The 57,671-nt window shown below is 36.4% G+C and carries 55 protein-coding genes, 2 pseudogenes, 1 riboswitch and 2 other annotated features (2 of these 60 cut by a window edge); of the genes and pseudogenes, 28 read left to right on the top strand and 29 right to left on the bottom strand.

What is annotated here, in order from left to right; genetic code table 11:
* Together C7P63_RS08195 and C7P63_RS08190 are read right to left on the bottom strand one after the other, a co-directional pair.
* Positions 1–788, bottom strand: the 5' portion of a protein-coding gene (locus C7P63_RS08195) for an APC family permease (RefSeq protein ID WP_125943667.1). Its footprint begins 610 nt before the window's first position; the window shows 788 of its 1,398 coding nt (coding positions 1–788); its start codon is at positions 786–788; the stop codon falls past the left edge of the window.
* Between the two features lie 238 nt (positions 789–1,026).
* Positions 1,027–1,788 carry a hypothetical protein gene (locus tag C7P63_RS08190; RefSeq protein WP_125943666.1) on the bottom strand — a complete coding sequence of 254 codons (762 nt, stop codon included), beginning with the start codon at positions 1,786–1,788 and terminating at the stop codon, positions 1,027–1,029.
* Between the two features lie 120 nt (positions 1,789–1,908).
* Positions 1,909–2,002, top strand: a riboswitch (SMK box riboswitch).
* On the opposite strand from C7P63_RS08190, the gene metK reads away from it, so the two are divergent.
* Positions 2,000–3,193, top strand: coding sequence for a methionine adenosyltransferase (metK, locus tag C7P63_RS08185; RefSeq protein ID WP_125943665.1), 1,194 nt, complete (start codon positions 2,000–2,002; stop codon positions 3,191–3,193). It overlaps the preceding riboswitch by 3 nt.
* A gap of 79 nt (positions 3,194–3,272) precedes the next feature.
* Entirely contained in the window at positions 3,273–4,751 is a 1,479-nt protein-coding gene (locus tag C7P63_RS08180; RefSeq protein ID WP_125943664.1) for an MDR family MFS transporter, read from the top strand.
* A 68-nt stretch (positions 4,752–4,819) separates the two neighbouring features.
* On the opposite strand, the gene mnmM is transcribed toward C7P63_RS08180, so the two are convergent.
* The 5 genes from mnmM to C7P63_RS08155 all read right to left on the bottom strand — a co-directional run bounded on the left by mnmM (position 4,820) and on the right by C7P63_RS08155 (position 8,910).
* The gene (gene mnmM / locus C7P63_RS08175; RefSeq protein ID WP_125943663.1) at positions 4,820–5,383 is read right to left on the bottom strand and encodes a tRNA 5-(aminomethyl)-2-thiouridylate-methyltransferase MnmM; all 564 of its coding nucleotides are present in this window, start codon (positions 5,381–5,383) and stop codon (positions 4,820–4,822) included.
* 5 nt (positions 5,384–5,388) lie between these two features.
* The gene (mnmL, locus tag C7P63_RS08170) at positions 5,389–6,339 is read right to left on the bottom strand and encodes a tRNA modification radical SAM protein MnmL/YtqA (protein WP_125943662.1); all 951 of its coding nucleotides are present in this window, start codon (positions 6,337–6,339) and stop codon (positions 5,389–5,391) included.
* Positions 6,340–6,365: 26 nt separating this feature from the next.
* A complete protein-coding gene (locus tag C7P63_RS08165) occupies positions 6,366–7,025 on the bottom strand; it encodes a phosphatase PAP2 family protein (RefSeq protein WP_125943661.1) in 660 nt (219 codons plus the stop codon).
* 100 nt (positions 7,026–7,125) lie between these two features.
* Positions 7,126–8,259 carry a DUF4097 family beta strand repeat-containing protein gene (locus C7P63_RS08160; protein ID WP_125943660.1) on the bottom strand — a complete coding sequence of 378 codons (1,134 nt, stop codon included), beginning with the start codon at positions 8,257–8,259 and terminating at the stop codon, positions 7,126–7,128.
* Between the two features lie 3 nt (positions 8,260–8,262).
* Entirely contained in the window at positions 8,263–8,910 is a 648-nt protein-coding gene (locus C7P63_RS08155; RefSeq protein WP_125943659.1) for a DUF1700 domain-containing protein, read from the bottom strand.
* A 234-nt stretch (positions 8,911–9,144) separates the two neighbouring features.
* Between C7P63_RS08155 and C7P63_RS08150 the strand changes: the two genes are divergently transcribed.
* From C7P63_RS08150 to C7P63_RS08125, 6 genes and pseudogenes are all read left to right on the top strand, one after another.
* Entirely contained in the window at positions 9,145–11,310 is a 2,166-nt protein-coding gene (locus tag C7P63_RS08150; RefSeq protein ID WP_125943658.1) for a LysM peptidoglycan-binding domain-containing protein, read from the top strand.
* A gap of 51 nt (positions 11,311–11,361) precedes the next feature.
* Positions 11,362–11,566, top strand: a binding site (T-box leader).
* A 51-nt stretch (positions 11,567–11,617) separates the two neighbouring features.
* Positions 11,618–14,035 (top strand): leucine--tRNA ligase, encoded by a 2,418-nt coding sequence (gene leuS / locus C7P63_RS08145; RefSeq protein ID WP_125943657.1) that lies wholly within the window; start codon positions 11,618–11,620, stop codon positions 14,033–14,035.
* Between the two features lie 329 nt (positions 14,036–14,364).
* Positions 14,365–14,472 (top strand): annotated as a pseudogene (locus C7P63_RS08140) (transposase); the annotation flags it as partial.
* A gap of 18 nt (positions 14,473–14,490) precedes the next feature.
* Entirely contained in the window at positions 14,491–15,630 is a 1,140-nt protein-coding gene (gene tnpB / locus C7P63_RS08135) for an IS200/IS605 family element RNA-guided endonuclease TnpB (protein WP_125943655.1), read from the top strand.
* A 232-nt stretch (positions 15,631–15,862) separates the two neighbouring features.
* A complete protein-coding gene (locus C7P63_RS08130) occupies positions 15,863–17,509 on the top strand; it encodes a putative polysaccharide biosynthesis protein (RefSeq protein ID WP_125943654.1) in 1,647 nt (548 codons plus the stop codon).
* A gap of 42 nt (positions 17,510–17,551) precedes the next feature.
* Positions 17,552–18,253 carry a pseudouridine synthase gene (locus C7P63_RS08125; protein WP_125943653.1) on the top strand — a complete coding sequence of 234 codons (702 nt, stop codon included), beginning with the start codon at positions 17,552–17,554 and terminating at the stop codon, positions 18,251–18,253.
* 12 nt (positions 18,254–18,265) lie between these two features.
* On the opposite strand, the gene C7P63_RS08120 is transcribed toward C7P63_RS08125, so the two are convergent.
* Positions 18,266–19,099 (bottom strand): NAD(P)H-hydrate dehydratase, encoded by an 834-nt coding sequence (locus C7P63_RS08120; protein WP_125943652.1) that lies wholly within the window; start codon positions 19,097–19,099, stop codon positions 18,266–18,268.
* A gap of 114 nt (positions 19,100–19,213) precedes the next feature.
* Here C7P63_RS08120 and pepV point away from each other — a divergent pair, with 114 nt between their 5' ends.
* Positions 19,214–20,620 carry a dipeptidase PepV gene (pepV, locus tag C7P63_RS08115; protein ID WP_125943651.1) on the top strand — a complete coding sequence of 469 codons (1,407 nt, stop codon included), beginning with the start codon at positions 19,214–19,216 and terminating at the stop codon, positions 20,618–20,620.
* Positions 20,621–20,731: 111 nt separating this feature from the next.
* Complete coding sequence (locus C7P63_RS08110) at positions 20,732–21,307, top strand: M20/M25/M40 family metallo-hydrolase (RefSeq protein ID WP_165863804.1); 576 nt, start codon at positions 20,732–20,734, stop codon at positions 21,305–21,307.
* A 26-nt stretch (positions 21,308–21,333) separates the two neighbouring features.
* On the opposite strand, the gene cbpA is transcribed toward C7P63_RS08110, so the two are convergent.
* Entirely contained in the window at positions 21,334–21,987 is a 654-nt protein-coding gene (gene cbpA / locus C7P63_RS08105; protein WP_125943649.1) for a cyclic di-AMP binding protein CbpA, read from the bottom strand.
* Between the two features lie 173 nt (positions 21,988–22,160).
* Between cbpA and rpmG the strand changes: the two genes are divergently transcribed.
* The 3 genes from rpmG (at position 22,161) to nusG (ending at position 23,167) form a co-directional block, all read left to right on the top strand.
* Entirely contained in the window at positions 22,161–22,313 is a 153-nt protein-coding gene (gene rpmG, locus C7P63_RS08100) for a 50S ribosomal protein L33 (protein WP_125943648.1), read from the top strand.
* 20 nt (positions 22,314–22,333) lie between these two features.
* Complete coding sequence (gene secE, locus C7P63_RS08095; RefSeq protein ID WP_125943647.1) at positions 22,334–22,507, top strand: preprotein translocase subunit SecE; 174 nt, start codon at positions 22,334–22,336, stop codon at positions 22,505–22,507.
* A gap of 114 nt (positions 22,508–22,621) precedes the next feature.
* Positions 22,622–23,167 (top strand): transcription termination/antitermination protein NusG, encoded by a 546-nt coding sequence (gene nusG, locus C7P63_RS08090; protein ID WP_125943646.1) that lies wholly within the window; start codon positions 22,622–22,624, stop codon positions 23,165–23,167.
* A gap of 231 nt (positions 23,168–23,398) precedes the next feature.
* Here the strand turns inward: nusG and C7P63_RS08085 are convergent, their stop codons facing one another.
* The 4 genes from C7P63_RS08085 to C7P63_RS08065 all read right to left on the bottom strand — a co-directional run bounded on the left by C7P63_RS08085 (position 23,399) and on the right by C7P63_RS08065 (position 26,011).
* Positions 23,399–24,616: a tyrosine-type recombinase/integrase gene (locus tag C7P63_RS08085; RefSeq protein ID WP_001291561.1), complete on the bottom strand. Its 1,218-nt coding sequence runs from the start codon at positions 24,614–24,616 to the stop codon at positions 23,399–23,401.
* A gap of 81 nt (positions 24,617–24,697) precedes the next feature.
* Positions 24,698–24,901, bottom strand: a complete 204-nt coding sequence (locus tag C7P63_RS08080) for an excisionase (RefSeq protein ID WP_000814511.1) — start codon at positions 24,899–24,901, stop codon at positions 24,698–24,700.
* Between the two features lie 460 nt (positions 24,902–25,361).
* The gene (locus C7P63_RS08070; RefSeq protein ID WP_000857133.1) at positions 25,362–25,592 is read right to left on the bottom strand and encodes a helix-turn-helix domain-containing protein; all 231 of its coding nucleotides are present in this window, start codon (positions 25,590–25,592) and stop codon (positions 25,362–25,364) included.
* The gene (locus tag C7P63_RS08065) at positions 25,589–26,011 is read right to left on the bottom strand and encodes a sigma-70 family RNA polymerase sigma factor (RefSeq protein WP_000804885.1); all 423 of its coding nucleotides are present in this window, start codon (positions 26,009–26,011) and stop codon (positions 25,589–25,591) included. The genes C7P63_RS08070 and C7P63_RS08065 overlap by 4 nt, the downstream gene beginning before the upstream one ends.
* Before the next feature lie 504 nt (positions 26,012–26,515).
* On the opposite strand from C7P63_RS08065, the gene C7P63_RS08055 reads away from it, so the two are divergent.
* On the top strand, positions 26,516–26,869 hold the full coding sequence (locus C7P63_RS08055) for a helix-turn-helix transcriptional regulator (protein ID WP_001227347.1): 354 nt from the start codon (positions 26,516–26,518) through the stop codon (positions 26,867–26,869).
* A 59-nt stretch (positions 26,870–26,928) separates the two neighbouring features.
* Here C7P63_RS08055 and C7P63_RS08050 read toward each other — a convergent pair whose 3' ends face one another.
* From C7P63_RS08050 to C7P63_RS07980, 14 genes and pseudogenes are all read right to left on the bottom strand, one after another.
* Entirely contained in the window at positions 26,929–27,096 is a 168-nt protein-coding gene (locus C7P63_RS08050; protein ID WP_000336323.1) for a cysteine-rich KTR domain-containing protein, read from the bottom strand.
* A gap of 118 nt (positions 27,097–27,214) precedes the next feature.
* Complete coding sequence (tet(M), locus tag C7P63_RS08045) at positions 27,215–29,134, bottom strand: tetracycline resistance ribosomal protection protein Tet(M) (RefSeq protein ID WP_000691749.1); 1,920 nt, start codon at positions 29,132–29,134, stop codon at positions 27,215–27,217.
* 15 nt (positions 29,135–29,149) lie between these two features.
* Positions 29,150–29,197, bottom strand: a pseudogene (locus C7P63_RS10430) (hypothetical protein); the annotation flags it as partial.
* 313 nt (positions 29,198–29,510) lie between these two features.
* Complete coding sequence (locus C7P63_RS08035) at positions 29,511–30,443, bottom strand: conjugal transfer protein (RefSeq protein ID WP_001224318.1); 933 nt, start codon at positions 30,441–30,443, stop codon at positions 29,511–29,513.
* Positions 30,440–31,441: a bifunctional lytic transglycosylase/C40 family peptidase gene (locus C7P63_RS08030; RefSeq protein ID WP_000769868.1), complete on the bottom strand. Its 1,002-nt coding sequence runs from the start codon at positions 31,439–31,441 to the stop codon at positions 30,440–30,442. The genes C7P63_RS08035 and C7P63_RS08030 overlap by 4 nt, the downstream gene beginning before the upstream one ends.
* A complete protein-coding gene (locus C7P63_RS08025; RefSeq protein ID WP_000804748.1) occupies positions 31,438–33,615 on the bottom strand; it encodes a CD3337/EF1877 family mobilome membrane protein in 2,178 nt (725 codons plus the stop codon). Before C7P63_RS08025 ends, C7P63_RS08030 begins: the two co-directional genes overlap by 4 nt.
* A 2-nt stretch (positions 33,616–33,617) precedes the next feature.
* Complete coding sequence (gene tcpF, locus C7P63_RS08020) at positions 33,618–36,065, bottom strand: conjugal transfer ATPase TcpF (protein ID WP_000331160.1); 2,448 nt, start codon at positions 36,063–36,065, stop codon at positions 33,618–33,620.
* Complete coding sequence (locus tag C7P63_RS08015; RefSeq protein ID WP_000723888.1) at positions 36,049–36,441, bottom strand: conjugal transfer protein; 393 nt, start codon at positions 36,439–36,441, stop codon at positions 36,049–36,051. Before C7P63_RS08015 ends, tcpF begins: the two co-directional genes overlap by 17 nt.
* An 88-nt stretch (positions 36,442–36,529) precedes the next feature.
* Positions 36,530–37,027 (bottom strand): antirestriction protein ArdA, encoded by a 498-nt coding sequence (locus tag C7P63_RS08010; protein WP_010712901.1) that lies wholly within the window; start codon positions 37,025–37,027, stop codon positions 36,530–36,532.
* Between the two features lie 116 nt (positions 37,028–37,143).
* Positions 37,144–37,365, bottom strand: a complete 222-nt coding sequence (locus C7P63_RS08005; RefSeq protein ID WP_001009056.1) for a hypothetical protein — start codon at positions 37,363–37,365, stop codon at positions 37,144–37,146.
* A gap of 42 nt (positions 37,366–37,407) precedes the next feature.
* Entirely contained in the window at positions 37,408–38,613 is a 1,206-nt protein-coding gene (gene mobT, locus C7P63_RS08000; protein WP_000398284.1) for a MobT family relaxase, read from the bottom strand.
* A 177-nt stretch (positions 38,614–38,790) separates the two neighbouring features.
* A complete protein-coding gene (locus tag C7P63_RS07990) occupies positions 38,791–40,176 on the bottom strand; it encodes an FtsK/SpoIIIE domain-containing protein (protein WP_000813488.1) in 1,386 nt (461 codons plus the stop codon).
* Positions 40,177–40,204: 28 nt separating this feature from the next.
* On the bottom strand, positions 40,205–40,591 hold the full coding sequence (locus C7P63_RS07985) for a YdcP family protein (RefSeq protein WP_000985015.1): 387 nt from the start codon (positions 40,589–40,591) through the stop codon (positions 40,205–40,207).
* Between the two features lie 15 nt (positions 40,592–40,606).
* Positions 40,607–40,921: a YdcP family protein gene (locus tag C7P63_RS07980; protein ID WP_000420682.1), complete on the bottom strand. Its 315-nt coding sequence runs from the start codon at positions 40,919–40,921 to the stop codon at positions 40,607–40,609.
* Positions 40,922–41,317: 396 nt separating this feature from the next.
* Here C7P63_RS07980 and C7P63_RS07970 point away from each other — a divergent pair, with 396 nt between their 5' ends.
* Both C7P63_RS07970 and C7P63_RS07965 read left to right on the top strand, forming a co-directional pair.
* On the top strand, positions 41,318–42,187 hold the full coding sequence (locus C7P63_RS07970) for an alpha/beta hydrolase (protein WP_125943645.1): 870 nt from the start codon (positions 41,318–41,320) through the stop codon (positions 42,185–42,187).
* A 121-nt stretch (positions 42,188–42,308) separates the two neighbouring features.
* Positions 42,309–42,695 carry an HsmA family protein gene (locus C7P63_RS07965; protein WP_125943644.1) on the top strand — a complete coding sequence of 129 codons (387 nt, stop codon included), beginning with the start codon at positions 42,309–42,311 and terminating at the stop codon, positions 42,693–42,695.
* A 54-nt stretch (positions 42,696–42,749) separates the two neighbouring features.
* Here C7P63_RS07965 and sdaAA read toward each other — a convergent pair whose 3' ends face one another.
* Positions 42,750–43,622, bottom strand: a complete 873-nt coding sequence (gene sdaAA / locus C7P63_RS07960; protein ID WP_125943643.1) for an L-serine ammonia-lyase, iron-sulfur-dependent, subunit alpha — start codon at positions 43,620–43,622, stop codon at positions 42,750–42,752.
* 14 nt (positions 43,623–43,636) lie between these two features.
* A complete protein-coding gene (gene sdaAB, locus C7P63_RS07955; protein WP_125943642.1) occupies positions 43,637–44,302 on the bottom strand; it encodes an L-serine ammonia-lyase, iron-sulfur-dependent subunit beta in 666 nt (221 codons plus the stop codon).
* A 305-nt stretch (positions 44,303–44,607) separates the two neighbouring features.
* Here sdaAB and rplK point away from each other — a divergent pair, with 305 nt between their 5' ends.
* The 12 genes from rplK to C7P63_RS07895 form a co-directional block, all read left to right on the top strand.
* Positions 44,608–45,030, top strand: a complete 423-nt coding sequence (rplK, locus tag C7P63_RS07950; RefSeq protein WP_125943641.1) for a 50S ribosomal protein L11 — start codon at positions 44,608–44,610, stop codon at positions 45,028–45,030.
* A gap of 110 nt (positions 45,031–45,140) precedes the next feature.
* On the top strand, positions 45,141–45,830 hold the full coding sequence (rplA, locus tag C7P63_RS07945) for a 50S ribosomal protein L1 (protein WP_125943640.1): 690 nt from the start codon (positions 45,141–45,143) through the stop codon (positions 45,828–45,830).
* A 56-nt stretch (positions 45,831–45,886) separates the two neighbouring features.
* Positions 45,887–46,010 (top strand) — a sequence feature (ribosomal protein L10 leader region).
* A 35-nt stretch (positions 46,011–46,045) separates the two neighbouring features.
* Positions 46,046–46,549 (top strand): 50S ribosomal protein L10, encoded by a 504-nt coding sequence (rplJ, locus tag C7P63_RS07940; protein WP_125943639.1) that lies wholly within the window; start codon positions 46,046–46,048, stop codon positions 46,547–46,549.
* A 58-nt stretch (positions 46,550–46,607) separates the two neighbouring features.
* Positions 46,608–46,979 (top strand): 50S ribosomal protein L7/L12, encoded by a 372-nt coding sequence (rplL, locus tag C7P63_RS07935; RefSeq protein ID WP_125943638.1) that lies wholly within the window; start codon positions 46,608–46,610, stop codon positions 46,977–46,979.
* A 110-nt stretch (positions 46,980–47,089) separates the two neighbouring features.
* Complete coding sequence (locus C7P63_RS07930) at positions 47,090–48,028, top strand: glycosyltransferase family 2 protein (protein ID WP_125943637.1); 939 nt, start codon at positions 47,090–47,092, stop codon at positions 48,026–48,028.
* 61 nt (positions 48,029–48,089) lie between these two features.
* The gene (locus C7P63_RS07925) at positions 48,090–49,556 is read left to right on the top strand and encodes a nicotinate phosphoribosyltransferase (protein ID WP_125943636.1); all 1,467 of its coding nucleotides are present in this window, start codon (positions 48,090–48,092) and stop codon (positions 49,554–49,556) included.
* Between the two features lie 16 nt (positions 49,557–49,572).
* Positions 49,573–50,400 (top strand): ammonia-dependent NAD(+) synthetase, encoded by an 828-nt coding sequence (nadE, locus tag C7P63_RS07920; RefSeq protein WP_125943635.1) that lies wholly within the window; start codon positions 49,573–49,575, stop codon positions 50,398–50,400.
* Positions 50,401–50,469: 69 nt separating this feature from the next.
* Positions 50,470–52,299, top strand: coding sequence for an LTA synthase family protein (locus C7P63_RS07915; protein WP_125943634.1), 1,830 nt, complete (start codon positions 50,470–50,472; stop codon positions 52,297–52,299).
* Positions 52,296–53,051 (top strand): tRNA lysidine(34) synthetase, encoded by a 756-nt coding sequence (locus C7P63_RS07910; protein WP_125943633.1) that lies wholly within the window; start codon positions 52,296–52,298, stop codon positions 53,049–53,051. Before C7P63_RS07915 ends, C7P63_RS07910 begins: the two co-directional genes overlap by 4 nt.
* Before the next feature lie 221 nt (positions 53,052–53,272).
* Complete coding sequence (locus C7P63_RS07905; RefSeq protein ID WP_125943632.1) at positions 53,273–55,948, top strand: cation-translocating P-type ATPase; 2,676 nt, start codon at positions 53,273–53,275, stop codon at positions 55,946–55,948.
* 172 nt (positions 55,949–56,120) lie between these two features.
* Positions 56,121–56,558 (top strand): hypothetical protein, encoded by a 438-nt coding sequence (locus C7P63_RS07900; protein WP_125943631.1) that lies wholly within the window; start codon positions 56,121–56,123, stop codon positions 56,556–56,558.
* Between the two features lie 206 nt (positions 56,559–56,764).
* Positions 56,765–57,671: the 5' portion of a glycine C-acetyltransferase gene (locus C7P63_RS07895; protein ID WP_243640823.1), read on the top strand. Its footprint extends 299 nt past the window's final position; only the first 907 of its 1,206 coding nucleotides appear in the window; the start codon lies at positions 56,765–56,767; its stop codon lies beyond the right edge, outside the window.

Here is a 57,671-nt window from a genome sequence, read left to right as displayed (position 1 = left end):
GCGATTGCTAAGGAAGCAATAATTCCAATTGGCATGGCTTTTTGCGGGTTAATCACTTCCTCTGAAGCAGTAGATACAGCATCAAAACCGATATAAGCATAAAAAGCAAGGGCAGCACCAGAAAGAATGCCAGAACTTCCGTAAGGTAAAAATGGATGAAAATTAGCTGGTTTAACATAAAAAATAGCTACGCCTAGAAAAAGTAAGATAACTGCTAGTTTAACTCCTACCATTATCGTATTGACACGAGTGGACTCTTTTACCCCATTTACTAGAAGTAAACCAATTAACAGGGTAATTAATCCAGCGATTAAGTTAACACCCCCTCCGTTACCAGATTCATAGGCAGTGGATAAAAAGCCTGGTAGGTGAAGATTAAACCCAGCTAATAAATTTTGGAAATAAGCGGACCAACTAACTGCAACTGAGGATACTGCAAATAAATATTCTGAAATTAAGGCCCAACCTAAAACCCAAGCAGCTAATTCTCCAAAAATAGTATAAACATAGGTATAGGCACTTCCGGCTAGTGGAATGGTTGAAGCAAACTCCGAGTAGCAAAGAGCGGCTAAGGCACAAACAACAGCAGCTAATAAATAAGATAGCATAGCACCAGGTCCAGCGTACTTAGCAGCGATAATGCCTGGGGTAATAAAAATTCCTGCCCCAACCACTGCTCCGACTCCCATAGCTGTTAAATGAAAGGCGGTTAAATTTTTTTCAAGTGAACTGTTTTGTAGATGAGTAGGATCTATTTCCTTTTTTAAAAATAAATGATGTGACATCATTAGTAACCTCCTTTTAAATTGCAAAATGAGAAAAAACTCATATTTTAATCATTTTATCATTTTAGTTGTTTCTAGTAGGAGAGTCAAGGGGTTATTGAATAAAAAATGATGTTAGATAGGCTAAAAAAGAAAATAAACTGGTAGCATAGTTTTGATAGTAGGAAAGAAACTGGTTTCATTTTTTTGCTACTAATGAATAATAAAACAAAAAAATTCTAAGACAGATTGTCTTAGAATTTTACATACGGTAATAAAAGTAAAGCAAGATAAAAGAAGTGATATTTAAGATAAATTCCTTTTTATTGAGTTGTTTAGTTCTGATTAGGCAAGCAGCACTGATGATGAGTAAGCTAATAAGGGCTATTAAGACAAATAAACTAATGAAACGTTGATTAAAGATATAGTAAAGATAACCACCAAGACCAATTAAAGTTATTCCAAGCCACATAAGATAAAAATTATTTCTCTTTAAATAGGAATAAATCTTTTGCGTTACTAAGGTGTTGATGCCAATGATAAACATGCTAAAGATAAAAGGTTCTAATTTATTTAGTTGGAAAGAGTAAGGTGCTTGTAGGGTTAACATTAAATTAAAGACGCAGCCTTTAAAGAAAATATTTAACAAGGTATAAAAAATAGTATCTTGATATTGATACCGACTAGAAAAAGTAAGAAATTGAAAAATTTCATAAGCAAATAAGATAAAAGCGTATTGATACGTTAAATGACCTGTTATTTTGTAAATTAAAATAGCTGAAAAAACAATTTTGACTAACGAAGCCTGAATAGAAACCTGTTTACCTTTTTGATAAGCATTTCTGGAAAATAGTAGGTAGAAATCAGAAATAAATAAATAGACAAACATAATGAAGTTAGCCCCGCTTAAACGAATAGGTTGGTGAGACAATAATATTCCAGGAATCACCGCTATCAAGGTTTGAAGTAAGGCGATAATCAAAATATAAGGCAAGGTTAATTTGATCGATGTATTTTGATTCACAGTTTATATCCTCTTTTCAGTTGATATATTAATGGTATATGGAGTTTTGTGACACGTCAAGATAGATAAAAAAAAGAATTTAAAAAAGCATGCTTTTCATAAACAATTTTGCTATACTAGGAATGTTGCAAGATTCCCGATAGGATTTAAAGATTAGATCTCTCTGTCTTTAAAGATGCCTTGTAACCGGAAAATAAAGGGGGAACAAAAAATGAGAGAAAAATATTTATTTACATCAGAATCTGTTTCTGAAGGACATCCTGATAAAGTAGCTGATCAAATTAGTGACGCTATTTTAGATGCTTTGTTAGAAAAAGATCCAATGGCAAGAGTTGCTTGTGAAACATCTGTTACAACTGGCTTAGTTTTTGTTTTTGGAGAAGTTTCAACAACAGCTTACGTGGATATTCAAAAAGTAGTGCGTGAAACTGTTAAAGAAATTGGGTATACCCGAGCTAAGTTTGGCTTTGACGGAGATACTTGTGCAGTGATGGTTGCTTTAGATGAGCAGTCACCAGATATTGCCCAAGGGGTGGATGCTTCTTATGAAAGTAAACAAGACGCTCAGTCCTCTGACTCACTAGACTTAGGTGCTGGAGACCAAGGATTAATGTTTGGGTTTGCTTGTGATGAAACACCAGAATTAATGCCATTACCTATTTCATTAAGTCATCAGTTAATGCGCCGAGTAGCAACGTTACGCAAAGAGAAAGTACTGGATTATTTACGTCCAGATGCTAAAGCTCAAGTAACGGTTGAATACGGTGAAAACGGAGAACCTAAACGAGTAGATACAGTAGTCATTAGTACTCAACATGATGAACATGTATCACTGGAACAGATTAAAGCGAATATGATTAATTTGGTGATAAAAAAAGTTATTCCATCATCTCTATTAGATGAAGAAACAAAATTCTTCATTAATCCAACTGGTCGTTTTGTTATTGGAGGACCACAAGGAGATTCTGGTTTAACTGGTCGAAAAATTATTGTAGATACTTACGGCGGTTATGCACGTCACGGTGGTGGTGCATTTTCTGGTAAAGACGCGACAAAAGTCGATCGTTCAGCTAGTTATGCTGCTCGCTATATTGCGAAAAATATTGTGGCGGCTAAATTGGCTCGTAAATGCGAAGTTCAATTAGCTTATGCTATTGGAGTAGCAGAACCTGTTTCTATTTCTATTGATACATACGGAACAAGTGCTGTATCAGAAGAAAAATTAATTCAAGCCGTTCGTCAAAATTTTGATTTACGTCCAGCAGGTATTATCAACATGCTTGATTTACGTAGACCAATTTATAAAAAAACAGCAGCATATGGTCATTTTGGTCGTACAGATGCGGACTTTACATGGGAGCGTACCGACAAAGTCGAGGCACTTTTAAAGAGTTTAGCAGAGTAAAAGAGGCGATCCCTAATAAAGACATGTCTTTATTAGGGATCTTTCTTTTGCACCAAGATAAAAGAAAGGGATTAAAAAGATGAAAAAAAGAGAGACAAATGTAAAGGTAGTAACCTTTTCTGTTTTTATGGCAACATTTATGACCGCCATTGAAGCAACTATTGTATCCACTGCAATGCCAACTATTGCAGCTCAGCTTAAAGGCGGAGAAATTATGAGTTGGGTTTTTTCGATTTATTTATTAACTAATGCCATGATGACACCAGTTTATGGTAAGTTAGCTGACCGGATTGGTCGAAAACCAGTGTTTTTAGCAGGAATTTTAATTTTTATTATCGGATCTTCTTTATGCGGTTTATCAAATAGTATGCTAGTTTTAATTATTGCAAGAGCCATTCAGGGAATTGGAGCAGGGGCGATTATGCCAGTTGCTTTAACGATTATTGCAGACATTTATTCTGTTGAAAAGCGGGCAAAAGTATTAGGCCTTAATAGTGCTTTTTGGGGAATTGCTAGTGTGGTAGGTCCATTATGTGGTGGTTTTATTGTGGATACAGTAGGCTGGCACTGGATTTTCTTTGTAAATGTGCCAATTGGGATTATTTTAATGGGTCTTATCTGGGTATTTTTAATAGAAGACAAAAAAGAAGGGAAGAAACAACCTATTGACTATTTAGGTAGTCTAAGTTTAATGATGTTGCTACTTTCTTTACTTTATGGTTTCCAAACAATTGGTGAGACATCTAGTTTTAATTATAAAACATGGATTTGTTTTGGTTTAGTTATTTTATTTGGATTTATATTTGTTCAAGTAGAAAAAAGAGCAGTAGATCCGATTATTTCATTAGGGTTATTAACGAATGGACCTTTTGTTATTGTTAATATTATTGCTGCTTTAGTTAGTGGCTTTTTAATGGGAATTGATGTGTATATTCCTATGTGGATGCAAGGAGTGCTAGGGTTAAAAGCTGCTTTAGGAGGCATGTCGTTAGCTCCGTTATCTGTGACTTGGATTTTTGGTTCCTTTACAGCAGGGATGCTACTTAAAAAGACCACGACTAAACGGACTATTACTATTGGTTTACTAATTATTTTAGTAGGAGGTCTTGCCTTAGCTAATGCTCCGGCTCATACTTCTTTTTGGCTGTTTTGTTTAATTGGAGCGTGGACAGGTTTAGGTTTAGGGATTGCGATTACAGCTACTACTGTAAAATCCCAAAGTAGTGTGCCAAGTGATCAAGTAGGAGTAGCCACTTCTTTTAATACTTTGAGCCGAACAATTGGTCAAACAGTGATGGTATCGGTTTTTGGTGTGGTTTTAAACAATCACATTAATCAATCTATTACTAAGGTACCTGAGTTAAAAATTACGCGGGACATGGTAGATCAAATTTCTAACCAAGAAGCTACCACTCAGTTAGCCAATCATTTAATTGAACCTATTCGGACTATTTTATATAACGGATTACATAGTGTTTATGCAGTAGGGGTAGGACTTTTATTAGTTGCCTTAGTAATTAATCAATTCCAAAAAGCTGAACGGATTATGAAAGGTTAATATTTTATCATTAAAAATAAGCTTAGCCAGTGTCACTCTTTTAAGAGGAAAGAATGACACTAGCTAGCTTATTTTTTTTCAATACAAATGAGTAAAGGTGGTTGATTTTTTTGATTGATAAATTGATAAGAGGCCACTGTATAAGTGGATTGTTCCAGTGTTTGACAAAAATCCCAGACACTGTCTTTTTCATTCTCTCCACCAGGATGACCATAATAGACTACTAACAAAATCCGTCCTTTCCGTTCCAGTTTAGGACACAAAGCTTTTAAGGCTTGGATAGTAGTTTCTCCTTTAGTTACAACGGACTTATCGCTACAAGGCAAATAGCCTAAATTAAAGATGGCACCTTTAATTTGTTGTTCACTTGGAATAACTGAGTCAAGGTGTTCATGGCCAGTTAAAAATAGTTGGGTTTGTTCATATGCCTCATGTTCTTCTAAGCGACTTTTGGTTGATAATAAGGCTTTTTCTTGAACGTCGAAACCGTAAACCTGTCCAGTTTTTCCAACTAACTGAGCTAAAAATAAAGTGTCATGGCCATTACCTATAGTTCCATCTAGGACTGTATCGCCACTAGTAACCACTTCTTGTAATAATTCATGACTTAAACGTAATGCAGTGGGTAACATATTTTCTACTTCCTTACTTGAAATTTTCCTTGATAACTATTTCTTCTAACTAATTCTTGATCAATGCCGTTTAACACTTCCCATTTTTTTAAACTCCACATTGGTCCAACAATGGTATCTCTAGGGGCATCCCCAGTTAGTCGGTGGATGATAATATCTTTTGGAATAAGTTCTAGTTGATCACAAATCACCTGAGTATAGTCTTCTTGTGACATAAAGTGTAACCGACCTGCTACGTAATCTCTTACCATTCGGGTGTTAGTCATTAAGTGTAGTAAATGCAACTTAATTCCTTGAATATCTGAGTCCAGTAGAGTACGTCTAACATTTTCAACCATCATCTCTTTAGTCTCTCCAGGTAAACCGTTAATTAAATGGGTACAAACACGAATATTGTGTTTTCTAAGCTTAGCAACACCATCTAAATAAGTTTGATAATCATGAGCTCGGTTAATGCTTTGGCTAGTTGAGTCAAAAGTAGTTTGTAAGCCAAGTTCCACCCAAAGGTAGTACCGCTGATTTAATTCTGCTAAATACTCTACCACATCATCTGGTAAGCAGTCTGGTCTCGTAGCAACTGAGATCCCTACGACACCTTCTTCGTTTAACACTTGTTCAAACCGTTGACGAATGATAGAAACAGGGGCATGGGTATTGGTAAAGTTTTGAAAATAGAGTAAATATTGGGAGACTTGTGGCCATTTTTCGTGCATTTGGCTTACTTCTTTTTGAAATTGATCAGCTAGAGGGGCTTCTGGGGCAACCATCATATCCCCAGAGCCTGATACACTACAAAAAGTACAGCCACCAAAAGCTGCCGTTCCATCTCGGTTAGGGCAATCAAAGCCTGCGTCAATTGGTACTTTAAAGACTTTTTCGCCAAATTGTTGACGCAAAGCTAAGTTCCAAGTGTAATAACGTTTGTTACTAGTTGGATCAAATAAATAGTCTGACATGTTGTTTGTTCCTTCTTTGTTGTTCATTAATGTTGTTTGCCTGTAAAACGGGCAATGAAACGTGTTTTAATAAAAATAGGGTAGCTAGCCATTAGCCAAGCGCTACCTAAAAGATACCCTCCTAAAATATCAGTTGGAAAATGTACGCCAGCGTAAATTCTACTAGCACCAATCAATAAAATAAGGGTTAAAAGACTAGCTTGCGCTAGATAACGGAGAAAATGGTGTTTAATCCAAAGTTGACAAAAAACTATCAAGGTACCATACATTAAAACACTTCCCATCGCATGTCCACTTGGAAAACTACTATGAGGGGCAAAAACTAAGTGCTCTAGTAATGGCCGAGGCCGGTTGAATAAATATTTAACGACTAAATTGCCTAGACCGGCTAGTAAAGCAACATTAATAAAGAGCCAACCAGTTTCTACATAACGTTTTTTTAATAACGTAAAACTCATGATGATGGCTAAAAGAGTCGCCAAAATTTTAGTATTACCTAACTTGGTTAAGGTTAAAAAAAAGTTAGATTTAAAGGGAGTTACAGGTTCTCGGATCCAAGTGGTAATCCAGCCATCTATGCCGCTTAAGCTTGGCTCATAAAATTTAACGATATAACCTAATACCATAAAAGCTACCAGTAAAAAACTAGCTACTACATAGTAAATATTTTTTTTATCATCTGTCATAAGACACCTCTATTTATTTATAAGCTAAAACAGCTCTTTAGTAAAAACTAAAGAACTGCTTGCTTGATGGTTAAATACTAACATATTTTTAAATGTTTGACTATAAGTCATGGAGATCATCAGATTGACTAGAGTTAGAGGATGAGTTATGTCCATCCATTTCACTATTCTCAAACCAATCTTCATCATCCATCTCGGTAAAGTCAGGGTAGTCATAAACTTCTTCTGATTTTTCATCAAATAAATGAATGTCCCCGTAAGTCGTTTTAACAAATAATAAAGGCTTTTTGTGTCCTGATTCAAAAGTGTGTTGTTCTTTTCCAAAGATGGATACCTCGCCATTAGGAGAGCTTGCTTCAACTTTTAAATCCCTTGGTTTAGGGTTAAGCCAAACATAAATAGATCCATTACTTGATTGAATTTTAGCAGGTTGTTCAAAGGTTTTAGGATAAAAAAAGGTATTGCCGTTTTTATTTTGGATAGACACTTCGTCAGATACATGGTGGACTCTGACTTGTCCATCTTCTGTTCGCACTTTGATTTTTCCAGTTAGTTGAGAAAGATCAATATCATCATAACTGGCGTTAATAGAAGTTTCTTTAGTTTGGGTCTGTTTAATGCTAGCCCCAGAAGCTTCTTCTATGTGTATGCCATCTTTTATAGTCGATTTTTGAAGGTCAAAAAAGGATTGTGTAGCTGTTTGTTTCAAAGAATCTGCTTTAATATTGCTCAAACGAAAACTATTAGAATCACCCTTTAACTGAATTGTTTTTAAAGTTAAATTAGAGGGTTGTAAGGTAGTATTGTAAGTTTGAGTCATTAAGTTTTCATATTGCTTAGGGATAGTTAAGGTCAGATAGTTATTGTTAGTATCCCATACGTCAAAAAAGACTCTTGGAACACGTCGATAGTCTTTTTTAAAATTAATAATAAAGGTATCTTGCTGTTCATCTTGTTTAATCTCCCAAGTTAAAGCAGTTTCTTCATAAGGCGCTTTATACTGACCGCTTAAATGAAATTGTTCATCTTTAGAAGGTTGGAGTTTAATGGTAACTGGCCCCTCACTTTGAATGACTAACTTGTTATTGGTAAAGCGTTGCGGAGCAGTCAAGGTCGTTTGAATTTCCTTGGTTGTTTCGTGGTCTAAATTTTGATAAGAGATGATACTGCCAATAGTTCCAATGACAATTAGCGTAATACTTAGAGATAAAAGCCATTTGGTTCGACGTTTCATAGATTATGATCCTCCTTTCAAAACACTAAAGCACCATAATGTATATTGTTTTAACAGGTGAATAAAAAATTTGGTAATAGGTGATAAGATTAAAAGACCAATTAAACCTACCCCACATAAGATTAACGTAACGAATAGCTGCAATAAGGTATTAACCCCCATAGATACCCCGAAAATAACCGCTAAAAAAGGAGAAGCAATAAAGGTTAGGGCCACAACCCAGCCTGAGCCAATTAAGGCAATCAATATAAAAAGAAACCAAATCATAAAGAAAAAATTAAGTAGGAGCACACCACTTACTTGACAAAATCTAATAAAAAAAGAGTTTTTATTAGCAGTTGGTTGTAAATGATCCTCTTGATAAGGATGCCCTGTTCGGTAGTCATAAGAGTCGGTAGTTTGTGAAGTAAACTCTTCCCAATCCGAATCGTTTTTGTTTTCTTGAATAGGTTCTACTCCTAATTCATCTAAGATTTGGTAAGCAATATCTTTAGGATTACCTAGTTCTTTAGAAATGGTATATTCATCTTTTCCGGCTTTTTTTCCTAGAGCGAATTTTTCTTCATACATATGTAAAATATAAGAAATTTGTCCAGAAGTTAACGGCCGTAAATAAATTTTTAACTCAGTTAAAAAATGTTCTTTATTCATGATAGAAATCCTTTCTTAGGAGTGAATGATAAACTTTTCTTACTTTATTAATATAAGAGAGAATCCCTTAATTAACAATAGCTTTCCTATAAAATCGGACTAAAGTATGAGACTGTTTTAAGACCTATTTATGAACGAAAAGAAAGAATCTTATCTTTTTCTTAATTTTTAATCATTCTTGCTATATAATGAAAGAGAAACAAGAAAATACTCGAAGGGAGTACTGTAATTATAATGACATCTACTACACGCCGCTGTTTATATGAAAAAAGTCACTCAATGATTCCCACTGTGAAACAAGGGTTATCATTTTTAGGTTTAACGATGTTTTGCTCCACTTTTACTGTGCCGCAATTTTTGTCACCTGTTTATGCTGATGAGTTAGATAAGACAAAGACTGAACAAACTGTTGATGAGGTAGCTGGTGAGTCTTCTAAGACAGATGATACTCAACAGTCTCTTTTGAAAGAAGAACCTGTCCAAACAGTTACTCCTGAAGTTGTTCAGCCTATGCCAAACTATACGGCTCGGATGACTCCAGCAACCTTTATTCAACAAATTGGTCCGTTAGCTCAGTCTGTTGCTGCTGCCAATGATTTATATGCGTCTATTATGATTGCTCAAGGAATTTTAGAAAGTGGTTGGGGAACCAGTGTTTTAAGTGCTAGTCCTAATCATAATTTGTATGGAATAAAGGGTAGTTATAATGGCCAAAGCGTTGTCATGCAGACAAAGGAATTTTTAAATGGTCAATGGGTAACTATTCATGATAGTTTTAGGAAATATCCTTCTTATCAAGAATCTTTACAAGATAATGCCAACGTTTTAAAAAATACGTCTTTTTCGCCAGGTAATTATTTTTATTCAGGAGCTTGGAAAAGTCGGACCAATAGTTACCGTGATGCTAGTCAGTGGTTAACTGGTCGTTATGCAACAGATCCTGGTTATGCAGGGAAATTAAATCGGTTAATTGAAGCACATCAATTAACTCGTTTTGACACCCCAGGAGGTAATTTAGGAGAAAGTGTTCCAGATGACTCTAATAATCAAGAATTACCAGATCCTAAGCCAGGCATTCATAATCCAGCTGGTCAAACATATACAGTTATTTCTGGGGATACTCTTTACCGAATTAGTCAAAAATTTGGTGTGAGTTTAAGTGAGTTAAAGTCTTGGAATAATTTAACTAGTGATGTTATTTATGTAGGTCAAACGTTAGTAGTAAGTAACAGTGATCAACCAACGACTCCACCAGAAACAACTTCACCAGAGACAAATAAGCCAGAAGAAAGCAAACCCACTCCAGAGAAACCTGTTCAAGGGAAAATTTATTTAGTGGCTGCAGGAGATAATTTATATCGCCTTGCACAAAAATTCAATATCAGTTTAAGTGATTTAAGAGCTTGGAATAATTTAACTAGTGATACGATTTATATAGGGCAACAGCTAATTGTTGGAGCTCAAACAATCGGAAATCAACCGGCTCCTTCGAAACCAACTGAAACTAAACCAACCCAACATAACAAGTACCAAGTAGTTCAGGGAGACACTCTTTACCGAATTAGCCAAAAGTTTGGAGTAAGTGTGCCGCAGTTGAAATCTTGGAATAATTTAACAAGTGATGTTATTTATGTTGGACAAACATTAAGGATAGGTCAAGGAAGTGCTTCTCAGACTAATCCAAATCAACCAACTCCTTCGAAACCTAACCAAGTGAAAAATTATCAAGTGGTTAAAGGAGATACTCTTTACCGCATTAGTCAAAAGTTTGGTGTAAGTTTAGCCCAGTTAAAATCTTGGAATAATTTAACAAGTGATGTTATTTATGTCGGACAAACATTGAAAGTTAAAGCGACCAAGACACAAGAAACACCTCATAATAATAAACCATCTACCCCAACTACTACTCAAGGTTACCGAGTGAAGAAAGGGGATACTCTTTATAGCATTGCCAAAAAAACTGGCATCAGCTTAGCAGAGTTAAAACAATTAAATGGAATGAAGAGTGACTTAATTTATGTGGGGCAATCATTAAAAGTGTTAGCTAACACTTCTTCAACACCTACTTCTAACCAAACGAATCAGACAGTTAAGCCAGATTCAACTAGCCAAGCAGTTTATAAAGTCAAAGCAGGGGATACTTTATATCGCATTGCTAAAGAGTTAAATATTTCTTTGCTTGATTTAAAAAATTGGAATCAGTTGCGTTCAGATGACATAGCTATTGGTCAAAAATTAGTGATTAAAGAAAATTCTAAAGTAGAGAAGTATCAAGTGAAAAAAGGGGATACTTTATTTAGGATTGCGTTAGAACATGGTTTGTCTGTGAAAGAATTAAAACAGCTAAACCAATTGAAAACAGAAGCTATTCAGATTGGCCAAATCTTACAGGTTAGCTAGACAATTCTTGCAATTTATTTAATTGTTTGCTAGTATGTATGTAATTATTAGAGAAAAGCAATGAATAGGAGTAGTAGTATCTAATCTTTGACTAAGAGAGTACATGGGGCTGGGAATGTACCAAAGAATTTACGAACTTACCTAGGAGCTGTATAGCTGACAAGGCTATGCCGGACAAAGACCGTTATTCTTTTGAGAGATAGCTAGTTAAGCTATAAATTAGGTGGTACCGCGTTAAAAAATGAACGTCCTATAGGAACTATTCAGTTCTTATAGGACTTTTTTATTATCTAAAGGAGGAAACACAATGGCTTATCAACACAAAGAGATTGAAAAATATTGGCAAAAGTATTGGGCTAAACATCACACATTTAAAACAACTGAAGATAAGGATAAGAAAAATTATTACGCTTTAGACATGTTCCCTTATCCATCTGGGCAAGGACTTCATGTAGGACATCCAGAAGGTTACACTGCAACAGATATTATGTCACGGATGAAACGTAGTCAAGGTTATAACGTGCTACATCCAATGGGGTGGGATGCGTTTGGTCTACCTGCAGAACAATATGCGTTAGATACTGGAAATGATCCAGCTGAATTTACGAAAAAAAATATTGAAGTTTTCCGTAAGCAAATTAATTCATTAGGTTTTAGCTATGATTGGGACCGGGAAATTAACACAACCGATCCAGGTTATTACAAATGGACTCAATGGATTTTTACTAAAATGTTTGAACATGATTTAGCTTATGAAGCAGAAATTCCTGTTAACTGGTGTCCTGCTTTAGGAACTGTGTTAGCGAATGAGGAAGTTATTGACGGAAAATCAGAGCGTGGGGATCATCCTGTCTACCGAGTGCCGATGAAACAATGGATGCTACGCATTACAAAATATGCTGACCGTTTAATTGATGATTTAGACTTAGTGAACTGGCCAGAAAATATTAAAGAGATGCAACGTAATTGGATTGGTCGTTCTGAAGGAGCAGAAATTAGCTTTAAAATTGATGGCTTTTCTGATGAAACTATCCAAGTTTTCACTACTAGACCAGACACTATTTTTGGTTCTACTTATTTAGTGTTAGCGCCAGAACTTCCTCTAGTTGAAAAAATTACAACGACAGAACAAAAAGCAGCGATTGATGTTTACGTTAAAGAAGCTGAAAAAAAATCTGAATTAATCAGAACAGATTTAGCGAAAGAAAAAACAGGTGTGTTTACTGGAGCCTATGCGATTCATCCTGTTACAGGTGAGAAATTACCAATCTGGATTGCAGATTATGTGTTAGGTTCATACGGTACAGGGGCAGTTATGTCTGTTCCAGCTCATGATGAAAGAGATTATGAATTTGCTCAGCAGTTTAATTTACCGATTGTGCCAGTAGTAGAAGGCGGAGATGTTACTAAAGAAGCTTATACTGGTGAAGGCAAACATATTAATTCTGACTTTTTAAATGGACTAGACAATGAAGAAGCCCAAGGGAAAATGATTGAGTGGTTAGAAGAGCATCAAGTGGGCCATAAAGAAATTAGTTACCGCCTACGTGACTGGTTATTCTCACGTCAACGTTATTGGGGAGAACCTATTCCAATTATTCATTGGGAAGACGGGACAACTACTGCTGTTCCTGAAGAGGAATTACCACTACGCTTACCAAAAGCAACAGATATCAAACCAAGTGGGACAGGGGAATCTCCTTTAGCTAATATTACTGATTGGGTTAATGTCGTTGATCCAGAAACAGGGAAAAAAGGTCGCCGTGAAACCAACACTATGCCACAATGGGCAGGTAGTTCTTGGTATTACCTTCGCTATATTGATCCACATAACACTGAAACAATTGCAGATCCTGAAAAATTAGAAAAATGGTTACCAGTTGATCTTTACATAGGTGGGGCAGAACACGCTGTACTTCACTTGTTGTATACTCGTTTCTGGCATAAATTCCTATATGATTTAGGTTTAGTTAAAACAAAAGAACCTTTCCAAAAACTTTATAACCAAGGAATGATTTTAGGTTCTAATAACGAAAAAATGTCTAAATCTAAAGGAAATGTTGTGAATCCAGATGATGTGGTAGAAAAATACGGAGCAGATACTCTACGTCTTTATGAAATGTTTATGGGCCCTCTTGATGCAGCGATTGCTTGGAGTGAAAAAGGGCTAGAAGGTTCTCGTAAATTCTTAGACCGAGTTTGGCGTTTAATTCTAGATGAAGACGGCGTTATGCGTGATAGAATTACCACATTTGATGATGGAAAATTAACGAAAGTTTATCACCAAACCGTTAAAAAAGTAACAGAAGATTATGAAGTGATGCATTTTAATACGGCTATTTCTCAGTTAATGGTGTTTGTAAATGAAGCTAATAAACAAGAAGCATTACCAATTCCATATATTGAAGGCTTTTTACAATTACTAGCTCCAATTGCTCCTCATATAGCAGAAGAATTATGGAACCGCACAGGACACGAAGGATCTATTTCTTATGTGCCTTGGCCAACCTATGATGAAAAAGAATTAGTAGAAGATGAGTTAGAAATTGTGCTACAAGTCAATGGAAAAGTTAGAGGAAAAGCGGTTATTGCTAGAGGAACTAGTCGTGAAGACCTAGAGAAAATAGCATTAGCCAATGAACATATTCAAGAAAATATTGCAGGCAAAACAATTCGGAAAGTGATTGCTGTTCCTGATAAATTAGTTAATATTGTCGCAAATTAATGAAAAAGAAATGAGAGGCTTTGGCCTCTTATTTCTTTTTTTATGCATTAGCCGAGAACACTCGCAACTTTATTCGTGTAGATGAATCGGCTTCGGTTGGAGTATAGCTTCAGCTAGGTTACACAACTGATATATATAATATTACAAACCTTTGTGAAATTTAACGATTACATATGTTAAACTATTTTCAAGGAGTTTTTTCATGTCAAAAGTACATCATGGTCGTGGATATGTCTACTCTAATTAATATCATTTAGTTTGGTGTGTAAAATATAGATACGTCTGTTAAAAAGTTATTAAAGCAAATGGCTTCAGATAAGGATATTAAGATCATTGAAATGGATTCAGACAAAGACCACGTTCAGATGCTTATTGAGTGTAAACCTCAACATTATATGCCAAATATAGTCAAAGCGTTTAAAGGTGTGTCTGCAAAAGAAATGAGGTGAATTGCCATGCTACGTCATAAAGCTTATAAGTTTAGATTATATCCAAATGTTGAACAAGAAATATTAATTGCTAAAACAATTGGTTCATCAAGATTTGTCTATAATCATATGCTAAATGCTTGGAATATTTCATACCAGGAAACAGGTAAAGGTCTGTCTTATGGTAAGTGTTCTGCCATGTTACCAGCTATGAAGAAATCAGATGATACATCATGGTTAAGAGAAGTAGATAGTATAGCATTACAATCCTCTATTAAAAATTTAGCGGAGTCTTTCGATAGGTTTTTCAAAAAACAAAATCGATCGCCTAACTTTAAAAGTAAGAAAAATCCAGTTCAAAGCTATATTACTAAAAATACCCATAACAATTTGGCTATTGTAGATAATAAGTTGAAATTACCTAAGCTTGGGCTGGTTAAATTTTCTAAGAGTCGTGAAGTTAACGGCCGTATTTTAAGTGCCATCGTCCGTAAAAATGCCAGTGGTAAATTTTTCGTTTCGTTACTATGTGAAGAGGAAATAACTGAATTACCAAAAAACAACAATAGTGTTGGAATTGACTTAGGTATTACTGATTTTGCCATTCTTTCTAATGGTCAAAAAATTGATAATCATAAATTCACGTCCAAAATGGAAAAGAAACTAAAATATGAACAACGCAAGTTGTCAAGACGTGCCATATTAGCTAAACAAAATGGTCTTGATTTGTTTGGAGCTAAAAATTATCAAAAACAAAGACGTAAAGTGGCGAAACTGTACGAGAAAGTAGCAAACCAACGTACTGATTTTTTGAATAAGTTAAGTACAGACATTATCAAAAATCACGATATTATCTGTATAGAAGACTTAAACACAAAAGGTATGTTGCGTAATCATAAATTAGCCAAAAGTATCTCTGATGTATCTTGGTCTAGTTTTGTAACTAAACTCCAATATAAAGCTGACTGGTATGGACGAAAAATAATCAAAGTGGATAAATGGTTTCCATCAAGTCAAATTTGTTCAGAATGCGGACATAAAGGTGGCAAGAAACCTCTCGAAATTCGAGAATGGACTTGTCCTGTTTGCCATACCCATCATGACCGAGACGTCAATGCTAGTCTCAATATCCTGATCGAAGGTCTAAGGTTACAAGAATTGGCATAAGTTAAGAACCGTAGGGACTACGGGTATAGCTTGGTAAATAAAAGACACCGCTGATAGTAAAGAAATACACTATCAAGTATGCTTTTTTCCCAAGAATCTCGTGACTTTAGTCATGAGAGGTTCAAGAAAGGACAGAAAGAGAGAGAGAATTATCTTTTAAAAGAGATTGCATTCAATCTGAATAACCATTACAATAAATTCAGTATAATTTCGAGAAAGTTGGGTATAGATAATGGAATATCCAGAATTTACAGAAGAGCATCAACAATTAGACTCGAAACAGAAGATGGTAAAAGGATCTATCTGGATGACAGTCGGCAGTTTTGTATCCCGTTTTATGGGAGCGATTTATATCATTCCTTGGTATATGTGGATGGGAGAAAACGCTAAAGTTGCTAATACTTTATTTAATAAAGGCTATAATATTTATGCGTTATTTCTAATGATTTCCACTGCAGGAATTCCAGGAGCGATTGCTAAACAGATTTCTCACTACAACTCGTTAAATGAGTACAAAGTGAGCAAAAAGATTTTTCAAAAGACGATGTTTGTCATGGTTGGTTTAGGGGTTATCTTTTCTTCCGTCATGTTTTTTTCAGCCCCTATTCTTGCTGATGGTAACCGAGAGCTTATTCCAGTAATGAGAGCTCTTAGTGCCGCTATTTTAGTCTTTCCTAGCATGAGTGTTGTGCGTGGGTTTTTCCAAGGGTATCATGATATGATGCCTTCAGCTATTTCCCAAATGGTTGAGCAGTTTGTTCGAGTGCTGTACATGTTAATTGCGACTTATCTGATTATGAAAGTCGGACAAGGAGATTATGTTTCAGCAGTCACTCACTCTACTTTTGCAGCGTTCATTGGGACATTAGGAGCTTTTGCTACCTTGTTTTGGTTCTATCAAAAGTACGGGGAACGCATGGCTTATCTAGAAGAAAATAGTCGAGATGAAATTCAAGTTTCAACATTTGGCATGTTAAAAGAAATTGTGGTAGAAGCGATTCCTTTTATTATTATTGGATCAGCGATTACGATTGTAAAAATTTTTGATCAGTACACATTTGAACGAACCATGTCTACTTTCACTAACTATTCTTCTCGTCAACTAGCTGAGTTATTTAGTCTGTTTAGTGCCAATCCAGACAAACTGACGATGATCACGATTTCCATAGCGACCTCGATTTCTGTAACCGGTCTGCCCTTAGTTACAGAAGCCTTTACTATTCAAGATCATAAAGGCTTATCTAAATTGGTAGGGGACAATATTCAGTTGTTTTTCTTTGTTATGTTACCAGCTACTTTTGGGATGATTATCGTAGCAGAGCCTTTAAATACGTTGTTTTATAGTTATGATTCCCTAGGGACAGCTTTATTAGTAGAAGCTTGTTACACAGGAATTATTTTAGGTCTTTATATGTTGTTTGCTTCAACTCTTCAAGGTTTATATGGAAATAAAGAAGCGATTTTTTATTTAGTTATTGGCTTTGCAGTTAAAGTTCTTTTACAATACCCTTTTATCAAACATTTTGAGGTATTTGGTCCTTTATTAACGACTTCCATTGCCTTTTTAGTAGCTACATTACTTACAGCAAACAAAGTACACCAAATAACTGGCTTCAAGATAAACTTAATAGCTCGCCGAGTATTATTGATGGCGATTTTCACAAGTATAATGTGTGGGATAGCTGTTTTGGTTCGTAAAGTTAGTTACTTGGTTTTATCACCAACTAGTAAGGGACAGTCCTTCTTAATCGTGGTACTAGTCGGCGGAATTGGTGCCTATGTGTATACTTACTTGGTACTAAAAGTTAAGTTAGCGGACCAACTATTAGGTTCTCGTGTTAGTAAATTAAGAGATAAATTGCATATTCGGAGTATTTAAGAACATCTTTAAGGTGTTCTTTTTGATTAGAAGGAGGAAATTATGCGCTTAGATAAATTTTTAAGTCATACAGGTTTTGGTAGTCGGGCAGAGGTAAAAAAATTAATTAAAAAAAAACAAGTAGTAGTTAATGGGCAACTCGCTAAAGAAGTCAACAAGCAAATTGATGAGTATCAAGATGTGATACAGGTAGGGGGAGAAAAGGTTGTCTATGAAAAATTTGTGTACTATCTGTTAAATAAACCTGCAGGAGTGATTACCGCAACAGAAGACAAACAGCATAGAACAGTCTTAGATTTGCTGTCACCAACAGATTGGCAAGAGGATTTATTTCCAGTAGGTCGACTAGACAAAGATACCACTGGCTTATTAATTATTACTAATGATGGCAAAACGGCTCATGACTGGTTATCTCCTAAAAAACACGTCACTAAGGTTTATCAAGCCCTAGTAGAAGGGGTTATGACGAAGGAAGATCAACAGGCTTTCTCCTCTGGCATGGTGTTAAGTAACGGAGAAGTCTGTTTACCTGCTGAGTTAACTCTTTTACAGATAGATACTGATAAACAAGAATGTTTAGTAGAAATTAAGTTGTCTGAAGGAAAGTATCATCAAGTAAAACGTATGGTGGCAGCTTGCGGAAAACATGTAAAGCAGTTGCACCGAAAACAAATGGGGAATTTAGTCTTGCCAGAAGATTTAAAGCAAGGGGAGTATTGTAAAATGGATCCTCAAAAGATTTAAAGCATGAAAGGATTAACTTTCATGCTTTTTCATTTCAGAACTAATTTGTTGAATAATATCAGTGGGTAATGCTACATAAGCTGTTTGCCCAATTTTTTCACCTAATAAACTATGTAGGTAAACCGCTCCTAACAAAGTTTCAGTAGTAGGGGGAAATTGTGCGGTAAAGCCACTAATGATCCCTACTAAGGTATCTCCCATGCCTCCAGTAGCCATAGCAGGAGTTCCAGAGATGTTTTGATAAACCGTGTCACTGGTATATATTTCTGTTCCATGTTTTTTTAATACGACTGTCATGTTTAGTTCTTTTTGTTTTTGACTATTTAGTTCTTCTGTTTGATTTGAAATAGGTAGTTGACTAATTCTTTCCCACTCCATTTGGTGAGGAGTTAAAATAATTTGTTTATCTTGGCATAAATTCAGTAAGTTTGGATAGTGAGCCAATAAAGTAATAGCAGATCCATCAATGATCGCTACTTGTTTTTTAGATAACAACTGAAGAGTTAAACTTAATAACTCTAAGCTATAAGCATCTGTTCCTAATCCTGGACCAATCGCTATTACATTCATCTCAGGCAAAAGTGATGCTAAGCGTTTCTTTTTAAACCAATCTACTACCATCGCTTCGGGTAATCTGGCATGTAAGGGGCTGTGATTGTGAGGGTGAGTCACCACTGTTACCAAGCCAGCTCCAGTATGGACACAAGCTTCAGCCGCCATCATAATAGCTCCGCCAAATTCTTCACTACCTCCAATTAAACAAACTCGACCGTAATTTCCTTTATGAGAATGTTTCGCTCTTTTTCTAATGACTTTTTCCAATATATGTTCTGAAATTTTTTCCATTAGACTGCCTCCTTCAGATAAATCACCACAAAAATAAAAAATGTTTGTTCTTTATCCTTTCTTATCATTTAAGTATATGATAAATTAGAATAAATAGGAATAGGAGTGAAGATTATGACAATTGATTGGAAAAAAGAAGTCGAAGCTCGTCAAGATGATATGTTCCAAGATTTATTTGAATTAATGCGTATTCCCAGTGTACGTGAAGACGACAAGGGGACAAAAGATGCACCTTTAGGACCTGGTCCAAAAGATGCTTTATTAAAATTCTTAGAATTTGGTGAGCGAGATGGCTTTATCACTAAAAATGTAGATAACTTAGCAGGTCATATTGAGTTTGGTGAAGGTGACGAAACATTAGGTATTTTCGGTCACGTTGACGTTGTCCCAGTTGGAACTGGTTGGGATACTGATCCTTTTGAACCAATTATTAAAGAGGGTCGTTTATATGGCCGTGGCTCAAGTGATGACAAAGGCCCAAGTATGGCAGCTTACTACGGTATGAAAATCATTAAAGAGTTAGGCTTACCTGTGTCTAAAAAAGTTCGCTTTATTATCGGAACCGATGAAGAAAGTGGCTGGACATGTATGGACCGCTATGTAGAAGTAGAACCAAAACCTGATTTTGGTTTTTCTCCAGATGCTGAGTTCCCAATTATCAATGGTGAAAAAGGGAATACCACTATTTTATTAACAACTGGTGGCTCAAATGGTGAAGCTTACCGCTTAGAAAGCTTTACAGCAGGTCTTCGTCCCAACATGGTACCAGAATCTGCTACAGCAGTTGTAACTGTTTCTGATGAGGCAGCAATTGCTTCAATGAAACAAGCCTTTGATGCTTATGTTGAAAAAGAACCTGTAACAGGTGAATTCTCACAAGAAGGCAATAAAGTGACTATCCTAATTAAAGGTAAATCTGCTCACGGTGCTAGCCCAGAGTCAGGTATTAACGGTGGAACATACTTAGCAAACTTCTTAGATACATTTGCTTTTGAAGGAGATGCTAAACACTTTATTCATTTAGTTAGCGAATATATTCACGGAGACACTCGTGGTCATAAGTTAACCATTGCTCACACAGATGATATTATGGGTGAATTAACAGTAAATGCTGGTATTTTTAATTTTAAAGCAGATGGAAAAGATAACGCAGTTACATTGAATATTCGTTATCCAAAAGGTATTACATCAGCGGATATGGTTGAAAAATTAACGGCTCTTGTAGCAGATACAGCAGGAGTTCAAGAAGTATCCACTACTCTTCCTCACTATGTACCAGAAGATGATCCATTGGTTCAAACGTTATTACAAGTTTACCGTGACCATACTGGTTTAGAAGCTAAAGGAAAAGTTATTGGTGGTGGTACATTTGGTCGCTTATTAGATCGTGGTGTTGCTTACGGGGCTATGTTCCCAAATAGTATCGATACTATGCACCAAGCAAATGAATTTATGGCAATTGATGACTTAATGAATGCAGCAGTTATTTATGCAGATGCTATCTATCGTTTGATTAAATAATTGGATGAATGAGTAAAAAGACAGCTATCTTAGGATATGCTGTCTTTTTTTAGCAGTGCTAGGCTTTTTAGTGGTCTAAAATAAAGTAAAAAGATGAAGGTGGGCCAAGCTATGAGTAATCAATTTCAATTAAAAGTAGCGGAAAAAGAAGAGGATTTTTTAAAAGATTTAGCAGGATTAATTGGGATACCTAGTGTGCAAACAAATCCTAAAGAAAAAAGTCATAGTTTAGCTTATATGCTAAATCTAGCTAAGCGAGATAACCTAATGACTCAATCTTTTTCTGGTCAGTTAGGCTATATTGAATTAGGAAACGGAGAGGAAACTTTAGTTCTTTTCGGTCATTTAGACGTGTCCCCTTGTTTAAAAGGGTGGCAGACGCCTCCTTTTGAATTAGTGGAAAAAGAAGACAGGCTATATGGTTGTGGTGTTACAAGTGATAAAGGCCCTACTTTAGCAGCTTATTACAGCATGGTGTTGCTAAAAGAAATGGGTCTTCCTATTGGTAAAAAAATTCGGCTAATTGTAAGCACCCACAAAGATTTAGCTTCCCCAGAACAATTAGCTACAACTAAAAAATGGTCAATAGCCAGTAAAACATCTCCTAATGAGTGGCTATCTAAAAAGGAGTTACTCAGTCAAATAGAACAATTTGCTAAGGATATTTATCAATTAGTAAAAAAATAAGCACTGGATTTCTCCAGCGCTTATTTTTATTGAGTCATTTCAGCTTGTTGTTGCAAGTCTTCTACTTCAACCACTCGGTAATTTTTTTTCTCTAAATGTTCAACAATTGTTCGACATGTTTCTTCCGTTGTTCCAGCAGGTAAGGTAAATAACATACGTCTAATGTATTCATCTTGACCTACGTCCAATGTGATACAACTAGTAATGCTAGAATGTTTTGTAATAATTTTAGCGATGGTAGATAAATCTCCACGTTTACCTGTTGAAGCAACAGTGAGAACAAATCGGCCTTCTTTAACATCCCATGATTGTGCTAGAATATTTAATAGCTTACTATGAGTTAAAATACCATAGAAGTTTTGATTTTCATCTAATACAGCAATATAAGGTAATTCTTTGATGGTAAAGAAGATTTTAAAGAAAGAAGACGTTAGATAAATATACTTAGTGGCATTTTTTAACAAGTGAGTAACAGGTAGTTGCATGTCACCGCCATTTGATTTGTGACGATAAATGTGCATTTTGTAGATGTTTCCTCTAAAAATTTTACCTGTTTCATCTAAGATAGGGACACAACGATAACCAGATTCCTCTAAAATATTAAGAGCTTTCTCTAAGGTACAGTTTTCATCAACGGTAGTTAAATCTTTTTTTGGAATACAAACTTGTTGGATGAGCATCCTAAAACCTCCTTATAACTTTGTTGTATCTATAATAACATATATTAAATAAAAACTATAATGGCTTTTTATTAAGAAATAGAAATTTTTTATTATTTCAACTAATTATTGACAGTATTTCAATTAAATGGTAGTTTGTAAATAAGAATGCGAATTAGCAGGAGGAAGATAAGATGGCTGGTAAAAAGGCATCATTAGCGTGTTCTGTCTGTGGCTCTCGTAACTATTCTAAATCAGTTAGTGAAGGCCAACGAACAGAACGTTTAGAAATTAAAAAATTCTGTAAACATTGTCAACAACATACTTTACATAAAGAAACAAAGTAAGCAGAAAAGGAGTAACGTCAATGGCTAATTTTTTAAAGAGTGTCAAAGAAGAGATGCGAATTGTCACTTGGCCCACTAAAAAACAATTAAGAAAAGACGTGTCAACAGTACTTCAAACTACTGTTTTATATGCTATTTTCTTTGGTGTGTCAGACTATGTTATTGCATCAGTTATTAAGCTTTTTATGAAATAGGAAGAATGAAAAACTAGTCAGACACTTCTGTGAGTGTTATACTAGTTTTGAGCAAAAACTTCGGGGGAAATTCTGAGGTTTTTTTATTTTACAAGAAAGTAGGCTAAATAAAGCATGGAAACATTTGAAAGACAGTGGTATGTATTGCATACTTACTCTGGTTATGAAAATAAGGTAAAGACTAACTTAGAATCTCGTGCCCAAAGCATGGGAATGGAAGATTATATTTTTCGTGTGGTAGTACCGGAAGAAGAAGATCATGAAGTAAAAAATGGTAAAGAAAAAATTACTACTAGAAAAACTTTCCCGGGATATGTTTTGGTTGAGATGATTATGACAGATGATTCTTGGTATGTGGTAAGAAATACACCAGGAGTAACAGGATTTGTAGGTTCTCACGGAGCAGGAAGTAAACCAGCACCTTTGTTAAAAGAAGAAATTGAACATATCTTGCGTAAGTTAGGTTTAAGCACACGTCATCAAGAATTAGAGGTTGAATTAGGTGAAGTAGTGACGATTATTGAAGGAGCTTTTTCAGGTTTAGCAGGAACCATTACTGAAATTGATGAAGACCGTCAAAAATTAAAAGTGAATATCGATATGTTTGGTCGGGAAACGTCAACAGAACTTGATTTTGAACAAATTGACCGTATTGACTAATTAAATAGACTAAGTGAAAAAGTATGGATCTTGTGAGATTCATACTTTTTTTAGATTAAACAAAGTATAAATTTCTAATTATCTTTTTATATTTTCTTAAATGCTCGTAAAGCCTTATTCTATGTGCTTTCGAGTATTTTTACTGTAGGAAGATACTTCACGTTTCTTTGCATATTTCCTCATGTCTTAGCTGTCAGAAGTGGTAAATAAGTAGTAAATTCATTTGTACTACTAAGCAACAAGACGCTCCTGTTGCTTCTCTTTATTCAAGCGTTTCATTTCTGCCATTGCAGAATCGAATGTTGCATGTGCGTAATAGTTCAGCGTCATGGCTATATTAGCATGTCCCATAATGTACTGTAATGCCTTTGGATTCATTCCTGCATTTGCATAGTTGGTACAGAATGTATGTCGCAAACTATGTGGAGTGATGTGTGGCAATTTATCCTCGTTATACTTATTGTATTTCTTAACAAGACCTTTCATCATGCCGTTGTAATCACTTGCCACTTTTGGATAGTTCTTTCTATTAAGAAAGAGGAAATCACTATATCCATCAATCTCAACACGCTTATCATTCTTTCGATTCGCTAACACTCGCTTAAATGCTTGATAGGCTTCTTCAACCATAGGAACTTGACGTTCGCCACTTTTGGTCTTTGGTGTTTCAATGTAGTACCCAATTTCAGTATCTCTCAATAGCTGATGGTCTATATTGACAAGACGATTCTCAAAATCTAAATCTGGAAGTGTCAAACCACCAAACTCTGAAATACGAAGACCTGTTTTTAAGAGTATCAGAATTTCATCATAATTTTTGCTGTAGGTTTTATCAGCTTTTGCAAAGGCTAACAGTTTTTCTTCCTGTTCTTCTGTTAGTACGGTCTTAGGGACAGTATCATCATCAAGAACTGCTTTCAGTTGAAAGTCAAATGGATTCTTCCGAACACAATCATCTTGTATAGCAATATAGAATGAAGCCTTTAAAGAACGTTTGTAGTTATTGATGGTTTGATAAGCATAACCATTTTCACTCATTCTAATAGCCCATTCTTTAGCGTCTGATGGCTTAATACTGTCAATACTTCTTACACCTAACTTGTCTTTCTTCAAAATATCCATAAGATATTTGCGTCCAGTTTCAGTGTTTTTTCTAACCTTTGGTCTTTGAGCGTTCTGTTTTGCGTAAAGCTGGCAGAGTGTCATTTTCTTTCCTACAACATCAATACCATCATGAATGTCTTTCTGTAACTCTGCGATTTTCTCTCTAAGTGAGATACAATCACGCTTTCCTGCTGGTACTCGGTCTGTAGCCACAAGTTTCCACGAGTAAACAAATTGCGGTTCTCCAAATGAATCTATATATTTGTATAAGTATCTTCCGTCTTTTCGTTGGCTCTCTCCAGTCTTTAAGATTCGACCTTTATTGTCACGTCTTTTTTCTGACATGGCATTTGCTCCTTTCCTTTATGGAAAGAGCCTTGATACGACTTAATACTATTTTATCATATACAAGACCCTTTGGCGACGCTAGATTGCGTCCAATGTATCTATAATTTTTTCAAATTGTTTTCGTTTAATCTGAATACGATTGCCATTCATAATCAGCCAATTTGCATTTTTATTTTCCTCTGCCAAGCGTCGTAGCTTGTTTTCGCCAATACGAAAATATTTTGACGCTTCTTCAATGGTTAGGGTATAACGTTCCCAAATAGGAATGTCAGTCTGCTTCATAAAATCCTCCTTTCCAAATCACTTATTTGGATTTCATAAAAGTTGTTTTACCAGCAATCGAACAGCTTTAGCAAAGCTCACGGGAGTTCCACCCCTGCATGGTTCTCATGTAGCCATACTCATTGCCTGCGACGGTTTTATCACGCTCGGACTATTGACTGTATGGGAGTATCATTATCACGATAAGAATGTCGTTGCAGGCAATCCTGCTAAAGATTGCTTCTCGGATCACTAACATGAATCGCTCGCTATCTTTATAAGATATGTCATGGCGGTTAGTTCCGTTGGCTCTTTTCTTATCGAAACGTATTCGATTACTTTTATTCAGTTTTCAAAGAACAATGGCTCGTTAGCCTATCAAAACACATTGAAAGCTCAATATGCTTTGGTGGAATAACAAACCTCCCTGTTCGGGAAGCGTGGAATGGTTTAGCACGCTTCCACGAAAGGAGAGAGGATATTACTTAATTTCAAATGACAAAATCTTTGTAATCAGTCTGGTTTCCATTCTTCCACGTAAGACTTCATCAACGACCATACTTTGATTGCCATATTCATCTTTCATAAGTCGTAGGGAACGCTTCGTTATGTACCCTCTGTAATGATGTAGAATCTGGTTAATCGCTTCGGTATCGCCATCTGTTGCCTTTACAATGAGAGGAAAGGGAATCATAGGATATTGTGTTTTCATTCTTCAAATTCCTCCATAAACTTTTTAATTAAGGCTAGTCCACTGGTTCTATGCCGATAGACAGTAGAACGGTTCAATTTCAACAGGTCTGCAATTTCTGAATCGCTCATGTCCATAAAGTAAAACAGCAGTAGAATTTCACGTTTCTTGTCTGGCAACTCACGTAATGCTTCACTCAACAAATCATTTTCAACGCCTACTGATAACCCATTGAGTGTAAAAATCTGAAAGTCAGTTGAATAGTTATCTGTTGTCGCAAACTGGCTAACAAGATAATCGCCAACATCCGAAAAGGACACCTCACGCTTTGCAATCCTTGAAAGATAAAGCATATAATTCTTTCGCTCGTCTTCCATAGCACGTTTACAGATATAGTCAAACTGATTTTCTATTGTGGTCTGAAAAGAAGATGGTTTCATGTTTCTCACCCCCTTTCTGTCTAGGAAAGGAAGTGAGCCTTGCTCGTTTATCTCCTTTCACTCTTAGTCCCAATGTGAAAGGGGGATTTGTTGCATTACTGATAAATAAACTTTGTAAAAAAGTTCTGAATAGCCAAAAAAGCATATAAACAGATTTATTTCTCTGTTTACATGCTTCTGTTATTCTATCTATATGATTTATAAAACCACATTGGTGGACGTACTTATCTATTGCAGATAGACGACTTTTTTTGACAAGAACCCAATGTAAGGAAATTTATTGTATATGATGTACTTCATGGCGACGTTGACCTCCAACAAACCGCCATTTGGAAGTAATATACAATATTTTAACAGCGTAAATAGCACTACCATATAACGGTTTTTTTTATTGGCGTTTAGTAGTGCTTTTTATTAAATATAAACCTATAAACCATATAACACGTTTTTCTATACCTGTTTTTAATTCAGTAGGAACAATAAAATGTATAGAGGTGGTCTACTATGCGTAAAAAAGAAGATAAATATGATTTTAGAGCCTTTGGTTTAGCCATTAAAGAAGCTCGATTGAAACGAGGTTTAACTCGTGAACAAGTGGGAGCATTGATTGAAATTGACCCACGGTACTTAACTAATATTGAAAATAAAGGGCAACACCCCAGCATACAAGTTCTTTATGACCTTGTATCGTTACTTCATGTTTCCGTTGATGAATTTTTCTTACCTGCTAATAACTTGGTAAAAAGCACCCGACGATTACAGATAGAGAAATACATGGATAGCTTTACAGACAAAGAACTATCCTTAATGGAATCTTTAGCCAGCGGTATCAACGAAGCAAGAAACATCGAAGACTAATTAAAAGAATCCATACATAACGGAAAGAGCCGATAAAATGAGATTGTATTAATCTCATTTTATCGGCTCTGCGTCTTTGCGTCTGGCTCTGTAATCACAGTTACTTTGAACTGCTTTATTTCAATTAAATTTTCTTGTCTGCATTTCGGACAATAGAGGGGGAATTTTTTTAATTCAGTATCTTCCCTTATCTTTAATCGTGTTTTATTTCCACATACAGGACACAATATCCACTTGTAGTTTATAATAACTATCTCCTCCTTTACACTTTAATTCAAATCTTTATTAAAAAATATTTCATCTTATTTAACAAGAAACCATATTTATATAACAACATAAAATACACTAAGTTATTTTATTGAACATATATCGTACTTTATCTATCCGACTATTTGGACGACGGGGCTGGCAAACAGGTTCACCGGTAGTAACATGGTACCCTTTTAACTCTGTTAAACAAACACTACGTCCATTTGTAAAGAAAGTTAAATCACTACGATATTCTTGAATACACCGAGCAGGGATTTCTCCACTAAGAATGACCTCATTATTTTTCAATTGAGTGTCTACGATGTTCGCACAATATTTAGGAGCATCGTTGTATGCTCGTGAAAGATATTCCTGTGGCGCATAAATTTTAAAACTAAGATATGGCTCTAACAATTCTGTTCCAGCTTTTTTTAAGACTTGTTCCAATACAATAGGAGCAAGCATCCGAAAATCTGCTGGGGTACTAACAGGGCTATAGTATAAGCCATACTTAAAACAGATTTTACAGTCCGTCACATTCCAACCATACAATCCTTGTTCACAACCATAGCGTATCCCTTCCATAACTGCATTTTGAAATGATTGATTTAAGTATCCAAGAGAAACCGAGCTCTCATACTGCATTCCACTTCCCAACGGAAGCGGTGATACAGATAAACCAATGGAAGCCCAGAAAGGATTTGGCGGCACTTCGATGTGAATGGTATATTCTGCATTTTTTAACGGTCTCTCCATATAAATGACTGTAGGCTCTTTTAGTTCTATCTCCACATGATACTTTTCTTGCAACAGTGCACTAATCACTTCCATTTGTACTTTCCCTAAGAAAGAAAGTATAATTTCATGTGTCGTAGAATCCACGTAATATCGTAGAAGCGGATCACTATCTGAGATTTCCAAAAGGGCATCAAGCAACATTTCTCTCTGTTCAGGTTTACTCGGTTCAACAGTTGTTTGTAGTAGAGGGTGCGGATTTTCAATCTTTTTTCTCTGTGGCAATAGTTTTGTATCTCCAAGAACACTATTTAACTTCAAAAACTCATTTTGCAAAATAACAATTTCTCCAGAATAAGCTCTATCAATCTTACATAATTCACCATTTATTGAAGTATACATTTCTGTAACTTTTATTTTTTCTTTTTCTGATACTCTAACCGAATCTCGTAAATGTAGTACTCCACTATAAAGGCGTATATATGCAAGACGTTGTCTTTTTTTTGTATATTCAATTTTGAAAACATTTCCGCAAAGTTCAGACGGACCTCGATGTGTTGATGAATAAAATTTATTAGTAATAACTTCTATAAGGTTATCAATCCCTATATTACTTTTTGCACTTCCATGATAAAGAGGGAACAGAGAACAATTCTGAAATCTTATGCTTTCCTCTTGTTCGAGTTCCAATGCTTCTAATGATTTACCGGACATATATTTCTCTAAAAGGTCATCGTTTCCCTCTATTACCGTATCCCATTGTTCAGATTCGGTAAAGTTCGTCACACACACATTAGGATACAGTTCTACCTTCTGTTTGATTACAATTTCGGCAGAAAGTTTCTCTTTAATATCCTGATAAACCGTTGATAAATCAATTCCATTTTGGTCAATCTTATTGATAAAAAAGATTGTGGGAATCCCCATTTTCCTAAGTGCATGAAATAATATACGAGTTTGTGCTTGTACGCCATCTTTTGCAGAAATCAGTAGAATTGCCCCATCTAAAACTGATAATGAACGATATACTTCTGCTAAGAAATCCATATGTCCTGGCGTGTCTATGATGTTCACCTTCGTATTTTCCCACTGAAAAGAGGTTATTCCTGTCTGAATTGTAATTCCTCTCTGACGTTCTAAAAGCGTATTATCCGTCCTCGTTGTACCTTTGTCCACGCTTCCTAATTCTGTAATCGCTCCACTGTTATATAATAAGCTTTCTGTTAAGGTAGTTTTTCCTGCATCAACATGAGCTAAAACTCCAATATTAATAATTTTCATGTGATTTTCCTCCATTCAAAAGCCCAAAAGGGCATAAAAATCCCAGTGATAAATACTCTTATCACTGGGATTTTTATGCATAACCATAGGCATACAAAGCATACAGATATTCTCCGGATACTTTAGAATCACATGATAAAGGTATTCTTAAACTGGGTACAAAAAACTAAGCCCTCCTAAAAAAGGACATCCAATTATTTGTTCCCGCTATCAAATTGACAGTTTATTTAATAATACCTTGCCGCATATTTATTAACTCCTTTTAAATAGATACTTAAATAATAGCACGTAAGAGCATATTTGTAAAGGAATCTCCAATTTTTTATCAAAGAGAGTACGTGATTACAAAATAGCTGTAATAATGTACCAATATTTGTTATTCTATAATCTTCCAATTACTCCCGTTCTTTTCAAGTACCAAATCAAATTGAGATACCTGCGTTGCTTTGGTCTGCTGGTCGATATACTCCACTGTCAGCGATACCGTGACTTGATTATCCTTACGATTGTGAATAGGATTTACCAGTTCTTGAAAGATGTACTCTTTTCCGATTGGTTTTAATATCCCGTCATTCACATAGTAGGAAAGTTCACTGGCTGTCGCTGTAGGATAGAGCTTGAAGAACGTCGTTAAAAACTCATTGATTTCATTGGTTGTAATGGAATCAACCGTCCCCTCACTTTCAATGGCTTTTGGTTTATAACTTGATTTCTTAGGTATGTTGGTAATGGTCGGATTCTTAACCAGTACCATATTTCCAGAACCATCTACATAGACACTCACTATATAAGCAGAGTGGACGGTCTTTGTATTTTCTCCCTCTGTAATGAGCTGGTCTACACTGTAGGTTACATTAAACTCATTGTCGCCAGTTGGCTCTACCGTCCATATCTGAAATCCTCTTACAGAAGACGATACAGGAATATCTTTGCGTACTGTATCAACATTGAGAGCTTGAAGTTCATCTGTCAGATAGCCTTTTAGACTTTCCATTCGATTATCAATGGACTTATCGGATTGCTCCCATGAATAGTAGACTTTCGCAAAGTTCTCTACAAAATTTTCTACATGATGAGTATCAACGTATTCCTTTTCTATGATAGTTGTTTCGTGAATAGTATGAGTATCTATAGCTGTAAAGTGCTTGAATATCGCAAAGCTGAAACTAAGCCCTAAAAGTACCCACAAGGCAATCACAACCTTTTTATGAGGATTGACCTTATAGACACGAGGTTTCTTTTCCTTTGGTATCTGTTTTTCTTTATTCTGATTTTTTCTAAATTTCATCATTAAATCTTCCTTTCTCATTGTTTGATTCGTCCTGCTCCCACTAAATGCTGTTGCCAGTAGGGGCTTGTTAAGTCGGCATAACCGATTGGGTCGCCTGCATGAAACATACGGTTATTGCCAAGGTATATCCCAACATGAGTAATATAAGAGCCAGCGTTATAGGTAGAATGAAAGAAAACCAAATCGCCAGCTTGTGCTTCCGATAGTGGGATATGCTGGGTCACATCATATTGCTGTTGTGCGGTTCGTGGTAAGTTAATTCCAGCTTTTCCATACGTCCATTGTGTCAGTCCGCTACAATCAAAAGAAGTAGTCGGGGAAGCTCCACCGTAAACGTATCGCCAGCCCTCATATTTCAGTGCTTCGTCCATGATGGCTTGTACCGTATCATCATCAAACTCTGTTGTGACAAGATACTGCGTTACCAGTTGCACATAAAACATATTGCCATAGTTGTATCGCCAGCCCCCATTGATAGGTATGGCTATGGGATTGGGGTAAGACACTTTTTCGCCACCTGAATACTCTTTTGAGAAACTTTGAGCCAGTTCAAAGGTATATTTATTTCCACGATTAGCCACATACCCTAAGAAACCACCACCATAATTGTAGGACTGGATAACCGATTCTAAATCTACACTGAGCCTTTCGCTACTGGCTAATAATTCACTGAAATACTTCACACCTTGCTTAATGGATTCTTCTGTACTCAATGAATTAGGTGGAAGACCGAGGGATTCCGAGGACTGCATAACATCTTCCGCAGTACCGCCCGATTCCACCTGTATAATCGCAAGAAGTATGTTGACATATTCTTCAACGCCATATTCTTTGGCATATTTTTCTACCATAGGCTTATGAGCCAGCACTTCTGCGGAAACATTCACACCTCCATAATGAATATTGGAAATTCCGCTGTCCTGTTCATCTGAAAATAAAATGGCAACAAACAGAAGCAGTGAGAAGACCATCAAGAATAATCCAGAACCACCAATCACTAAAGTTTTCAACTTCATGGTTTCTTACCGACTTTCTTAATGGTGGCGGTTTTGATTGGTGGTCTACTTCTTGTATTTTGTAGTGGTACTCTTTGAACAGTAGACGGACGTTCTTTTGTGATTGGACGTTGTGAAGTTCTATCTGCTGTAGTGGTTGAAGTTGCTGGCTTTTGAACGGTTTTTTCTTGAACGGTATTGCCTTGGCGTTCCACTTTTGGACTTGAAAAATCGGACTTAACTGCTGGACGCTCTTGTTTGGCTTGTTGAGATTCCTTATATGAAGTCTGAATATTAGACTGTTTTGAGGTCTGTTCATCATGATATTGTTCTTGTCTTGTAGTCGGTCTTTCATGAACAGAAGAAGCAGGCTGTTTTTTCTGTTTGACCTGTTCCATTTCAGAGCGACGCTTCGCAATGGTTTTTCGCCTTTGTTCCTGCTGTTCCTTGCGTCCACTGGCTCTGTCCGCTTTGGTTTGAGAAATACTACTGGTTAAATCACGGACATTCTCTTTTACTTTGGATTTTCCTTGATATACTGCATATCTTGCATTGGTCGGCAAATCTTTAACCTGTTCTTTCAAACCACTAGCAGTGTCTACCATTCTGTCTTTGGTATCAGCTACTGTACCGATGGTTTGACCGATACGTTTTCCAAGTGTTGATTTTTCCTTTCCGTCTGGTCGGGAGTGATCTGCTTGTGTCCTTGCAGAACTCCCCGAACCCGACTGTCCTTTTTTACCTGTAACAATGGCAGACCCAGCCCCTAGAGTAGTCATGGAACGTCCAAGTTTCCGCTGTAGACGGTGCATGTGAGCGTGCATAAGCATACGAGGTTTTCTCATCACACGACTTCCCACACTTTGAGAATCGTTACTCTGTAGAGAAAACATACTCATTAAATCGCCCAGCTTGAAGTAGATTCCTGCAAAGGTCACAATCTGTAGAAAAGCAATCAAAAAGAACGGATAACCAGCCGATAAGGTATAGAGCATGGTTGAAATACTAAATGCTGTCGTAATAATCAATGTGATTCCAGCTCGTGTCAAAATGGTATTAAAGAGCTTTGTTATGGCTCGTTTTGACATACCATCAAATGATGGAATCATGCTTAAAATAAAGCTCACAGGCAGAAACATAGCATAGATGATAAAAAGTACCTGCGAGAAAATCATGATTCCTGTTAATAGGAATACAAATATGGAAATCCCAATATTGAAGACAAATAGGAAGAAGACTGTACCTAAACGGTTAATGGTCTTTGTAATGGTTAGATTGGTATTGCTTCTGTCTTCAATTTCTTCCGCAACAATTTTTTCTCTGTCTTCGCCATTGTTGGAATCTGGGCTGGTGGAGAGCAGGCTTTCCACACGGTCAATACCGATACTTTCAATGTCTGAACTGTTGTATTGAAGCAGTAGCCACGGTTGCTGAACCTGTATGGAAAACAGGCTATCTCTGATTAAGTCCACGCTGTCCTTGCCTTGACTATCGGAATGGGGCATGACAATCTTCGTGCCAAGTGATAAACTGGCATTACTGATGTCTGATGAAAAGTCATTGATTTTTTTAATGTAGTCGGGAGCGTAGGCAATAAAGGAAGCCGATAGGATAAACACCAGCACAAAATTCATAATGGCATGAATTGCCTTTGTGGTTTCTCTCTTTATCAGTCCCGTATAGGCAACATAAACCCCAAGAACCAAAATCAAGAGTAAGAGGAATCCAACATAGAAACCCTCTGTTGAAAATCCGTTTGCACTCACACCAGCTAAGGTCTGCATATTCTTACCAATGGAATCTGCTGTAGCGGAAATGAAGTCTAAGGAATAGGCTTCCTGTACTAAGTAACCTGTCGCATTGGAAACATACAAACTGATTGTCCAAATAAAATTGGTAATGGCATATAGTCCATACATGACCTGTTTTCCAATCCCGTCCGACCAGTTCCACGGAAGCCAGCCCCAGCTATTATCCACATAAAAATCCAGTTGATAGTTTTCAAGTGGGTATCGGCTGTATTCATTTGCCACATTGACCGTATCATCTACCAAGCCCGCAGCTTGAACCACCGTTCCCAGCATGGCTAAAAGAAAAATGGCAATCACAAGTGTGAAAGCCACTGTCATTGCCACTTTACCTAGACGTTTCAGTGTCCAGTTTGATTTTATTCTGTTTACTATTGATGGTTTCACATTTACACCTCTTTTCGCACAGGTGGTCTGGTATCAAAGGCATGGAGCAGTTCTTCAAATACAGGGTGGAACTGTATCACACCGACACGACCATATAAATCACTGATAAGGCATTGCCCGTTTTCCAAATCACGCAATCGCTTCTGATTGTTTTCGTCCTCTGGGTCTACACCAAAAAAGGCTAAGGTCTTTTTAATCTCGTTAAGGTCAGTGGAACGAAATGCAAATTTTAAGCCGAGGTTATTTTTCAGTTTTTCATCTAAGAGGTCGTCTGTATTTTGGGTCACGAAATATACCCCAGCGTTCATAGCACGACCAGCCCGAACCAGCTTCATAGATAGTGTTTTTCCTTGTGCTACCTGTAAAAAGCTCCATGCTTCGTCTAAATCTACAATCTTGAAAATGCTTCGGTCTGTATGGATAAAGTCTAAAGCAAAGGTACTAATGACAATCAGCATAGCAACGGATAAAAGCTCCATAGTGGTATATTCCTCAAAGGAAGTTTCCTTGTCGGGAAGTACCAAGTCCGCAACCTGTATAATGTTCAGTTGTTTTTCTAAGCTGATAGACTGCTCCACATAACCATTACTGAATAATAAATGTGCAAAGTCATAGTCTGTAAAACTTTCGATATGGTCGGCTATACTGGTACTTAGTGGCGTATTCTCAACCCGTAATTCCTCAATCACTTTCATCAACCCTCGTACTTCACTATTGGTTACTGCACGAATGGCTTTTCTAAGGATTGGGAAGCGTTCCCCATCACGAGAGGAAATCCCCGTAAGGAATGTCAGAATATCAATAGCCAGTGATTCAGAATCTTTGGGATTTTTCATAATCACATAAGGGTCAAGTAAGCCTTTGTTTTTCTCATCAGAAGTCAGAGTGACGATATTGATTTCATGGGAAATCTCTGGCAAGGTTTCTTTCCATCTGCCACGTTCTGCTTTTGGGTCTACAATCACTGCTTGTGCCCCATAAAGCACCGCATAATAGACGATAAGGTTATTCGCAAAGGATTTACCACCACCCAGCGAACCAACAAAAGCCGACGCTAACGCATTGGTTACTGAACCCTTAACCCCTTGACTGGCAAGAGCAGGTTTCAGATAGACATTGCGTCCAGTATCTAAGCTGTAGCCAACATAAATCCCCTCATTTTCCCCCAGCATTTGAGTAGCACCAAAACCTAAACCAGCGAGGAAATCAGAGGTCACGTATTGAATATAATCATTCATATAACGCTTGCTGGCAGGTAAAAATTCTTCATGTAAGCCGAGCATATCCCCAAATGGTCGTACCAGTTTTACGCTTAAATCGTCATAAAAATCTTTCACTTCATTACAACGACGTTTGAGTTCGTCAAGATCATTTGCTGATACCCTTACCACATAAGACAGCTTGTACATAGATTCCTTGCTTTGGTCTAAATTGGTTTCCAGCTCATTCACACTTTCCAGAGCTTCCGCCACATTGGAGCTGGTTTCATTATCACTTTGCCAAGCGTGGTTATCCAAGTCTTTCAGTTCTTTCTTTTTATTGCGGACAGTAGATAGGGCTTTACGATTCGCTACAATTTCCACATTCATTGACGTATCAATCGGGAATGTAAATTGCTGTTGCTGGTAGTAGAAGATTTCAGAGGACGGGAAGTCCAGTTCTCCGACAATGCTGTTAATGGTAAAGTAAGCTACATAGACGGTTTCATCTTCCTGCTGGATTTTCAAATATCGCTGTTTTTCTTCCACCAAACAGCGAGTAGGCTTAATCAAGTCATAGTATTTAATCAGCGTTTCATTATCCAGCTTTTTCTTTGATAGATGGTACTCATACTCTTCATAGGCAGTGCCTGTCTGTCCGTAAAGGTGTTCAATCAGATAGCCGAAGTCGTCCTTATCTAACCTGCGGATTTTGAAACGACGAGAGATTTTATTTTCTAAGAGCTTTTCCATCTTCTGAAAACGCAGGATTTCATCATTACTCATACTAACAAAATCGCCCATCAGCTTATGGTTCACATCATAGACAAAATCAGACAAAGCATTTTTTGCTTCAACGGTAAGACTTTTCATAGAAAACTCCTGATCGTTGAGAAGCAACTTAAAGCCGATAAAGAAACGGTAGTTCACTTGATTTTCGCCAATCATGGATATTAAAGCGTCTGTCTGTTGGTCGATTTTGTCATAGGCAACCGCTTTGAGCTTGCCAGTGACTTCATTTTTGGAACGCTCTTGTGCAGAACGTATGCTGGATTCTGTACTGATTTGTAAAGCATGAATTTTGCCATCACGATTTTGTGCGATAAGCTGTCTGAAAGAATCATGCACTTGTATTTTCTGTTCTGGACTTAGAAATGAGTAATTGTAAGGAACAAGCTCATAGTAAGCATAACATTCCCCGTCTTTATTCCAGACGAGATTGTTTTCAATGTATTTAATTGGATATGCCATAAAATTCACTCCTAACTGCTGTAATGGCTTCTTGTGGCTGGTTTCTGCCAAGCGTTACTTTTTTTCCTGCATAGGTCAGCTTTGGTCGCAGTGCATAAGCAATGACAGACTTCAAAAATCCATAAGGCTTTTTACCATCAAAAGTTTTTGTAGACATAAACCATGTGAAAGCCACAGGAATCCCAAAGTATTTGAGAAATGCTCCCTCTATCATGGAAAGAGGGGGCAAGTTGCCAAGTATCATCACTGCAAAGAGTGACACGACAAACCATGTCATTTGCGTAAAGGTTATGGGAAACGGAAGTCTAAAATCATTGATAGAATACAGTACCTTTTCCACAGACCAGATACTGGTATAGCTTCGTATTTTCTTCATGTAATCAATCCTTTCATAAAAAATAGGGGTAGCTGATTGAGCCACCCCGTAAAATAGAAAATCTGCCAGTAGTAATGTACCGACAGATTTAATAGACGATTTCAAAAATCCCATGATTGGTTGAGATAAACGTTCCTGAAAGGTCTAAATCCCGACCATAGGCTTGATAATCAATATAGTTTTGAAGACTAGCTGGTACTTCGCCTAAAGCACCCGTTTCTTCAATGTAGTAGCGTGCCACGTCATACATATCATCACAATCGGAATGAATGATAATATCCTCTTGATGTTCGCTTAGTTCTTCAATGCTTGAAAAATGAGTGAGCAGAGCAGATAGCTCCGATTGTAATTCTTCGGGTAATTCCGATACCATTTCCCATAGTCGATTGAGTTCGCCAATGGAAGTGTATTCGTCAACCGTAAAGGGTAACTCGTAGTCATGAATGGCGTATTCCTCATATTCATTATTCAAGCCGATTTTCTCTTTGACTTCCTCAAAGTCAATGGGAAAGGTAAACCACGCACCGACCAATTCGCCCTCATTGTATTTGCCTAAATTCGCAATATAGACTTGCATATCGTCCATATATTCACGTCCTTTCTTTGTAGAGATTCAAAAATCCCTACCGCACTTCGTTTGGTGTACCATTCCTTTGCGGAACATAAGAAAACCACTTATATTCCACAAAAGAACGGTTTTATTTAAGCACCAATAATGCGATTGAATAGCTCTAGTAAAATGTCTTTTACTCCAGCAGCGTTGAAGACTAAGCCAACCGCAATAATCGCAATAATTAAAAAGCCAATCAGTTTGCTAAACTCACGCTTGAAGCCAAGATACAAGCCAATCACAACGATTGCTAAAAGCACCAGTGATTGAGCGTTTGATAGAAACCAGTTATAAAGGTTTTGTCCAAAATTCATAAAAATGTTCTCCTCTCTATATTCAATGAATTTGTATTTGAGTTATTTTTTTGTTGTTATCACGTCCTGTTCTTTTACTGACTGTTGCTTCAAAATCTGCTTGTGTCGGTCTGTCAGTTTCGCATGGTCGAGAATGTCTTTTACAACCTGCGTCTGGTTGATTTCATCAAGTTTAATCGCAACCTTTAAGGTCGGGGCAACTTGATGAGATAGCCAGTTCAGCGTCCTTTGGAAGGAGTAAGGCTCTGGTTTTGTGGTTAGTTTTAATCGTTCACGATTGTTCCCAATAAACCAAGCCCATTCTTCATTCAGTTTCCAATCAGAACGAGGTTTGGAATCGTCTTTATCTACAAAACGGATATACCGATTGATAATTTTAAAGGCGGTATGCTCTGGATTGTCATAGACGAGTAAATCACGGACTGCATAATAGGCACGCTCATTTTTCAATCGAATCTCAAAACGGTTTTTTACTTCTGCGTCTTCAATGGGAATATCATTTTTCTTGTACTGCTCGTAGTCCTTTTCATAGATACAGAAATAAACTTCACTTTGTAATGAACCGATATAGAGGGTGTTTCCCATACATTCCTTTTCCTCTTTGCGTACCAGTTCGCCACTGCGATAGCTTTTAAAACTGCGGAAGACGGAGATACATTCTTCCTGTTGGCACTTTTCAGTGAGTACAGGGATATTCAAAATCCCTGTCTTATCGTTAATGGCAAGGTCAAGGCGTTTCATCACACCGCCAGCCACCAAAACGTCCATAAAGAACTCATACCAGCTTCTTTGTTGTGCCAGAAGATAGCTTTCAAATTGTCTGCACCCACGACCTTTCAATTCCACCAGAACTCCTTTGTCCAGTTCATGGGAGCAAAGGACGAATATGTCGCCTAAAGCATAATGCTCTGAATAAGAATAGAAACCATAGTCCTCATGAAGAAAATAGGACAGTTTCAGTTGTAAGATGTTTTCGACCACCTGCTGTACGTCTGTTGTCGGAAAGCGAATCCTTACATAATCAAACAGCATTTCAAGGGGAGCGTCGGGATTGAAGCGTTCCAGAGCTTCCCAAAGGGACTGCTGTAAATCCTCTGATGGCTTGACTTTTCCTGTTTCAATATCGCTTAGATACTGCCTTGTAATACCAGTCGCAACAGCTAAACGGTTTTGAGATAGTCCATAAGCCAAGCGTTTTTCTTTTAAATGCTGTAACCAAGTTTGTTCATTCAGTAAAAATCCCTCCAATCAAAAAGGCGTATGTCAACTTTTAAAGCCCATTTGACATACGCTGAAATTTTGTAAATCCCTTGTAACCAAAGGATTTTCTAATGTTTTTTTGACTGTTTCCTGTCGATTTGTACCCCCCTGTTAGATACGGGGGGTTAAGTGCTGGCGTGGCTATTGCCACACCAGCCAGCAAGATCAGTCCACACCTGCGACTTCCGCTTCGCACGTCGCCTGCGTGGACTGTCTGCTGTTGGATAACTTTTTAATTTCCTCCAAGAAATCATATCCTTTTGGTACAAGGGGAGTATAAAACTCTGATATGACACTTGTTCCTACATCAACATAGCCACGACCTTTGATTCGCTTTAAGAAGAAATCCTTTTGTACGTCACTGCCAAACATCATGCCATAGCCCATTTCAGACATACGACCTAAAGCCACTCTGAAATTAAACTGATCACGGATTCCGTCGCCTAAATATTTTGCGTCTGGACGTTGACAAGCCAGTATTAGAAAGAAGCCAGCTTGACGACCTAACATGACAATCTGTTTCAGCTTATTCATAACTGCGGTGTTTTCTTTTGTTCCCAGCATTTCCATGAAAGCGACGTATTCATCAAAGATTAAGAAGTGTGCCGGGAGACCTAAGTAAGCATAATTTTTGCCAGTCTTATAGTTCTTCATCTGCTTCATTTCCTCACTACGTTTCATCATTTCTTCATAGAATGTTTCAATGCAAGAAAGCAAGTCTTCTTTTCTATAGTAGACATTTGCCATCACAGAACCTAAGTCCGCAAGGTCAGCATTTTTCGGGTCAAGAATATACAGTTTTGAATCTGTATGAAGCAAGGCTTCAATCAGTGTCAGTATAAAGTAAGTTTTACCGCCACCTGTACCACCAGCAATCAACATATGAGGGAGCTTATCATATTCCCACCATACGTTTTTCATTAAGCGAAGTTTACCATCTTTAGCTTCTACTTCATCAATAGAAATACGACTGGCTATGGTGTCATAGAGCAAAGTATATTCCACATAGGAATCCTTTAACTCTTTATCCGTCAGCTCACAGTACAAGCCACTCTCTAATTTCTTTTCCAAGTGTAAGAGTTGGTCTTGATATTTTCCCAGCGTGATTTCCACCCGTATCTGTATCAAGCCATTTTTAAGTCGATAATACATTTTAGGGAAGTAGGTTATCTTTTCCTTTGTACGACCAGCACTATCTTTAAAGAAACCCTCTGTTTTGACCTGTTCAGATTCATACCACTTGTTTTCAAGTATCATCTTTGCCAGTTTTTGACGGTGGTAAAGTTGTTTAACCGTATCATAGCGAACCCGTTTGAATACAAACGCTACCAGCAAGCAGATAAGAATTGCGACACTGAAACTGATAATTAAATAGGGAATGTCAATCTTATCTGCTTGTGATAGGTTAAAATCCTGCCAGTTGATCTGCTGGATTGTCTTCACATGAAACAGTCCGACAACCAGCAGGAAAACAGGCAGGAGTGACGCTATCGTAAAATGAAAGACTAAATCTTTACCAGATGGGCGAATCCTTTTACCACGCTGTTTCATGCGAAAAAGTCTCCTTTCTACCTAGCGACTATTTGTCTTGTGTCGGTTCTTTCTTTGCTTGTGGTTGAGCTTTGAATGAACTAGAATCCTTTGTCAGCACAATATCGTCTGCCTTGATATACCAGTCAACATCTGCTCCTTGATAGGTGGCAGTAGCAACGGTGTCCGCAATGGGATTGATAAGTTCCACCCGTGCGTTATAATCAAACTCTTTCAAAGGCACGCTGGCAGGAATACTTACTTGAATCATGCGTCCTTGTCCTTTGGATTTTAAGTCATAGGTACGTTCCTTGATTTCATCTGAAACCGACCCGTCTTCATTTTGGATTCTCACTTCACGACGTAGAGCAGAGAATTTCAATTCTCCAAAAGTCGTGTCTTTATCTAATACAATGCCATTTGCTAATCTCATCATTTTTCCTCTCTTTCTTTATTCTTTTATCATGTCGTCAGCATGTAAAAGGTAATTTGTAAAACCACGAGTGCCGATTTTGTAGCCCTCTGCGGTAATACGTGGATTGACTAACTTCACACGTTCCTCAAAGCCGAAATGTTTTTCGCCAGCTTCAGCAGGAAGCACCACCACAATATCATCTGCTCTTTGAACATCAGAATAGAGATTATAGCTTCTTGATAAGACAGTTAGCCGTCCGTTGATTCTTCGCTGAACGACTTTATCCTCGCCAGCAAATTCTAAATTGCCGAATGTTTTTTCCATGTTGGGAATCACAAATTTAAGTTCCATATTTTTACCTATCCTTTCTTTTTTATTGGCTGAATGAATGTTTGATGGTCTTAAAGAGTGGGGAACGACCTTTTGATTCTTGATTTTTTGTTTTCATAAGTTCACTTCCTTTCAAAATCGGGTAAAAAAATAGACACCTCATTTTTTGAAGTGTCTACCTATTAAATATTCAAATTTTATTGGAAGTATCTTTATATCTTCACTTTTCAAGGATAAATCGTCGTATCAAAGCTCATTCATAAGTAGTAAATTAGTAGTAAATTGAGTGGTTTTGACCTTGATAAAGTGTGATAAGTCCAGTTTTTATGCGGATAACTAGATTTTTATGCTATTTTTAGTATAAAAGGATGGTAGATTTTAGCTTTTTTTGCTATTCTAACTGTATGAAAGGCCGTGATGATTGTGACAAAACATCTTGGATGGAAACTAATTGGTTTAAGTGTTGGAGCTACTTTCATAGGGAAAAAATGGTTAGATTATCTCAAGGAAAAAGATAGATTTAAACAGTTAATTGTTAAACCAGTGGAAGTAGAAGCTATTCCTACGATTATGCTCCATGGTACTTTTGGAAAAAGACGCTCTTTAGGAGGGATGATTGCTCGGTTTGAAGCTCAACACCTAGCTAAAAAGGTGCTGGATGTGTGGGTAAGTGAACAGGGAGAGATTTCAGTCTTGGGAGCTTGGGATAATGTTTTAGCTAAACAAAACCCTATTATTCAAGTCACTTTTGAAAATGCCAATGCGACAGAATTGCAACAAGCACTTTGGTTAAAACAAGTAGTAGAAGAGCTAGCTAGGCACATTCATATAACTAAGTTAAATTTCGTAGGACATTCAATGGGTGGAGTAGCTATTATGCGGTACTTTGTGGAAGCGGGAAATGGGCTGGATATTCCAATAACTAATAAATTTGTAGCAATTGGAGCGCCTTTTAACGGAGAACTAGTTCATGCTACTGGTAGAACAATTTATGATTTAGGCAGCAATGGCCCTAAACGTTTTTTTAAAACTTACCGCTATATTCATGCGTTTAAACAACGGATTCCTAAAAATTTAAAGATTTTAAATGTGTATGGTGATTTAAAAAACCGTAGTCGCAGTGATGGATTAGTCTCCATCGATAGTGCTCGTTCATTAGGTTTTTTAGTTAAAGATAGAGTGAAACAATATGAAGAATATCGGGTAAGTGGTTGGATGGCTCAGCATAGTTTGCTACATGAAAATAAAGAAGTGGATCAGTTGGTAGCCCATTATTTATGGAGTTAAAGAGAAAATAAAAAAAGATGAGACTATCTCATCTTTTTTTTGTTGACAAAGTGACGAAGTGTCACTATAATCATTTATATCAAAGTGACAGTCTGTCACTTGTTGTTTAGGAGGATTTTTTATGAGTACAACATTGATATTAGCAACTATTTCCATGGTAATTGCCTTAATTTTGTATAGTTTAGGAGTTTTTGGAGAAAAACTGTCAGGCTCTATTCAGAAAAAACATCTTTACTTTTTTGGTGGAGGCCTTATTTTTGATACAATAGGCACTACATTAATGACTAGAATAGCTCAAGCTAGCGGGAGTCAATCACTTGGCATGCATCAGATTACTGGTGGTCTAGCAATCTTTTTAATGGTTTTTCATTTGATTTGGGCTATTTGGGTATACAACAAAGGAAGCCAAGCAGCGAAGAAGAAATTCCATCAATTTAGTCTAGGTGTTTGGACGTTATGGGTGATTTCCTTCTTATTAGGTATGTTAGTTGGAATGGGTATTATTTAATACAAAAAAGGTCACTGGAAGAGCTCGTGAGGAGTTTTTCCAGTGACTTTAGTTTTATTCTTTATTGCCGTAAATGTCTTGCGTAATTTTTTGGGCAGTAGGAGTCATAGCTAAGCCACCTTCTGCCGTTTCTTTAAAGATTGTGGGCATTTGTTTTCCAACTCGGCCCATAGCCACAACCACTTCATCAGCTGGGATGACACTTTTAATGCCAGCTAATGCCATATCTGCTGAGATATAGGCTTGTGATGCTCCTAGGGCATTTCGTTTAACACAGGGAACTTCCACTAGTCCAGCAACTGGATCACAAATCAGTCCCATCATATTTTTTAAGGTGATAGCAATGGCTTCAGCACTTTGTTCAGGAGTTCCACCAGCAGCTTCTACTAAGGCAGCACTAGCCATAGCACTAGCCGAACCAATCTCCGCTTGACAACCACCAGCAGCCCCACTAATTGAAGCAGTGTTAGCAATGATTAAACCAAAAGCTCCAGCAGTAAATAAAAAGTTTAATTGTTGTTCTTCGGTTAAGTTCAATTGTTCTGTTGCTGCGGATAAAACACCAGCCGCTACTCCAGCACTTCCTGCTGTAGGGTTTGCACAAATAAGTCCCATTTTAGCATTAACCTCATTAACCGCTACGGCATTTCGCACAGCTTTTAAAATGTGGTGGCCACTTAAAAATTCATGAGTATCTAAATAAGTATTTAAGCGAGTAGCATCTCCACCAGTTAAGCCAGTGACAGAAGTAACCCCTGCTACTCCTTGTTCAATAGATTGAAACATGACAGCTTTATTCCGACGCATTTTTTCTAAAATAGTTTCTCGGTCATCACCTGAAGCCGCCATTTCAGTTTGAATCATAGCTTCTGAGATAGAGCCATATTCTTTTGCTAATTTAAGTAATTCTTCTATGGTTTGAAACATGTTACGCCTCCTCTTTAATTAAAAAATGATACGCTGTCAACAAAAGGTACTTGTTCTAATTTTTGGACAATAAACTCGCTGTTTTTGTCATCTACTTCGATAATCATAATTGCTGTTTCACCTTTAGAAACTCGAGTAACTGTCATAGTGCCGATATTTACTTCTTGCTCTTGGAATAACCGAGTAGTGTTAGCGATAACCCCAGGCTTGTCTGTATGTACGACTACAAAGGTTGGAGTTCCCATGTTAAGGTGCATTTTAAATCCGTCTAATTCAGAAATTTGAATGTTTCCTCCACCAATTGAGATACCTGTCACACTCATAGTCCGTTGTCCTTTTTTCAAAATCATGGTCACTTGATTAGGATGCTCAGCTTTTTCTTTTTTAGGAACGAAAGCAATTTCGATTCCTTTGTCATAAGCTAAACGAAGAGAATCTGCTAAACGCTCATCATCTGGTTCCATCCCTAAGATACCTCCAACTAAGGCGATATCTGTTCCGTGTCCACGGTAAGTTTTAGCGAAAGATTCATATAACCAGATATCTACAGAGTCAGGCTGTTCACCGAAAATATTTCGTACTACTTTTCCAATTCGAGCAGCACCAGCAGTATGTGAACTACTTGGTCCAATCATAACAGGACCGATTACATCAAACACACTTTTAAATTGTCCAGCCATTTTATTTTCCTCATTTCTGTTTAAATTAATAATTGTTCTTCATACTATCATACATGATAACTTAAATAGATTGAAAGCATTTTATTAGGGAGTAAAAAAGCTATTAAAAACAGTTAAAACCTTTTTCATTGTATGGTCAAAAGAAAAGAACTAAAATATAAATAACGCTTGATAAAAAATGGAAACATGGTATAATGTTTGGGTGCGTAGAAATACGTATTTTCTTTTATACAAAAGAAATAGACGTGGGAGGGGAAATTTTGATCCCCACATAACCACATCACGGACTTAAGGAGGTATGTCTCGTGGCAAAAAAAGTAGAAAAAATCGTGAAGTTGCAAATTCCTGCAGGTAAAGCAAATCCGGCACCACCAGTTGGTCCAGCTTTAGGTCAAGCAGGCGTAAACATTATGGGCTTCTGTAAAGAATTTAACGCTCGTACACAAGAACAAGCTGGTTTAATTATTCCAGTTGTAATTTCTGTATATGAAGATCGTTCATTTACATTTATTACAAAAACTCCACCAGCAGCAGTTCTATTGAAAAAAGCAGCTAAAGTTGATAAAGGTTCAGGCGAACCTAATAAGAAAAAAGTTGCAACTGTAACACAAGATCAAGTTAGAGAAATTGCAACTACAAAAATGGCGGACCTAAACGCAGCTGACGTTGAAGCAGCTATGCGCATGGTTGAAGGTACTGCACGAAGCATGGGGATTACAGTCGAATAATTTTATAGACATGTAACCACTAAGAAGTAGCTTCTCAGTCGGTTCGTATTGAAAAATATGAATTCCGTGGGAGGTTCTACCGTTATAACCACAATCAAGGAGGAAACAAAATGGCTAAAAAAAGCAAAAAAATGCAAGATGCATTAAAAAAAGTTGATACTACAAAATCTTATTCAGCAGCTGAAGCCGTTGCTTTAGCACAAGATACAAATATTGCAAAATTTGATGCAACTGTAGAAGTTGCTTATCATTTAAATGTTGACCCTAAAAAAGCGGATCAACAAATTCGTGGGGCTGTTGTCCTACCAAACGGTACTGGTAAAAAACAAACTGTTTTAGTATTCGCTAAAGGCGAAAAAGCTAAAGAAGCTGAAGCTGCAGGAGCTGACTTTGTTGGCGAAGCAGACTTAGTTGAAAAAATCCAAGGTGGATGGTTTGATTTTGACGTAGTTGTTGCAACACCTGACATGATGGCACAAGTTGGTCGTCTTGGACGTGTTTTAGGACCTAAAGGCTTAATGCCAAACCCTAAAACTGGTACAGTAACAATGGACGTAACAAAAGCAGTTGAAGAAGTTAAAGCTGGTAAAGTAACTTACCGTGTTGATAAAGCTGGTAACGTTCATGTGCCAATCGGAAAAGTTTCATTCGACGCTGAAAAATTAGAAGAAAACTTCCGTACTATTCATGATATTATCGTGAAAGCTAAACCTGCAGCTACAAAAGGTACTTACATCAAGAACCTAGCTGTAACAACTACTTTTGGACCTGGTATCAAAGTAGATCCATCAAGTATCTAAAAATTTAACACTAATTATCTTGACCTAGGTAATTTATTTTGCTAGAATTATCTAGGTCAAAGATTTTATATGTACCGAAGACAGTAGGTGGTTTTTACCTTAATTTCCTACCGAGGACAATATTGTGAGTAACAATAGTCCCTCTATGTCAACGGTGGCATGGAGTTTTTTTGTATAAAAAATCTCCACCATCTATTATTCAGGAGGTGAATCAAGTGAGTGAAGTAGCAATTGCTAAAAAAGCCCAAATAGTTGATCAAGTATCAGCTAAATTCAAAGACGCAGCATCTGTTGTTGTTGTTGACTACCGTGGCTTAACAGTAGAAGAAGTAACTGAATTACGTAAACAATTACGTGATGCAGGTGTGGAAATGCGTGTTATCAAAAATTCTATTCTTTCTCGTGCAGCAGTACAAGCTGGATTAGAAGGTATGGAAGATGTATTCGTAGGACCAACAGCTGTAGCATTCAGTAACGAGGATGTGGTTGCACCAGCTAAAATTATGAATGACTTTGCTGAAAAAGCAGAAGCATTAGAAATTAAAGGTGGTGTCATTGAAGGAAAAGTTTCTTCAGTGGAACAAATCACAGAATTGGCAAAACTTCCAAACCGCGAAGGATTACTATCTATGTTACTATCTGTATTACAAGCTCCAGTCAGAAACGTGGCTTACGCTGTCAATGCAGTTATCGACAAAAAAGAAGAAGAAGTTGCTTAATAGCAGCCTAACCTAATAAAAACATAAAAAACAATGAAAACTATGGAGGAATTACAAAATGGCATTAAACATTGAACAAATTGTTGCTGATTTAAAAGAAGCAACTATTTTAGACTTAAACGACTTAGTAAAAGCTATTGAAGAAGAATTTGGTGTATCTGCAGCAGCTCCTGTAGCTGTAGCAGCAGCAGGCGCAGCAGCAGGTGGCGCTGAAGAACAAACTGAATTCACTGTTGAATTAACAGAAGTTGGCGCTCAAAAAGTTAAAGTTATCAAAGCTGTTCGTGAAGCAACTGGCTTAGGACTTAAAGAAGCTAAAGCTGTTGTAGATGGCGCTCCAGCACCAGTTAAAGAAGGCGTAAGCAAAGAAGAAGCAGAAGCATTAAAAGCTGCTTTAGAAGAAGTTGGCGCTTCAGTAACATTAAAATAATCTTTGATTATTCTAAAACCACAGAGTCACTAGACTCTGTGGTTTTTTTGTTGTTTCTAGTTTTTTTAGTCGTGCTATAATAGACAAAAGATTAAAAATGAGGAATGACCATGAAGTTATCAATTATTATCCCTTGCTTAAATGAAGAAGAAATGATTCCGATTTTTTTTAAGGAAGTTGCTAGTCATCTTGAACAGTTACCAGTTGTACCCGAATATATTTTTATAGATGATGGTTCCACTGATCGAACTTTAGCTGAAATAAAAAAATTACACCATCAATATCCAGATCAACTCCATTTTATCTCTTTTTCTCGTAATTTTGGAAAAGAAGCAGCGATTTATGCTGGGCTACAAGCAAGTACTGGGGATTTAGTTTGTTTGATGGATGCAGACTTACAAGATCCACCTAGACTTTTAAAAGAAATGTATGCCTTAATTACTGAAGAAGGTTACGATTGTGTAGGAACTAAACGAACTAACCGACAAGGGGAACCTTATTTCCGTAGCTTTTTTGCTAATCGCTTTTATAAACTGATGCAAAAGGTATCTAAAACACCGATTGAATTAGGGGAAAGAGATTTTAGAATGATGACTCGTCAAGTAGTAGATAGTGTGTTAACACTAACAGAGTATAACCGATTTTCTAAAGGTCTTTTTAATTGGGTAGGCTTTAAAAAATGCTACTTATCTTATGATAATCAAGAACGAGTAGCGGGAGAAACATCTTGGTCTTTTATTGGACTAGTGAAATATTCTCTAGAAGCCCTGATTGATTTTTCAGATATGCCCTTAACTTTTGTGTCGTTGTTAGGGATTGGTTCTTGTGTCTTATCTGGGTTAGCTCTGTTGTTTATCATTATTCGGACTCTGATAAACGGGGATCCTACACCAGGTTGGCCTTCTCTTGTTTGTATTATTTTATTTGTAGGAGGTCTTCAGTTACTATCTCTAGGCATTGTCGGTAAATATATTAGTAAAATTTTCTTAGAAACTAAAAAACGACCGATTTATTTAATACGGGAGAGGGATAAAGTGAAAGAAAAATAAAAATCGTGTTATAATTAAATCAATGCATTTATAGATAGAATTTATAGATAGGAGTGTCATCATGAGCTATTTACGTCCAGATGATAGTTTAGCGCTACACACAGATTTGTATCAATTAAATATGATGAAAACATATTGGGAATTAGGGCGAGCTGATCGCAATGCAGTATTTGAATGCTATTTTAGAAATATGCCATTTAAAAATGGCTATGCTGTTTTTGCAGGGTTAGAGCGTTTAATAGATTATTTTCAACAGTTAAAATTTTCTGAGACTGATATTGATTATTTACGTGAAACCACAAACTACCCAGAAGAATTTTTAACCTATTTAAAAAACTTTAAATTTGCCTGTACAGTTCGTTCAGCAGTTGAAGGAGAGCTTGTTTATAATCATGAACCAATCGTTCAAGTAGAGGGGCCGCTAGCTCATTGTCAGTTAGTAGAAACGGCTTTACTTAACGTGGTGAATTATCAAACCCTGATTGCTACTAAGGCAGCTAGAATTCGTTCAGTTGTTGGGGAAGATTTGATTATGGAATTTGGTTCACGTCGTGCTCAAGAAATGGATGCGGCTATTTGGGGAACAAGAGCAGCATATATTGGTGGTTTTGATTCGACTAGTAATGTGAGAGCAGCTAAAATGTTTGGGATTCCTGCTAGTGGTACCCATGCTCACTCTCTTGTTCAAGTGTATCAAAATGATTATGAAGCTTTTAAAGCCTATGCGGCAACTCACAAAGATTGTGTCTTTTTAGTGGATACTTACGACACATTAAAATCAGGAGTGCCTAGTGCGATTCGCGTCGCTAATGAATTAGGCAATCAAATTAACTTTTTAGGTGTTCGGATTGATAGTGGAGATATGGCTTATATTTCTAAAAAAGTTAGAAAACAGTTAGATGAGGCAGGCTATCCAGATGCTAAAATTTATGCTTCTAATGATTTAGATGAAGGAACTATTCTTAACTTAAAAATGCAACGAGCTAAAATTGATGTTTGGGGTGTAGGAACGAAATTAATTACTGCCTACGATCAACCAACCCTTGGTGCAGTTTATAAATTAGTATCCATTGAAAATGATGAAGGAAAAATGGCAGATACAATTAAATTATCTAATAATGCTGAAAAAGTTTCTACTCCAGGTAAAAAACAAGTTTGGCGTATTACTCAAAAAGATACGCAAAAATCAGAAGGAGATTATGTCACGCTTTGGCATGAAAATCCAAATGAATTAGAAGAGTTGTACATGTTCCATCCTGTTTATACCTACATCAATAAAACAGTTCATAACTTTGAAGCACGTCCTATTTTACAAGATATTTTTGTTAAGGGGGAACTTGTGTATCAGTCTCCTAGTTTACAAGAGATTAAACAATTAGCGAAAGAAAATCATGATAATCTGTGGGAAGAATATAAACGAGATTTAAACCCTCAGCTTTATCCAGTAGATTTATCTCAAGAAGCTTATGATCATAAAATGCGAATTATTGACCGAGTTCGTAGCGAAGTTCGTCGTAAAGATAAATAGAAAGAGAGGGGATCTCATGTTAAGTAAGCAACAACAAATTATAGAAGAACTACATGTGTTACCAAGTATTGATCCAGAACAAGAGGTCCGTAAAAGTGTGGATTTTTTAAAGGCATACTTATACAAGCATCCCTTTTTAAAAACACTAGTTTTAGGTATTAGTGGAGGACAAGACTCTACTTTAGCCGGTCGTCTTTCTCAAATAGCTATCTCTGAAATGAGAGCAGAAACCAAAGATAATGAGTATCAGTTTATTGGTATTAGACTACCTTACGGGGTCCAAGCAGATGAACAGGATGCTAAAAAAGCGATGGATTTTATTCAGCCAGATCAAGAGTTAGTGATTAATATCAAACCAGCTGTAGATGAAATGGTCCAAGTTTTAACTCAACAAGGATTAGCGATTACTCATTTTAATAAAGGGAATATTAAAGCACGTCAACGAATGATTGCTCAATACGCTGTAGCAGGAACTTGTAAGGGAGCGGTAGTAGGAACGGATCATGCCGCAGAAAATATTACTGGCTTTTTTACTAAGTTTGGAGACGGTGGAGCAGATATTTTGCCTCTAGCTAGATTAAACAAACGTCAGGGCAAACAACTGTTACAAGTTTTACAAGCAGATCCAGCTTTATATGAAAAAATTCCTACAGCTGACTTAGAAGATGACAAACCTTTATTAAGTGACGAAGTAGCTTTAGGAGTAACTTATGAAGAAATTGATGACTATTTAGAAGGTCGCAAGGTGTCAGATAAAGCAGTTCAACAAATTGAAAGTTGGTACAATCGTACACAACATAAACGTCATTTGCCTATTACATTATTTGATGATTTTTGGAAATAGTGTAGGAGAAGCACCGGCTGATTATAAGCACGGTGCTTTTTTGATGAAAGGAATTAAGGAGTTAGAAGTATGTCACAAAATGTTAAAGGAACACAGGTCTTCAAGATCCTCTTAGTTGATTTATTTTTATCTGTTTTAGCTAATTTATATTTACAGTGGTGCCAAAATAATTATTCCTTTTCATTGGTTTATTTATTTGGTTTTAACTGGCACGTTGAAAAATTTTGGCTAAGTAATCTAGTCTTATTTCTAGTGTTAGTTGCTTGTATTAGTTGGATTGGAAATAGAGCTAAAGCCCGAGTCTTTTTTATGTGGATGATCCTCTTAGTTGGTTTAGCTAATGTTTACAAAATGAAGGGACGTATGGAACCTTTATATCCAGAAGATTTTTATTATTTAAAAGAACTTACTTTTTTAAAAGATTTACTACCTACACCGTTATTTATTATCTTGTTAGTTAGTTTATTAGCTATGTTTTTGTTAGTATTAGTTGGTGTTATAACTAGTTTTAGTTTACCTTGGCGAAAACAACTGTTAAGAGTAATGTGCCTTATACTAAGCAGTGTAAGTTTATGCTATGTGTCTCATTTTAACTATCCTCATAATCAGTTGAAACAAGCTTATGACCGAACAGCTAAGTGGGTGCCTTATAGTCAAAAAATGAATTATTATAATGTTGGTTTTGTGGCAGGTTTCTTGTATAATTTAGAAGTTATTCCAATGGAGCAACCTAAAAATTATTCAGAAAAGACGATTCATCAGATTGTCAACAAGTATCAGAAAAGTGAAAAAGATAAACCAGTTATTACTGACAAACCTAATATTATATTGGTTTTATCAGAAAGTTTTTCTAATCCTAATCGGTTAAAAGGAATAACTGTCAGTCCTGATCCGTTAAAAGATTATTGGCAAATTGGAAAAGACAGTGTTTATCAAGGAAGTATGCTGTCAGAAAATTATGGTGGTGGCACAGCCAATATCGAATTTGAAGCACTCACAGGCTTTAATATGTCTTTATTTAATGCTCAACTAACCACACCCTATACTATGTTACTTCCTAAGCAAACCCGTTTTCCTTCTTTTGTATCAGATATGAAAAATTTAGGCTATACATCGATTGCCATTCACCCGTATAATACTTCTATGTATAAAAGAAGAGAAGTTTATACGAGATTGGGTTTTGACGAATTTTTAGAGGAGAGTTCTTTTTCGACAGTGGAAAAGCTAGGTAATAATCCCTATGTTCCAGATCAAGCTGTTTTTTCTAAAACGCTAGACATGTTAAAAGAAGATCCTTCTGTTCCTAAGCTATTTCATTTAGTAACGATGCAAAGTCATTTACCGTATCAGAATAAATACTTACAAAGTGATTATCAAACTCAGCCAGTGAATAAAAAGCTAGAAAATTATAGTCAAGATTTAGCTTATTCTAGCCAAGCTGTTGCTCAGTTTATTGAGGAACTAAACAAGCTGAAACAACCTAGTATTGTGGTATATTACGGGGATCATCTCCCTAGTCTTTATCCTGAAGAGATTAGAAAACAACATAAGTCAGACAAGTTACATGAAACAGAATTTTTTATTTGGAGTTCAAAAGAGGCAAAGGCTTATCCAGATTACCAGACAACAGTTTTAAGTCCTCAGTATTTTACCTTATTAACAAAAGAATTAGCCAACTTGCCTTTAACTGGTTTTGACAGACTACGTCAAGCCTTACTCAGCTATTTACCTGCTTTTGAGAGAGGCAGATATTACTATGAAGGAAAGTATCACAAAGAATTATCACTGAATAACAAGCAGCAACAAATTTATCAAGACTACCAACTCATCCAATATGATATAACAGTTGGTGAACAATATAGCCTAAAACAAGGTTTTTTTGGAGGAAAAAAAGAATGAGTTTTTCAAAGCGGGATAATCGCCGATTTTATAATCCAGTTAGACGAGCTATTTTAAATCATCGCATGATTGAACCAGGAGATAAAGTAGCCATTGGTCTAAGTGGAGGAAAAGATAGTACCACCTTACTTTATTTACTAGATCGAATTAGACGAGAGGAACGATTAGGTTTTTCTTTTGAGATCGTTCCTATTTGTCTAGATATGGGAATGGATATGGACATTACACCTTTGCAAGAATTTGTTTCAGAACTCGGGTATGAACTAGAGGTTGTTCCGACTCAAATTGCTCCAATTGTCTTTGATGTTAGACAAGAAAGATCTCCTTGTTCTCTTTGTGCTAAGCTTAGACGTGGAATTTTACATAACCGGGCGAAAGAATTAGGTTGTCAAAAAGTTGCGTTAGGCCATCATGTAGATGATGCGATTGAAACTTATTTTATGAACTTTTTATTACATGGGCAATTAGCCAGCTTTGAACCAATTAGCTATTTAAGCAAGATGGATCTTTCGATTATTCGCCCTTTAATTTACATTGAAGAAATGGAAATTAAACGGTTGGTTAAAAGAGAGGAACTACCAGTAATTTTTAATCCTTGTCCAGCTGATAAAAAGACGAAGCGAGAAGAGATGAAACAACTAGTAACTCAGTTATCAGAAAATTATCCAGATATTCGGAAAAAATTTATTCGAGGGATGGAACAAGGGACAGAGAATGACTTTTGGGCAAAAAGTATGGAGATAAAAGATTAATGAGAAAAATCTTTGCAACCTTCGTTAAACCATGTATAATAAACTTAATATCATACTCATAAGGGAGTAACTAGCGGCAACTGTCGTGGCAACATCACCAACACTGAATTTAATTCTGGTGTTGTCTTAAATAGTGAGACTTATGTATGTTCTTTTTGTAGTGCATACACAAGTCTCTTTTTGTTTATATGTACTACAAAAAATAATAAGGAGGAAAAAGAATGCCACAGAGCAAAGAAGAATCGCATAAAAAATATTTTATGCAAAAGGAAGAAGATGTTTTAACTGAGTTTAAAACTAGTAAAAAAGGGTTAACCTCAGCTGAAGCAAAAAATCGGTTAGAATCTTACGGACATAACCAATTAGATGAAGGTAAGAAAAAATCACTTTTATCTAAATTTTTAGATCAGTTTAAAGATTTTATGATTATCATCTTACTAGCGGCTGCTGTTATTTCTTATTTTACAGGAGATAAAGTAGAAGCTATTATGATTATCGTAGTAGTTATGATTATGTCTGTGTTTGGAGTGATTCAAGAAGCGAAAGCTGAGCAGGCAATTGAGGCGCTGAAGGATATGTCTACCCCTCATGCTAATGCGATTCGTGACGGGGTTACTACAATGATCAAAAGTACAGAACTAGTGCCAGGAGATATTGTTCAGTTAGAAGCAGGAGATGTAGTTCCAGCTGACTTACGGTTGATTCAGACTGCTAGCTTAAAAGTAGAAGAAGCAGCCTTAACCGGTGAGTCTGTTCCAGTTGAAAAACACTTAGATTTACTGACAGATCCAGAAACCAGTTTAGGTGACCGTAAAAACATGGCCTACATGAACAGTAATATTACTTATGGCCGAGGAATTGGGGTTGTAGTTGGGACTGGAATGGATACTGAAGTAGGGCAAATTGCTAGTATGTTAGCCCAAGCAGATGAAACCAATACTCCATTAAAAGAAAACTTGAATCATTTAGGAAAAGTTTTAACCATAGCTATTTTAGTTATTTGTGTTGTGATGTTTGGTGTTGGGATGATTCGTGGCAACAATACCTGGGTTGAAATGCTATTAACTTCTGTGTCTTTAGCTGTTGCGGCTATTCCAGAAGGATTGCCTGCTATTGTAACCATTGTTTTAGCATTAGGTACACAAAAAATGGCGAAGCGAAATGCCCTAGTTAGAAAATTACCTGCTGTTGAAACATTAGGAAGTACTGAAATTATTTGTTCAGATAAAACCGGTACTTTGACTATGAATCAAATGACTGTGGAACAAATTTTTACTAACAATCAAATTCAACCAGCTAGTGCAGCCATTGATTTAACCAATATGACATTAAAAATTATGAATATGTGTAACGATACAAAAGTCGGATCAGAAGGTCAATTGATTGGAGATCCAACTGAAACAGCATTGGTTCAATTTGGTATGGATAAACAGTTTAATTTGCAACAAGTATTAAAAGAAGAGCCGCGAGTGGAAGAAATTCCTTTTGACTCTGAGCGTAAATTAATGACGACTGTCCACAAACTATCTACTGGTCAATATTTAGTAGCAGTTAAAGGGGCACCTGATGAATTATTAAAACGCAGTACGCAATTTGAAGTAGCGGGTCAAGTAAGTGAGATGGACGAGACTGAACGTCAATTGATTTTAGATACGAACAAACAATTAGCAACTCAAGCATTACGTGTGTTAGCTATGGCGTATAAAATAGTAGATAAGTTACCTGAGTCTATTTCATCAGAAACGTTGGAAAAAGATTTAGTCTTTTCAGGTTTGGTTGGTATGATTGACCCAGAGCGTAAAGAAGCAGCTAATGCTGTTAAAGTAGCCAAAGAAGCAGGTATTCGCCCAATTATGATTACAGGGGATCACCGAGATACTGCTGAAGCTATTGCAGTTCGGTTAGGTATTTTAGAAAAAGGCCATTCAGAGTCCGTTATTACTGGAGCAGAGTTAAACGATTTATCTGACGAAGCGTTTGCTAAAAAAGTGTCCCAATATTCTGTTTATGCACGGGTGTCACCAGAGCATAAAGTTAGAATTGTAAAAGCTTGGCAAAATGAAGGTAAAGTAGTAGCTATGACAGGAGACGGAGTCAATGATGCTCCTGCTCTTAAAACAGCAGATATTGGTATCGGTATGGGGATTACTGGTACGGAAGTATCAAAAGGTGCTAGTGACATGGTACTAGCTGATGATAATTTTTCAACTATTATTGTAGCAGTTGAAGAAGGACGGAAAGTATTCTCTAACATTCAAAAAACTATTCAATATTTATTAGCAGCAAACTTAGGTGAAGTGTTAACTTTATTTATTGCAACGTTGTTTGGTTGGGATACCTTACTTCCTGTTCATCTACTTTGGATTAATGTGGTAACTGATACATTCCCAGCGATTGCTTTAGGTTTAGAACCTGCTGAGAAAAATGTTATGCAGCAAAAACCAAGAGGTAGAAGTTCTAACTTTTTATCTGGTGGGGTTTTAAGTAGTATTATTTACCAAGGAATTGTGGAAGCTGCTTTAACTTTAGGTGTTTACGGATTTGCCATAGCTTATCCGGTTCACAACACTTACGAAGCGATTCATGCAGATGCTTTGACTATGTCATTTGCAACTCTAGGACTGATTCAGCTTCTACATGCCTTTAATGTGAAATCTGTTCACCAATCTATTTTTAAAGTAGGAATTTTCAGAAACAAAACATTTAACTATGCGATTTTACTTTCCTTTGTTTTATTAGCTATTACGATTGTCATTCCTGGTTTTAACGATTTATTCCAGGTTGCTCACTTAGATGGTTATCAGTGGGGAATGGTTGTGATTGCTTCTATTATGATGGTAGTCATTGTAGAGTTAGTCAAATGGTTCCAACGTAAAAAATATCATTATACTAATTAAATGTAAAAAAGAGACTCGGTTAAAGAGTCTCTTTTTTATTTTAGTAAATGAACATTTGAAGAGTTTTATGAAAATATAAGAAGACAGATTAATTTTAGCCTGTTTTTTTATGTTCTCTTTAGTTATTGGCTAAAACAGTGTAAAATTACTATTAAAGCAAAGGAGGATTTTTATGAAAGTCGATATGAGCTATTATATTCAACAAATTAATCAATTGGTTCAACAAACAGAGGAAATAGGTGAAACGTTAAATGAACACTTTATGGTGTTACGTTCAGCTATAGATAAAAAAACAACTGATCAATTAGAAAAAGAACAGTTAGAAGAAATTTCTAATAAATTTGCCAAAGGGGTAGCAACTTATAAAAATATTTATAAGCAGCTATTACAGATGAGAGCTCCTGTTAAAGTTATTGGTATTCACAAAAAATTAGAAAAAAATTATGATGATTATATCAAAGGATGCCAACAAATGTTGGATTCTATTGATACAGAAAAAAATCTGTTAGATGTTGAAGCCTTCAATCAAGCTGAAAAAATCCAGGACGAGGCAACAAATGGAATTGCTTTTTGTATTAAACGGATTACTACTCTAGCATTAAAAAACTAAAGGAACATTAAAAAAAGAACATTTTTTAATAACAATACATATATTATTTTTTATGTGTTAATATTATAGGTAATAGATTAAATTTTTATTAATAGAACTATAAGAGTTTTGCAATAAATGGTCTATAGCCATTGTAAGCGTTTGTAAAAAAAGTTAACATAGAGGGTGTAAGGGAAACATAACTTTTGATAATCGGGGGTATAAAAATGAATAAAAACAAAATGAGCAAATCTTTAGAACATTTTTTAGATGAAGGATTAGCTAATTTGAAAGAAAAAGGTTTATACAACACAATTGATGTGTTAGATAGTGCAAACGGTCCAGAGATTACAATTGATGGCAAACGCATGATTAACCTTGCTTCTAACAACTACCTAGGATTTGCAACCAATCCTGATTTAATGCAAGTATGTAATGAGGCAACAGATAAATACGGCGTAGGAGCTGGAGCTGTTCGAACTATTAACGGAACTCTGAAAATTCATGAAGAATTAGAAAATAAAATTGCAGAGTTTAAAGGAACTGAAGCAGCGATTGCTTTCCAATCAGGTTTCAACTGTAATATGGGAGCTATCTCAGCTGTTATGACAAAAGAAGATGCAATTTTATCTGATGAATTAAACCACGCTTCTATTATTGATGGCTGCCGTTTATCACGCGCAAAAATTATTCGTGTAAAACACCAAGATATGGAAGATTTAGAGCAAAAAGCGAAAGAAGCCGTAGAAAGTGGTCAATACAAAAAAATTATGTATATCACAGACGGTGTGTTCTCAATGGATGGGGATATTGCTAACATTCCAGAAATCGTTCGCATTGCTGAAAAATATGACTTAATTACTTATGTAGATGATGCTCATGGTTCAGGCGTATTAGGAAAAGGTGCTGGAACAGTTAAACACTTTGGCTTATCAGATAAAATTGATTTCCAAATGGGAACATTATCTAAAGCTATTGGGGTAGTTGGAGGTTATGTAGCTGGATCTCAACGTCTAATTGATTGGTTGAAATCTCAAGGACGTCCATTCTTATTCTCTACATCATTAACACCTGGTGCAGCAGCAGCAGCTAAAAAAGCGATTGAGTTAATGCAAGAAGACGATCATTATGTAC

It is taken from the genome of Vagococcus humatus (assembly GCF_003950325.1).
In the GTDB taxonomy this organism is placed as follows: Bacteria; Bacillota; Bacilli; order Lactobacillales; family Vagococcaceae; genus Vagococcus_C; species Vagococcus_C humatus.
The sequence above is the reverse complement of the archived record's forward strand: the minus strand, read 5'-3'. Positions and strand labels throughout refer to the sequence as shown.

Excerpts from the sequence above, each read along its gene's own strand:
- metK (WP_125943665.1), top strand. The coding sequence starts at position 2,000 with ATGAGAGAAAAATATTTATTTACATCAGAATCTGTTTCTGAAGGACAT.
- C7P63_RS08180 (WP_125943664.1), top strand. The coding sequence starts at position 3,273 with ATGAAAAAAAGAGAGACAAATGTAAAGGTAGTAACCTTTTCTGTTTTT.
- mnmM (WP_125943663.1), bottom strand. The coding sequence starts at position 5,383 with ATGTTACCCACTGCATTACGTTTAAGTCATGAATTATTACAAGAAGTG.
- mnmL (WP_125943662.1), bottom strand. The coding sequence starts at position 6,339 with ATGTCAGACTATTTATTTGATCCAACTAGTAACAAACGTTATTACACT.
- C7P63_RS08165 (WP_125943661.1), bottom strand. The coding sequence starts at position 7,025 with ATGACAGATGATAAAAAAAATATTTACTATGTAGTAGCTAGTTTTTTA.
- C7P63_RS08160 (WP_125943660.1), bottom strand. The coding sequence starts at position 8,259 with ATGAAACGTCGAACCAAATGGCTTTTATCTCTAAGTATTACGCTAATT.
- C7P63_RS08155 (WP_125943659.1), bottom strand. The coding sequence starts at position 8,910 with ATGAATAAAGAACATTTTTTAACTGAGTTAAAAATTTATTTACGGCCG.
- C7P63_RS08150 (WP_125943658.1), top strand. The coding sequence starts at position 9,145 with ATGACATCTACTACACGCCGCTGTTTATATGAAAAAAGTCACTCAATG.
- leuS (WP_125943657.1), top strand. The coding sequence starts at position 11,618 with ATGGCTTATCAACACAAAGAGATTGAAAAATATTGGCAAAAGTATTGG.
- tnpB (WP_125943655.1), top strand. The coding sequence starts at position 14,491 with ATGCTACGTCATAAAGCTTATAAGTTTAGATTATATCCAAATGTTGAA.
- C7P63_RS08130 (WP_125943654.1), top strand. The coding sequence starts at position 15,863 with ATGGAATATCCAGAATTTACAGAAGAGCATCAACAATTAGACTCGAAA.
- C7P63_RS08125 (WP_125943653.1), top strand. The coding sequence starts at position 17,552 with ATGCGCTTAGATAAATTTTTAAGTCATACAGGTTTTGGTAGTCGGGCA.
- C7P63_RS08120 (WP_125943652.1), bottom strand. The coding sequence starts at position 19,099 with ATGGAAAAAATTTCAGAACATATATTGGAAAAAGTCATTAGAAAAAGA.
- pepV (WP_125943651.1), top strand. The coding sequence starts at position 19,214 with ATGACAATTGATTGGAAAAAAGAAGTCGAAGCTCGTCAAGATGATATG.
- C7P63_RS08110 (WP_165863804.1), top strand. The coding sequence starts at position 20,732 with ATGAGTAATCAATTTCAATTAAAAGTAGCGGAAAAAGAAGAGGATTTT.
- cbpA (WP_125943649.1), bottom strand. The coding sequence starts at position 21,987 with ATGCTCATCCAACAAGTTTGTATTCCAAAAAAAGATTTAACTACCGTT.
- rpmG (WP_125943648.1), top strand. The coding sequence starts at position 22,161 with ATGGCTGGTAAAAAGGCATCATTAGCGTGTTCTGTCTGTGGCTCTCGT.
- secE (WP_125943647.1), top strand. The coding sequence starts at position 22,334 with ATGGCTAATTTTTTAAAGAGTGTCAAAGAAGAGATGCGAATTGTCACT.
- nusG (WP_125943646.1), top strand. The coding sequence starts at position 22,622 with ATGGAAACATTTGAAAGACAGTGGTATGTATTGCATACTTACTCTGGT.
- C7P63_RS08085 (WP_001291561.1), bottom strand. The coding sequence starts at position 24,616 with ATGTCAGAAAAAAGACGTGACAATAAAGGTCGAATCTTAAAGACTGGA.
- C7P63_RS08080 (WP_000814511.1), bottom strand. The coding sequence starts at position 24,901 with ATGAAGCAGACTGACATTCCTATTTGGGAACGTTATACCCTAACCATT.
- C7P63_RS08070 (WP_000857133.1), bottom strand. The coding sequence starts at position 25,592 with ATGAAAACACAATATCCTATGATTCCCTTTCCTCTCATTGTAAAGGCA.
- C7P63_RS08065 (WP_000804885.1), bottom strand. The coding sequence starts at position 26,011 with ATGAAACCATCTTCTTTTCAGACCACAATAGAAAATCAGTTTGACTAT.
- C7P63_RS08055 (WP_001227347.1), top strand. The coding sequence starts at position 26,516 with ATGCGTAAAAAAGAAGATAAATATGATTTTAGAGCCTTTGGTTTAGCC.
- C7P63_RS08035 (WP_001224318.1), bottom strand. The coding sequence starts at position 30,443 with ATGAGAAAGGAAGATTTAATGATGAAATTTAGAAAAAATCAGAATAAA.
- C7P63_RS08030 (WP_000769868.1), bottom strand. The coding sequence starts at position 31,441 with ATGAAGTTGAAAACTTTAGTGATTGGTGGTTCTGGATTATTCTTGATG.
- tcpF (WP_000331160.1), bottom strand. The coding sequence starts at position 36,065 with ATGGCATATCCAATTAAATACATTGAAAACAATCTCGTCTGGAATAAA.
- C7P63_RS08015 (WP_000723888.1), bottom strand. The coding sequence starts at position 36,441 with ATGAAGAAAATACGAAGCTATACCAGTATCTGGTCTGTGGAAAAGGTA.
- C7P63_RS08010 (WP_010712901.1), bottom strand. The coding sequence starts at position 37,027 with ATGGACGATATGCAAGTCTATATTGCGAATTTAGGCAAATACAATGAG.
- C7P63_RS08005 (WP_001009056.1), bottom strand. The coding sequence starts at position 37,365 with ATGAATTTTGGACAAAACCTTTATAACTGGTTTCTATCAAACGCTCAA.
- C7P63_RS07990 (WP_000813488.1), bottom strand. The coding sequence starts at position 40,176 with ATGAAACAGCGTGGTAAAAGGATTCGCCCATCTGGTAAAGATTTAGTC.
- C7P63_RS07985 (WP_000985015.1), bottom strand. The coding sequence starts at position 40,591 with ATGATGAGATTAGCAAATGGCATTGTATTAGATAAAGACACGACTTTT.
- C7P63_RS07980 (WP_000420682.1), bottom strand. The coding sequence starts at position 40,921 with ATGGAACTTAAATTTGTGATTCCCAACATGGAAAAAACATTCGGCAAT.
- C7P63_RS07970 (WP_125943645.1), top strand. The coding sequence starts at position 41,318 with ATGATTGTGACAAAACATCTTGGATGGAAACTAATTGGTTTAAGTGTT.
- C7P63_RS07965 (WP_125943644.1), top strand. The coding sequence starts at position 42,309 with ATGAGTACAACATTGATATTAGCAACTATTTCCATGGTAATTGCCTTA.
- sdaAA (WP_125943643.1), bottom strand. The coding sequence starts at position 43,622 with ATGTTTCAAACCATAGAAGAATTACTTAAATTAGCAAAAGAATATGGC.
- sdaAB (WP_125943642.1), bottom strand. The coding sequence starts at position 44,302 with ATGGCTGGACAATTTAAAAGTGTGTTTGATGTAATCGGTCCTGTTATG.
- rplA (WP_125943640.1), top strand. The coding sequence starts at position 45,141 with ATGGCTAAAAAAAGCAAAAAAATGCAAGATGCATTAAAAAAAGTTGAT.
- rplL (WP_125943638.1), top strand. The coding sequence starts at position 46,608 with ATGGCATTAAACATTGAACAAATTGTTGCTGATTTAAAAGAAGCAACT.
- C7P63_RS07930 (WP_125943637.1), top strand. The coding sequence starts at position 47,090 with ATGAAGTTATCAATTATTATCCCTTGCTTAAATGAAGAAGAAATGATT.
- C7P63_RS07925 (WP_125943636.1), top strand. The coding sequence starts at position 48,090 with ATGAGCTATTTACGTCCAGATGATAGTTTAGCGCTACACACAGATTTG.
- nadE (WP_125943635.1), top strand. The coding sequence starts at position 49,573 with ATGTTAAGTAAGCAACAACAAATTATAGAAGAACTACATGTGTTACCA.
- C7P63_RS07915 (WP_125943634.1), top strand. The coding sequence starts at position 50,470 with ATGTCACAAAATGTTAAAGGAACACAGGTCTTCAAGATCCTCTTAGTT.
- C7P63_RS07910 (WP_125943633.1), top strand. The coding sequence starts at position 52,296 with ATGAGTTTTTCAAAGCGGGATAATCGCCGATTTTATAATCCAGTTAGA.
- C7P63_RS07905 (WP_125943632.1), top strand. The coding sequence starts at position 53,273 with ATGCCACAGAGCAAAGAAGAATCGCATAAAAAATATTTTATGCAAAAG.
- C7P63_RS07900 (WP_125943631.1), top strand. The coding sequence starts at position 56,121 with ATGAAAGTCGATATGAGCTATTATATTCAACAAATTAATCAATTGGTT.